At 41.1% G+C, this 57,671-nt stretch carries 47 protein-coding genes and 1 riboswitch (1 of these 48 only partly in view); of the genes, 7 read left to right on the top strand and 40 right to left on the bottom strand.

Annotated elements, in window-relative coordinates; genetic code table 11:
- The 4 genes from G628_RS17380 to G628_RS0112185 all read right to left on the bottom strand — a co-directional run.
- A protein-coding gene (locus G628_RS17380; RefSeq protein ID WP_051199189.1) for an MFS transporter crosses the window boundary here: on the bottom strand, positions 1 to 270 show its 5' end (the start). 975 nt of this gene lie to the left of the window's left edge; only the first 270 of its 1,245 coding nucleotides appear in the window; it begins with the start codon at positions 268 to 270; the stop codon falls past the left edge of the window.
- 150 nt (positions 271 to 420) lie between these two features.
- On the bottom strand, positions 421 to 1,806 hold the full coding sequence (locus tag G628_RS0112175) for a hypothetical protein (RefSeq protein ID WP_027209246.1): 1,386 nt from the start codon (positions 1,804 to 1,806) through the stop codon (positions 421 to 423).
- Between the two features lie 420 nt (positions 1,807 to 2,226).
- Positions 2,227 to 2,976 (bottom strand): hypothetical protein, encoded by a 750-nt coding sequence (locus tag G628_RS17385; RefSeq protein WP_051199190.1) that lies wholly within the window; start codon positions 2,974 to 2,976, stop codon positions 2,227 to 2,229.
- Positions 2,973 to 3,692 (bottom strand): queuosine precursor transporter, encoded by a 720-nt coding sequence (locus tag G628_RS0112185; RefSeq protein WP_081670713.1) that lies wholly within the window; start codon positions 3,690 to 3,692, stop codon positions 2,973 to 2,975. The genes G628_RS17385 and G628_RS0112185 overlap by 4 nt, the downstream gene beginning before the upstream one ends.
- Before the next feature lie 700 nt (positions 3,693 to 4,392).
- Here G628_RS0112185 and G628_RS17390 point away from each other — a divergent pair.
- Complete coding sequence (locus tag G628_RS17390; RefSeq protein WP_242827228.1) at positions 4,393 to 5,040, top strand: N-acetylmuramoyl-L-alanine amidase family protein; 648 nt, start codon at positions 4,393 to 4,395, stop codon at positions 5,038 to 5,040.
- Between the two features lie 302 nt (positions 5,041 to 5,342).
- On the opposite strand, the gene groL is transcribed toward G628_RS17390, so the two are convergent.
- The 3 genes from groL to G628_RS0112205 form a co-directional block, all read right to left on the bottom strand.
- Positions 5,343 to 6,965: a chaperonin GroEL gene (groL, locus tag G628_RS0112195; RefSeq protein ID WP_026654461.1), complete on the bottom strand. Its 1,623-nt coding sequence runs from the start codon at positions 6,963 to 6,965 to the stop codon at positions 5,343 to 5,345.
- A gap of 25 nt (positions 6,966 to 6,990) precedes the next feature.
- Positions 6,991 to 7,275 (bottom strand): co-chaperone GroES, encoded by a 285-nt coding sequence (locus G628_RS0112200; RefSeq protein ID WP_026654460.1) that lies wholly within the window; start codon positions 7,273 to 7,275, stop codon positions 6,991 to 6,993.
- Positions 7,276 to 7,474: 199 nt separating this feature from the next.
- Entirely contained in the window at positions 7,475 to 8,140 is a 666-nt protein-coding gene (locus G628_RS0112205) for a hypothetical protein (protein WP_026667007.1), read from the bottom strand.
- A 68-nt stretch (positions 8,141 to 8,208) separates the two neighbouring features.
- A riboswitch (cyclic di-GMP riboswitch) is annotated at positions 8,209 to 8,295 on the bottom strand.
- Positions 8,296 to 8,503: 208 nt separating this feature from the next.
- Between G628_RS0112205 and G628_RS0112210 the strand changes: the two genes are divergently transcribed.
- Positions 8,504 to 8,830, top strand: a complete 327-nt coding sequence (locus tag G628_RS0112210; RefSeq protein ID WP_026667006.1) for a hypothetical protein — start codon at positions 8,504 to 8,506, stop codon at positions 8,828 to 8,830.
- Between the two features lie 79 nt (positions 8,831 to 8,909).
- Here the strand turns inward: G628_RS0112210 and G628_RS0112215 are convergent, their stop codons facing one another.
- Positions 8,910 to 9,953, bottom strand: coding sequence for an SseB family protein (locus tag G628_RS0112215; protein WP_026654457.1), 1,044 nt, complete (start codon positions 9,951 to 9,953; stop codon positions 8,910 to 8,912).
- A 276-nt stretch (positions 9,954 to 10,229) separates the two neighbouring features.
- On the opposite strand from G628_RS0112215, the gene G628_RS0112220 reads away from it, so the two are divergent.
- Complete coding sequence (locus G628_RS0112220; RefSeq protein WP_027209248.1) at positions 10,230 to 10,619, top strand: hypothetical protein; 390 nt, start codon at positions 10,230 to 10,232, stop codon at positions 10,617 to 10,619.
- Here the strand turns inward: G628_RS0112220 and G628_RS17395 are convergent.
- The 5 genes from G628_RS17395 to G628_RS0112245 are packed head-to-tail and all read right to left on the bottom strand — an operon-like array spanning position 10,616 to position 16,483.
- The gene (locus G628_RS17395; protein ID WP_051199192.1) at positions 10,616 to 11,509 is read right to left on the bottom strand and encodes a metallophosphoesterase family protein; all 894 of its coding nucleotides are present in this window, start codon (positions 11,507 to 11,509) and stop codon (positions 10,616 to 10,618) included. The two genes, G628_RS0112220 and G628_RS17395, sit on opposite strands and share 4 nt — an antisense overlap.
- On the bottom strand, positions 11,506 to 13,314 hold the full coding sequence (locus G628_RS0112230; protein WP_027209249.1) for an ABC transporter ATP-binding protein: 1,809 nt from the start codon (positions 13,312 to 13,314) through the stop codon (positions 11,506 to 11,508). The genes G628_RS17395 and G628_RS0112230 overlap by 4 nt, the downstream gene beginning before the upstream one ends.
- Positions 13,311 to 15,095: an ABC transporter ATP-binding protein gene (locus G628_RS17400; protein ID WP_034500929.1), complete on the bottom strand. Its 1,785-nt coding sequence runs from the start codon at positions 15,093 to 15,095 to the stop codon at positions 13,311 to 13,313. Before G628_RS17400 ends, G628_RS0112230 begins: the two co-directional genes overlap by 4 nt.
- A gap of 1 nt (position 15,096) precedes the next feature.
- Positions 15,097 to 16,011 carry an SPFH domain-containing protein gene (locus G628_RS0112240; RefSeq protein ID WP_026654454.1) on the bottom strand — a complete coding sequence of 305 codons (915 nt, stop codon included), beginning with the start codon at positions 16,009 to 16,011 and terminating at the stop codon, positions 15,097 to 15,099.
- 22 nt (positions 16,012 to 16,033) lie between these two features.
- Positions 16,034 to 16,483: an NfeD family protein gene (locus G628_RS0112245; protein ID WP_026654453.1), complete on the bottom strand. Its 450-nt coding sequence runs from the start codon at positions 16,481 to 16,483 to the stop codon at positions 16,034 to 16,036.
- A gap of 174 nt (positions 16,484 to 16,657) precedes the next feature.
- Between G628_RS0112245 and G628_RS0112250 the strand changes: the two genes are divergently transcribed.
- Both G628_RS0112250 and G628_RS0112255 read left to right on the top strand, forming a co-directional pair.
- The gene (locus tag G628_RS0112250; RefSeq protein WP_027209250.1) at positions 16,658 to 18,121 is read left to right on the top strand and encodes a GGDEF domain-containing protein; all 1,464 of its coding nucleotides are present in this window, start codon (positions 16,658 to 16,660) and stop codon (positions 18,119 to 18,121) included.
- Positions 18,122 to 18,322: 201 nt separating this feature from the next.
- Positions 18,323 to 19,363 carry a GGDEF domain-containing protein gene (locus tag G628_RS0112255; RefSeq protein ID WP_026654451.1) on the top strand — a complete coding sequence of 347 codons (1,041 nt, stop codon included), beginning with the start codon at positions 18,323 to 18,325 and terminating at the stop codon, positions 19,361 to 19,363.
- A 75-nt stretch (positions 19,364 to 19,438) separates the two neighbouring features.
- Here the strand turns inward: G628_RS0112255 and G628_RS17405 are convergent, their stop codons facing one another.
- From G628_RS17405 to fusA, 23 genes are all read right to left on the bottom strand, one after another.
- On the bottom strand, positions 19,439 to 20,011 hold the full coding sequence (locus tag G628_RS17405; RefSeq protein WP_051199193.1) for a VanZ family protein: 573 nt from the start codon (positions 20,009 to 20,011) through the stop codon (positions 19,439 to 19,441).
- A 249-nt stretch (positions 20,012 to 20,260) separates the two neighbouring features.
- The gene (locus G628_RS0112265) at positions 20,261 to 21,280 is read right to left on the bottom strand and encodes a GGGtGRT protein (protein ID WP_027209251.1); all 1,020 of its coding nucleotides are present in this window, start codon (positions 21,278 to 21,280) and stop codon (positions 20,261 to 20,263) included.
- Between the two features lie 22 nt (positions 21,281 to 21,302).
- Positions 21,303 to 21,995, bottom strand: coding sequence for an iron-sulfur cluster assembly scaffold protein (locus tag G628_RS0112270; RefSeq protein WP_026513780.1), 693 nt, complete (start codon positions 21,993 to 21,995; stop codon positions 21,303 to 21,305).
- A gap of 186 nt (positions 21,996 to 22,181) precedes the next feature.
- Complete coding sequence (locus G628_RS0112275; RefSeq protein WP_027209252.1) at positions 22,182 to 22,856, bottom strand: UDP-N-acetylglucosamine pyrophosphorylase; 675 nt, start codon at positions 22,854 to 22,856, stop codon at positions 22,182 to 22,184.
- A 32-nt stretch (positions 22,857 to 22,888) separates the two neighbouring features.
- Positions 22,889 to 25,042 (bottom strand): DNA topoisomerase, encoded by a 2,154-nt coding sequence (locus tag G628_RS17410; RefSeq protein WP_051199194.1) that lies wholly within the window; start codon positions 25,040 to 25,042, stop codon positions 22,889 to 22,891.
- Positions 25,035 to 26,411, bottom strand: coding sequence for an ATP-binding protein (locus tag G628_RS18265; protein ID WP_051199195.1), 1,377 nt, complete (start codon positions 26,409 to 26,411; stop codon positions 25,035 to 25,037). The genes G628_RS17410 and G628_RS18265 overlap by 8 nt, the downstream gene beginning before the upstream one ends.
- 6 nt (positions 26,412 to 26,417) lie before the next feature.
- Entirely contained in the window at positions 26,418 to 27,503 is a 1,086-nt protein-coding gene (asd, locus tag G628_RS0112290) for an aspartate-semialdehyde dehydrogenase (protein WP_026654448.1), read from the bottom strand.
- Positions 27,504 to 27,533: 30 nt separating this feature from the next.
- Positions 27,534 to 28,919: an argininosuccinate lyase gene (gene argH, locus G628_RS0112295; RefSeq protein WP_027209253.1), complete on the bottom strand. Its 1,386-nt coding sequence runs from the start codon at positions 28,917 to 28,919 to the stop codon at positions 27,534 to 27,536.
- A gap of 196 nt (positions 28,920 to 29,115) precedes the next feature.
- Complete coding sequence (locus G628_RS0112300) at positions 29,116 to 29,766, bottom strand: hypothetical protein (RefSeq protein WP_027209254.1); 651 nt, start codon at positions 29,764 to 29,766, stop codon at positions 29,116 to 29,118.
- Between the two features lie 11 nt (positions 29,767 to 29,777).
- Positions 29,778 to 30,431 (bottom strand): hypothetical protein, encoded by a 654-nt coding sequence (locus G628_RS0112305; protein WP_027209255.1) that lies wholly within the window; start codon positions 30,429 to 30,431, stop codon positions 29,778 to 29,780.
- A 3-nt stretch (positions 30,432 to 30,434) separates the two neighbouring features.
- Positions 30,435 to 31,313, bottom strand: coding sequence for an ABC transporter ATP-binding protein (locus G628_RS0112310; protein ID WP_027209256.1), 879 nt, complete (start codon positions 31,311 to 31,313; stop codon positions 30,435 to 30,437).
- Between the two features lie 17 nt (positions 31,314 to 31,330).
- Positions 31,331 to 31,699: a GntR family transcriptional regulator gene (locus G628_RS0112315; RefSeq protein WP_026654442.1), complete on the bottom strand. Its 369-nt coding sequence runs from the start codon at positions 31,697 to 31,699 to the stop codon at positions 31,331 to 31,333.
- 104 nt (positions 31,700 to 31,803) lie between these two features.
- Positions 31,804 to 34,839 (bottom strand): glycoside hydrolase family 2 TIM barrel-domain containing protein, encoded by a 3,036-nt coding sequence (locus G628_RS0112320; RefSeq protein ID WP_027209257.1) that lies wholly within the window; start codon positions 34,837 to 34,839, stop codon positions 31,804 to 31,806.
- A 118-nt stretch (positions 34,840 to 34,957) separates the two neighbouring features.
- Positions 34,958 to 35,542 (bottom strand): DJ-1/PfpI family protein, encoded by a 585-nt coding sequence (locus G628_RS0112325; protein WP_027209258.1) that lies wholly within the window; start codon positions 35,540 to 35,542, stop codon positions 34,958 to 34,960.
- Positions 35,543 to 35,554: 12 nt separating this feature from the next.
- Positions 35,555 to 35,866, bottom strand: a complete 312-nt coding sequence (locus G628_RS0112330; RefSeq protein WP_026654438.1) for a TIGR04076 family protein — start codon at positions 35,864 to 35,866, stop codon at positions 35,555 to 35,557.
- A 53-nt stretch (positions 35,867 to 35,919) separates the two neighbouring features.
- A complete protein-coding gene (locus G628_RS18270) occupies positions 35,920 to 36,636 on the bottom strand; it encodes a GNAT family N-acetyltransferase (RefSeq protein WP_051199196.1) in 717 nt (238 codons plus the stop codon).
- A 92-nt stretch (positions 36,637 to 36,728) separates the two neighbouring features.
- Entirely contained in the window at positions 36,729 to 40,064 is a 3,336-nt protein-coding gene (locus tag G628_RS0112340; RefSeq protein WP_027209259.1) for a metallophosphoesterase, read from the bottom strand.
- 840 nt (positions 40,065 to 40,904) lie between these two features.
- Positions 40,905 to 42,608, bottom strand: a complete 1,704-nt coding sequence (gene ptsP, locus G628_RS0112345; protein WP_027209260.1) for a phosphoenolpyruvate--protein phosphotransferase — start codon at positions 42,606 to 42,608, stop codon at positions 40,905 to 40,907.
- Between the two features lie 34 nt (positions 42,609 to 42,642).
- Entirely contained in the window at positions 42,643 to 42,906 is a 264-nt protein-coding gene (locus G628_RS0112350) for an HPr family phosphocarrier protein (protein WP_026666992.1), read from the bottom strand.
- Positions 42,907 to 42,981: 75 nt separating this feature from the next.
- Positions 42,982 to 44,895 (bottom strand): PTS fructose transporter subunit IIABC, encoded by a 1,914-nt coding sequence (locus tag G628_RS0112355; protein WP_026666991.1) that lies wholly within the window; start codon positions 44,893 to 44,895, stop codon positions 42,982 to 42,984.
- Between the two features lie 30 nt (positions 44,896 to 44,925).
- Complete coding sequence (gene pfkB / locus G628_RS0112360; protein WP_027209261.1) at positions 44,926 to 45,831, bottom strand: 1-phosphofructokinase; 906 nt, start codon at positions 45,829 to 45,831, stop codon at positions 44,926 to 44,928.
- A gap of 29 nt (positions 45,832 to 45,860) precedes the next feature.
- Positions 45,861 to 46,607 (bottom strand): DeoR/GlpR family DNA-binding transcription regulator, encoded by a 747-nt coding sequence (locus G628_RS0112365; protein WP_027209262.1) that lies wholly within the window; start codon positions 46,605 to 46,607, stop codon positions 45,861 to 45,863.
- Between the two features lie 279 nt (positions 46,608 to 46,886).
- The gene (fusA, locus tag G628_RS0112370) at positions 46,887 to 48,977 is read right to left on the bottom strand and encodes an elongation factor G (RefSeq protein WP_026654430.1); all 2,091 of its coding nucleotides are present in this window, start codon (positions 48,975 to 48,977) and stop codon (positions 46,887 to 46,889) included.
- 241 nt (positions 48,978 to 49,218) lie between these two features.
- Between fusA and G628_RS0112375 the strand changes: the two genes are divergently transcribed.
- Together G628_RS0112375 and aroA are read left to right on the top strand one after the other, a co-directional pair.
- Positions 49,219 to 50,313: a prephenate dehydrogenase/arogenate dehydrogenase family protein gene (locus tag G628_RS0112375; RefSeq protein WP_026666987.1), complete on the top strand. Its 1,095-nt coding sequence runs from the start codon at positions 49,219 to 49,221 to the stop codon at positions 50,311 to 50,313.
- 23 nt (positions 50,314 to 50,336) lie between these two features.
- The gene (aroA, locus tag G628_RS0112380; protein ID WP_026654428.1) at positions 50,337 to 51,668 is read left to right on the top strand and encodes a 3-phosphoshikimate 1-carboxyvinyltransferase; all 1,332 of its coding nucleotides are present in this window, start codon (positions 50,337 to 50,339) and stop codon (positions 51,666 to 51,668) included.
- 80 nt (positions 51,669 to 51,748) lie between these two features.
- Here the strand turns inward: aroA and G628_RS0112385 are convergent, their stop codons facing one another.
- The 4 genes from G628_RS0112385 to G628_RS17425 all read right to left on the bottom strand — a co-directional run bounded on the left by G628_RS0112385 (position 51,749) and on the right by G628_RS17425 (position 57,552).
- Positions 51,749 to 52,933, bottom strand: coding sequence for a nucleotide sugar dehydrogenase (locus tag G628_RS0112385; RefSeq protein WP_027209263.1), 1,185 nt, complete (start codon positions 52,931 to 52,933; stop codon positions 51,749 to 51,751).
- A 120-nt stretch (positions 52,934 to 53,053) separates the two neighbouring features.
- Positions 53,054 to 55,975: a glycosyl hydrolase 115 family protein gene (locus G628_RS0112390; protein ID WP_027209264.1), complete on the bottom strand. Its 2,922-nt coding sequence runs from the start codon at positions 55,973 to 55,975 to the stop codon at positions 53,054 to 53,056.
- A 111-nt stretch (positions 55,976 to 56,086) separates the two neighbouring features.
- Complete coding sequence (locus G628_RS0112395; protein WP_026666984.1) at positions 56,087 to 57,178, bottom strand: M56 family metallopeptidase; 1,092 nt, start codon at positions 57,176 to 57,178, stop codon at positions 56,087 to 56,089.
- Positions 57,178 to 57,552, bottom strand: a complete 375-nt coding sequence (locus G628_RS17425) for a BlaI/MecI/CopY family transcriptional regulator (protein WP_051199197.1) — start codon at positions 57,550 to 57,552, stop codon at positions 57,178 to 57,180. The genes G628_RS0112395 and G628_RS17425 overlap by 1 nt, the downstream gene beginning before the upstream one ends.
- Positions 57,553 to 57,671 lie beyond the last annotated feature (119 nt).

Genomic DNA, 57,671 nt, shown 5'->3' on the forward strand with positions numbered 1-57,671 from the left:
AAGGATAATAGATATAATATCGCAAAATATTATTAGTTTTTTCTTGTTAAATTTGTCTGCAAGATGTCCGCCCCATATATTTGCCGGAAGAAAGAACAATCCGCTGATTATTGAAAACATCGCAGTATCAGTGGCATTCATTCCAAGCTTCTTGTTTAGGATCATAGTAAGAATCGGCCAGATCATCGCGCCAAGATTCGTTGCTATCCTTCCTATAAACAAAATGTAATTTTCTCTTTTAAGTCCCTTGTATTGTGTAAATAATCCCATGATGTCAATCCTTCCTCGAAGCAACTCTACGTATTAAGTCAAGAAGATAGCATTTTTACAATAAACAGTCAAGTTCCTGTCAAACTAAAAAGAGACCCCGACAATGTTCGCCAAGGTCTCTGATAATATCATGTGTGATTTCTTGATTTCTTATACAAGTGTACTGCCTTTATGTCTCTTAATCTCAAACTGACCGCCTGATGTGATTGTTTCTTCTACATATGCGGTAAGGATATCTCCGTAGCCACGCTGATCTTCCTTGCTAAATCCGGGTTCAAGTGATTGGAATTCCCCATCAGCATAGGTGATCGCCAGCGCATTGTTCTCACTTGTCTTAAGAATAAAGATAGTCTCTGCACCGTTTTTAACGGCAGTATATTCATAGCCGTTGCTTTCAAGGAAGCTCTCAATCTGGTTTGCATCTCCCGATACGGCATCTGCCATAGTCATATCAGAAGCAGAAGTTGCTGCTTCCTCTACAACTGCCTCTGTAAGAGCATCCACCTCCGCATTCAAAACTTCGTCCAAATTATTCATCTCGTCAGCTGACATGTCTCCTCCAATATCTTCAGTAATAGTTTGATCACTCTCCGGCTCCTTCATTGCGTCCATAAGAGCATCCATTTCAGCGGGATCGGGCAAACCACTCTCGACATTCGCCGCCTCTTTGGCAACAACTTCTCCAAGAAACGCATCTTCAGCAGCAGGTGCTTCAGGTATAGCTTCTTCTATATCAGGAATTTCCTGAGTTTCTAATTTATCTTCTATAACAGGCTCATCCAAGATTACCTCCGAAAACTCAGGCATAGGTTCCGTTGCTTCCGTAATAGGAATCTCAGCCGACATATTCTCTGTAATCTCAGTTATGGGTGCCTCTGTAATACCGGTATCTGCAGTCTCGGTAATCGGCACTTCTGCAGCGTTATCAACTTCAGGTATCTCTGCCGCCAAAGCCTCTAAATTATCCATAATCGCCGCCTCTTCCTCTGAAAGGTTCACCTCTTCAGACTCTGCGTTACCGGAAGCATCTGCCTGCGCCATCGAAGCAAGCATCGCATCAACATCAGTTGCTGTCTCGGCTTCCGCCATTGCAGCAAGCATTGCATCGACATCAACAGCCGGTTCTGCTTCCTTAACCTCATCTACAGCTTCATCTGTAACTTCCTCAGCAGTTTCCTCTGTATCCAACAACTCTTCTATCGGTTCAATATCAATAGATTCTCCTTCTCCCAACGTCTCAACAGGTTTTTCCTCCGCCTGCACATCTGCAGCAATACCCTCGAGTCCCTCAGCAATCGCTGCATCAGTATCAAGAATATCCTGAGAACCGGGCGCAGCATCCGCTATCGCATTAAGTACATCAATTGGAGCATCATCAATTGCAGCGGCATTCCCCACATCCGTTGCAGTTCCCACATCTTCGCGCAAAAATCCTGCCGATGACTCTTCTGCCTTCATGGCAGCCAAGAGATCGTCAATATTTGCATTAGATAAATCCTGTTCGCTCAGAATATCCTGAGTGTCCATACCTTCCATATACTGTCTCCTTTCAAAGCTATCCTCTTATACAGATATTTCTTGCTGTCATTTAATAACAGCATATCATTCTTTCGGTATGTTTTTATTATCTTATAGTTTAACTATAATTAACAGTAAATTTTTTATAAATTCAGAATATTCCTTTTTTTAAACAAGATTTTATAATTATTCGAAAATTATATCTTGCCCCTAATCATCATAAGTATATATATATTCAAGTGCTTTGAATCAAACATATATAGTCCTATCTCCAATATCTTTCGATCTTGTAGTAGCTTCGATCCCCGACTTTCCCAAAGACGAGATTCAAAAAATCTTTGATAGCATCACAAAAAATAATAATTAAAGTAAACTGTAAACAAAACGGAGACAGCTCATCTGAGTTATCTCCGTTTGTTGATAGAGCAGCTCTATCATCTATATATCATGCCCCACTTTGTGCTCGTTCCCTTCATCCCATTCATCGTAGATATCAATTGCAGGATTCATTTTAAGTTCTTTGTAGAAATCGCTGTTATAGAATCTTTCTATCGCGTCAACATCACGCTCAGGCCCGTTCTTTACCGTTGTATATATACTTAGATTAACTCGGTCAAAATACTCCAGTCCTATCTCAATATCTTTTTTGAGCTGTTCGATAGTCTGACCTTCCATCCCGAACATTATATTGATCCATTGAAAATGCTCTGCTATCTGCTCAGGTGTAACGCCCGGAAGTCCTTTATGCAGAATATCTTCTCTGATATGCTCATCGAAGGTTTCAACGCCGCAGCGAAAAACCGTATTAATACCATACTGCTTAAAAAACTCGGTGAAAAAGCGATTTGCATCTCTATAAATATAATGTCCTTCAAGGATAACTGTCTTAATTCCCTTATCCCTGCAAGTTTCCCTGATGTAGTTGATCGTAGTAAACGGAAGCTCTGTATATGACGCCGAACATGTAACTTCAAGGACCGATGCCCCCACTTCCGCTCCTTTTACCTGAGCGAGTACTTTTTTATTTACCGAATCACATGCAAGGACTGACGAAGATTTATCATCCTGATAATCGCAAAAAGTACATTTTCCCCAGGAACAACCAAGAGAGACCAACAGCACATTTTCTCTTTTCATAGAGGTCGTATTCTCATCAACAAGCTGATAGCGCACAAGATCGTAGATCATGCCATTGCCTCCTGCTCGTCGTCATCATCTTTTTCCAAAAGAATCCCGCTTTTGCGGTTAAGATATCCCGCAAGGTACAAAAACGGCGTATCGCAGGCCGCAATAAGCATCTCTATAACAGATCCCGCAAGAGCAACTTCGAGACAATATAAAAGCGGAAATGTTCCGATAAATGCAAGTATTGAAAATCCGAAGTTCTCAGCACAGTTGCAAAGGATGGTAGATATGTTATTTCTGAACCACATATATTTTCCACCTGTCTTCTGCTTAATCTTCTGATAAAGAATAACGTCCACCCAGTTTGATAACACAAACATTACTCCGGACGCTGTCGTAATTCTCACAGACATAGCAAAAATGCTTTTCATGGCACCATCTACCGTATCATATGAATTCGGAACAAAAAGCTGTGTGAATATCGCAAAGATAATATAGGCAATGAGCGCTGCCGCCGCAATCTTCACAGCATTCTTGCTTGCTTTGTCACTGTACTTCTCATTGAGAATATCTGTCGTAAGGTATGTCGAAGCAAACATGACATTTCCAAGAGCCGTTGAGATACCGCCGATATCAACCTGCTTGGAAACCTGAATATTTGCAAAAACAACTGCAAGTGCCATCCATGTATAGAGCCCCCACTTTCCAAAAAGCTTGTCCATTACAAGGACTCCCGAAAAACATACGATAAGTTCCAATATGCCCAGTAATAAATTCATTTTCTATGACCTTTCTTTAATAATAAAAGTTTGTATCAAATAATTGCGCAGGGAAAATCAGAAACAAAAACAGAAAAAGCTCTGCGAATGTACGCAGAGCTATCAGAATGCATGATAATACATGTTATTTCCAATCAGCCCTGGTTTTGTTTAACGACAGGATGGTGCAAACGAACTGTCGGGTCATTACTGATATGACCTTGGGTATAGTACTACGAGTTTTGGGCGGTGTCAAGACGTATTTTATTTCGTATATTATTTTTCTTAATGATAATCATTGACACTATTTCTAAAACATGGTATAAGTGTACTAGGAGTGTTAATACACTATTACTAAACAATAACCCCCCTTTAACATATTTATTCAATCTATTACAGCAAAAGAAAGTATAAAGATATGAACAGACACATGGCAGCACAACCGGCACAATTCATGCCGAACAATCGCATAATAAATTTTAACGAAAGTAAAAATATAAGGCAACGGAACCAAACAAAAAAAACTGCTCCAAAAAGGAAAAACAAACTCAAAAAAAATGTAATTTTTCTTTTTATAGAATTAATCATACTGATATCACTCGGAGCACAAGCATTCCTGATTTTATCCAAAAAAAGTAACGTTGAGATTGCTGCAGAGACAAAAATTCCATCTTGGATAGATGTTCAACTTATAGATCAAGGCAACCCATCAAGAAGTGGTGTGATTCTTGAAGGTATAAATGACATTGTAATCCATTATGTCGGTAACCCAAGGACTACCGCACAGCAGAACAGAGATTTCTACAACCAGCAGGATTCAGATGTATGCTCACATTTTGTTGTAGGAATGGATGGCGAGATAATAATGTGCGTTCCTCTCACTGAAAAGTCCGCTTCAAGTAATGACAGAAACAAAGACACCATTTCTATTGAGGTATGCCACCCGGATGTCACAGGCGAATTTACAGATGAGTCTTACCAGTCTCTGATAAAGCTCGTAAACTGGCTCAGAGCAACATTTAATCTCAGTACGGACCATGTTATAAGGCATTACGAAGTTACCGGAAAAGAGTGTCCGATGTATTATGTAAAAAATCCGGAAAAGTGGGATCAGTTTAAGGCAGATCTAAAGGCTGCCGAAGAGGGAAAAGAAGTTACAAGTACATATCCCAAGCATGCATCTGAAGACGACATAAATTATGGTCTGGATGATAGTGATGATACTGAAGATGATACAGAAGATTATTCTGCGGAAAATAGTGAGGATGTAGATTATAGTGAATCTAATGATTATTATGCAGATAATGCGGAATATATAGAGTATTCGTATGAGACACCGGTTGAGGAGTATGAAGAGATTTATTATTAAAAGAGAGTGAGTTGGGGAATTGCGAGCGGTTATGCGATGATGGCATAGTGCGAGCGCCCATACAAGAGAAAAGCACCACATCGTACATTGCTTATAAATAATCAGTACGATGTGGTGCTTTTTCTCTTGTCGTCCGTTGTCGCAAAGCTCTGCCAAGCGCATAATCAATCACGCTCCTTCGGAGCTTTTCAAAATAAAAAAGAGAACTGCCCTTTCAAGCAAGCTTGAGGGCAGTTCTCTTTTTTATTTTGACCACTACGTGGCGATTGATTATGTGCTTGGCGAGTTTTGCTCGTTATCGCTTACATCATCCCCATACCGGGTCCCCCAGCGGGCATTGCGGGAGCGGGTTCTTTGATTGTTGCAACGGCTGCTTCTGTTGTAAGGAAGCTTGATGCAACGGATGTAGCGTTCTGGATAGCGCTTCTTGTAACCTTGGCAGGATCGATGATTCCGTCCTTAACCATGTCTACGTACTCTTCTGAGTATGCATTGAAGCCTACGCCGACTTTGCTCTCTTTAACCTTGTTAACTATAACAGATCCGTCAAGACCTGCGTTGTTAGCGATGTGGAAAAGAGGAGCCTCAAGTGCCTTAAGAACCACGTTAGCACCTGTCTTCTCATCTCCCTCAAGGCTTGCTGCAAGCTTCTCAACTTCCTTAGATGCGTGGATATAAGCCGATCCACCACCGAAGATGATACCTTCTTCTACAGCAGCTCTTGTAGCGTTGAGAGCGTCTTCCATTCTGTACTTAGCTTCTTTCATTTCAGTCTCTGTTGCAGCACCTACTCTGATAACGGCTACACCGCCTGCAAGCTTAGCAAGTCTCTCCTGAAGCTTTTCTTTATCGAAATCTGATGTTGTATCTTCAATCTGCTTCTTGATCTGAGCAACTCTTGCTGCGATCTCATCTTTCTCTCCAAGACCGTCAACGATTGTTGTCTTCTCTTTTTCTACCTTGATGCTCTTAGCTCTTCCGAGGTCATCAAGTGTTGTATCCTTAAGCTCAAGGCCAAGGTCTGAAGAAATAACCTTACCACCTGTAAGGATTGCGATATCCTCAAGCATAGCCTTTCTTCTGTCGCCGTATCCGGGAGCCTTAACAGCTACTACATTGAATGTTCCGCGAAGCTTGTTAACGATAAGTGTTGTAAGAGCCTCACCGTCTACATCCTCAGCGATGATAAGGAGCTTAGATCCAGTCTTAACGATCTGCTCAAGAAGAGGAAGGATATCCTGGATGTTAGAGATCTTCTTGTCTGTAATAAGAACATAAGGATCTTCAAGATTTGCTTCCATCTTGTCCATATCTGTAGCCATGTAAGCTGAGATATATCCTCTGTCAAACTGCATACCTTCTACAAGGTCAAGCTCAGTCTGCATTGTCTTGGACTCTTCGATTGTGATAACGCCGTCGTTTGAAACCTTCTCCATAGCGTCAGCGATCATCTGTCCAACTTCATCATCTCCTGATGAAACTGCGGCAACTCTCATGATCTGATCCTTGCCTTTAACCTTTGTAGCCATCTTTCCGATAGCTTCTACTGCACACTCTGTAGCCTTCTTCATACCTTTTCTGAGTACGATGGGGTTAGCACCTGCAGCGAGGTTCTTAACACCTTCATTGATCATTGCCTGTGCAAGAACTGTAGCTGTTGTTGTTCCGTCACCTGCTACGTCGTTAGTCTTTGTAGCAACTTCTTTTACAAGCTGAGCGCCCATGTTCTCATAAGCATCTTCAAGCTCGATCTCTTTTGCAATTGTAACACCGTCGTTTGTGATTGTAGGTGCACCGTATGATTTATCAAGAACTACGTTTCTACCCTTAGGTCCGATTGTAACTCTGACTGTATCTGCAAGCTTATTAACGCCTTCCACCATAGCTGTGCGGGCGTCTGCGCCGTACTTAATTGTCTTTGCCATTTATTTGTCCTCCGAATGTGTTTGATTATTTAATGATAGCAAGTATATCGTTCTGCTTAACAATAATGTATGTTACATCATCAAGCTTTACTTCTGTTCCGGCATATTTTGAATAGATAACATTGTCACCCTTCTTAACCTGCATAGTAACTTCTTTACCGTCAACTACTCCACCGGGTCCGACAGCGATAACTTCTGCCTGCTGAGGCTTCTCCTTCTCTGCTCCGGGAAGTACGATTCCTGATTTTGTTGTCTCTTCTGCTTCAAGCTGCTTTAATACAACTCTGTCTGCAAGTGGTTGTAATTTCATTACAAATGCCTCCTTTATATGATGGTTTGAATAATCTTTTTAATTGTTAGCACTCTTTTAAGTTGAGTGCTAACCTCTAAGAACATATATTAGTGACTTCGCTTTATATGTGCAAACGCGAATATAATACCATATTTATTATATTCGCGTTTTTTCTTTCATATTCTCTTTTTTTCTCTCTTTTGCATCATATACTTTTTTATGGCTTAAAATACGTAATCGCAACAATCTTATCATCCACTGCAAACGTGATTCCGCAGTCCTTGAAATCATAATTCATGATATGGCTTCCCTCATCAGCTTCACTTGAAGGCTCTCCGTAAGCGGCTCTTAATTCTTCTTCCGTACTTCCGACGGAAATGCCTTTGGAAGTCTTTAAGTTCTCATCATGAACCGTAAGCTGTGCAGGCTTTTTAACCCCATCGACCTCTTCAGTGAAAAGAATCATTCTATCGGTATCAATATAATAGATATTTCCGGAATTATCGCCCGTCTGATTATCTTCCGTACTGATAACACTCAGTATCGTTTCAATATCATCATTTATTGAAGCAACTTTTCCGTTGTATTCAAAAGAACCGGCAGGAAGCTCAGGTTCCTCGGAAGTTGCTTCCGTAGCCGCTTCTTCTCCCGAAGCTCCATCGGATGATTCTTCCGAGCTGCTTTCACTAAATAATCCTTCTATGTCAATATCCTTTTCATCATTGATAAAAGACTCAACAAATTCACCTATATCGGATACTTCCTCTATATCCGGTAATCCCTCGATTTCGGGCAGTCCCTCTATTTCAGGTAGCTCATCACATCCGGAAAGTGCGAACATCAGCACTGTTGCCATTAAACATGTCAAAATTCTTTTTTTCATACAACCAACTCCCTTTCAAAAACCCCAACTAACAAAAAAGACCGCACAAACAGCAGATCAACCCGCTATTTTGCAGTCAAACCATCTCTTTATATAAATATAAAAGATTTACGACTTTGCGCCCATACATTGCTATATGTTTGCCCTGTTTTATATATGTTAATTTTAACATAACTGTAAAATATTATCAATCTCAGCCACCCCATGTCAGGCATTCTCCTTTATTTGCAAATATTCCAGCCTTATAATCCACTTTTATGGCACAAACTCTTGCATCATTCGGAAAAATTATTTATAATCATTTTATTAACATATTTTTTACAAAAATGTAGAGAAACTTCGTCTCTAAGATTGGAAAATGCTATGGAAACTAAAATAATATTCATCAATGATGAACTTACATCGCATAAAAAAGAACTTGAGAGCTGCAGAAAAGAGATCAACGAACTCCTGGCAAAGTTCGAAAAAATGGAGCTTGATCCCGCCAACAAAAGCTACGTACGCATGATGGCAGCCAAGATCAACATAACAATGCACGATATTGATTCAAATATCCGAAAGATATCTTTTGCATATAATATCGCGGAGCAGTATGCCGAGAGGCTCATCAACTATTCATATATGAAAAACACGCTTCTTACGAATGATACCGAAGATGAAAGTCCGGATACAAAGCATTCCCAAAATTGAATGTCAAAACATCAAAAAAGCTCATAATAATACCTCCTGCCAACTTCTAATGACAGGAGGTTTTATATACCTAAAATATTTACATAAGTTTCTTTCGTCCGAGCATTTTTCTGATCATGCCCTTGGACATCTCAAAGCCAAGCGATCCCGAATTAACAACAATCATATCTTCAGGCGCGCCCATAAGATCCGATGCTTTCCAGATCCAGCCGCCCCACTCTTCCTGGGAATAAACCTTATTAAATTCATCCCAGTCGGTAAATACCGGAGTTGCGTTAGTTTCATTCTTTCCGCTTCCTTTGGAAAGGCAGGGAATGGAAATCTTTGTCCCCTTTTTCACCGAACCCTTTGCATCAATTCTTTTGGCAATCTGGTCCATCCCTTTGACAGGCACCAGAAACGAAGCACTTCGAAATGTTTTGACTATATCTTCTTCAAGCTTCTTAAGCATTTCTTTTTTCCCGTCATAATCGGCACTGTAAAGGCGCTCTTCCTGGAACTTTGCCACCGAGCGGAAAAAATCCGGATTCATCACAGGACGGTTTATTGCAGGCGTCTTGCTAAAATCCGGCGCCGGGATTATTTCTTCGCTCTTAATAGATATCGCAGAATATGCCAGGATATCTACCTGAAAAACCGCTACTCCGCGCATATAAGCCGAGATACCAAAGAATCTGAACAGATCGCTGTGAGGTATTTCAGTTACTTCAAATGTTGTTCTGAACTGTTTCATAAAGTAACCGACACATTCATCGGCATACTCTCTTTCCGTAAAAACCCAGACCCTGTTTCCGTCATCGATAAACGGCGAATGAGTTATCCTGTCTGTAACCGTCCAAAGGCATTCCGCTGACTTAAGCCTTTCTATTATGATCTTCTTAAGTACGTCTATTGCCTTAACAAATCTGACTGCGTGCGCATCCTTCTTCTTTAAGGTATCCTTGCTTATACCTACAAATAATCCCTTTTCGACTGCATAACACGCATTTGAATGAATCGTAATAATATCCTGGATCGGGAGCTTTTTAATCTCCTTCATGGTTTCTGTTTCATCCGGACTTATCCTTGGCACATACCTGTCACTTATGGCATGTGCATGCTGTGTTCTCTCTTCTCTTGTCATTAATAAAAAATATCCCTTTTGTCTTTTGCTGTTTCTTCTGCTACGTTATTAGGAAATTAATTATATAAACTCCCTATTAACATTTTACCATGTGCGCCCTCTTATAGCAATAATTAGCCCTCTTAAAACCTGCCATAATTATTTCATACTCTTTTAATAATAAATAAATTGCATCCACGGCACTTATATTACATAATACTGTTAAGAAAATGTCGCTTTCAAAACATGGATGTTTTGAGTTTACAGATGTATCGCATGTACAAGGAGGGCAATGTTATGAGCACAAATATATTTAACAGTCTATCGGGCTCATACAATTACATGTCCGATATGAGCAATCTTATTTCGGATTATTCAAGCATAAAAAACGGCTCTTACAGTTCGCTTATGAAATCATATGTGAAAAAAGTCGGCAATCAGGCAGCACTTGATGCATATCGCGAAACAGGAAGCACTGCAAACGTTTCTGTTTCAGATCCCGACAAGGCTACAGATTCAAAGAAAGTAACTTCTACATCAAATACCAAAGACACAAGCAAAGTTACTACAGACAAATACGAGAAATTCAAATCGAACTGGCTTGATAACCAGCTTAAACAATACGAAAAAGACGGCAGTAAAACTACTGCCGCCGACACTTCTGTATCAATTGATACAACAACTTAATTTGTTTTATGCGGAATCTCTTTTCCCGCAAGATCGATATAGTTCTCTTTAAGAGCTATAGCCCAGTACTTTTCCGGAATATCCGGCCATTTAACTGCTCCGCGCTCCTGCTCGCACAATCGCATGGCGCGGAGCATAACTGTTTCAGTAAGATCTACTCCCGTCCTTATCGTGTGCATCGCAAGTGCGGCCCAGGCAGGTGCAATATTGCAAAGGCCCGACTCCTTAAATTCCTTTAAAATTTCTTTCCTGTTATATTCAAGCTGAATAAGCTCTTCTTCCCATGTCTTCCCGTTTCCGTGAAGAATGCAGAACTGCGTCTTTCCTCCATGGAACCACGGAATACCTATAGATCCGGGCCCTACCGTTTTTTTCCCTCTGTAAACATATGCATCCTGAATATGCACATGCCCGTGAAGAAGGAGCGACGTGTTCATATGCGCAAGTATCCGCTTCGTATTTCTCTTTTCTCTGATAAGCACCTCACTGGTATTCTCGGGTGAACCATGACAATACTGAAATTTCGGCATTCCCGGCATCTCATATATTCCCTGATTCTGAAGCGAAGCAAAAAAATCAAAATCTTTCTCCGTAAGATTATTATAAGTATAAAGAAGGCTTCCGCTCGAAGATCCGGCTTTCCAGCCTTCTCCGCCTCTTTTCTTGTAGTTAAGAAGGTACTCTTCTCTGTTTCCGCGGATTATGCAGGTATTAAAGTACTGCTTGAGAACATAAATAAGTTCCATTGTCTTCTGAGGATACGGGCAATCCGACACATAATCCCCCAAGAGTATGAAATTCGTTATTCCTCTCTCCATCGTATAATCAATGCAAGCCTGCAACGCAGAATGATTGCCGTGTATATCGGCAAATACCGCAATATCCATCATATAAGACTAAAACTCCGTTCATCAAACTGTCTTGTAAAGAGATCGTAATAATACCCCTTCAGCGCCATCAATTCCTTGTGTTTTCCTCTTTCAGTAATCTTACCGTCTCTTACTACCAATATTATATCAGCATCTACGATAGTTGACAGCCTATGTGCTATAACAAAAGAGGTTCTGCCCTTGGTAACAGTGACTATAGCGTCCTGTATAGCCCTCTCCGTAACAGTATCTATCGAAGACGTTGCCTCATCCAATATAAGTATCTTGGGATCTGCAAGTATAGCCCTCGCAAAAGAAAGCAGCTGCTTCTCTCCCGTTGACAACATGCCTCCGTCCTCGCCGACGTCACTGTCAAGGCCCTTCTCCATCTTTTTGATTATATCCTCGGCAGATACAAGCCTTAACGCCTCCATAATCTCTTCATCCGTCGCATCTGCCTTGCCGTACCTGAGATTGTCTCTGACAGAACCAGAAAACAGATGCGGAGTCTGAAGCACATATCCCAGATTACTGTGAAGCCACAGAAGCGACCTCTCCGCCGCGTCACGTCCGTCAATAAGGATCTGACCTTTGGTGGGTTTAAAAAATCTGCAGACAAGATTGACAAGCGTAGACTTACCCGCACCTGTCTCGCCGACTATCGCCACATTTGTTCCCTTCGGCACCTTTAGATTAAAATTCTCAAGAACATATTCATCTCCGTCAGGATATCTGAAAGACACATCCTTAAACTCAATATCTCCTACCAGAGGTTCCCAGTTTTCTTTCTTGGGATTAAAAGTATCACCGTACTTCTCTATTACTTCTTTCGAATCGGAAACATCGGATTCCGTCTCCAAGAGTTTAAAAAGTCTCTCCACATTTACCTGTACCGCGATCATCTCAGATATTGTGACAATGACATTCTGCACAGGCTCAAGAAGACCAAGTGCATATGAGATAAACACAGTCAGCGTTCCGATCTGCATAAATCCTTCGGTTGACAGTTTTCCACCCTTCCAGAGAATAAGCGCAAGCGAAAGTGTGGAAAGCATCGTTATAAGTGATGAAAAAAGAGCCGAATAATGCGTGGAATGAACCGATTCCCTTCTCATTTTCTCGGTATCTTTTTCAAAATCGTCTGTAATCTTACCTTCAACGACAAGTGACTTTATCGCCTTCGCACCTGTGATCCCCTCGTTGAAATTACCGGTTATGGTCGAATTTATTTCCCTGATCTTTCTGTTAAGAACAAGAAGTCTCTTCTGGAAATAAATTGCAATCACCGCAGCGATCGGCACCATTACAAGCACATAAGCCGCAAGCCTTGGATTTAATATGGTCATCATCACAAAAACCCACAGGATATAAGAGCCGTTCCAGATGACATCCATCATCCTCCATGCCACCATAACGCCTATTTTACCCGTATCACTCATAACACGCGCATGTATATATCCGACATTATTTCTGTTAAAGTAGTCAAACGACAGCTCCTGGAGATGGTTAAAAGAGGCATTTCTAAGGTCCCTGTCCATACACATCTCCACCTGTCCGCACAGAGCGCAGGTAACGAAATTATCGACAACCTGAACGATCAGCACGACCACATAGAGAATTATGAAAGCGGGAAGTCCCTTCAAAGTGTTTTTTACCACAAAATTATCCAGCGCATATCTGTTAAATATCGGATATACAGAGTCAAAAAGCGAACTTATCACACCCAAAAAGATCATGAGTAAAATCTTTTTGAGATAAGGCTTAATGTACGGATATAGTTTTGGTATGCCAAAAAATGGCAGCTTTACGTTTTTTTCTTCGTTCATATTCCCTGCGTCTGTATTTCGTAGATTTTTTTGTACATTCCATCCTGCCTGATAAGGCTGTCATGATCTCCCATCTGAACAAGATTGCCTTTATCAAGCACGATTATCTTATCGGCGTGCATAAGTGTTGTTATTCTGTGAGAAATAATTATAACCGTGGAATCCCCTGAGTTTTCGAACAGCGCTTTTCTTATCTTGATGTCAGTCTCCGTATCAACCGCTGACAGCGAATCGTCAAACACCATGATCGGAGGCTTTGACAGAAGCATCTGTGCTATCGCCGTTCTCTGTTTCTGGCCACCGGAAAGGGTGACGCCACGCTCTCCCACATAGGTGTCATATCCCTTGTTAAAAGAAAGAATCGTATCATCAAGCGCCGCTATCCTAGCAGCTTCCCTTATCTCCTTCATATCCGGATCCTTCTTGGTTATTCCAATGTTTTCGGAAAGAGTTCCGGAGAAAAGAAAAGGTTCCTGAAGCACAAGTCCTATGTTCTTCCTTAAATACTTCGCTTTGATATCGGCTATATTCATATCTCCTATATAAATACTTCCGTTTTCTTCAGGCAGCTTGTAAAGCCTGTCCAAAAGATACATAAGAGTTGATTTTCCCGAGCCGGTTCCGCCCAGAATTCCGACTGTTGTTCCTGCCTTTATTGTAAAACTTACGTTATTTACAACTTCATCCGAACCGTTCTCATATCTGTATGAAACATTCTCGAATCTGATATCTCCGCGCATATCGGGCTCAGTCGCATTTTCGCTGTCTTTCTCAGCTTCAGAGTTTATGATGTAACCGATACGGTCTATGGCAACTCTCGCCTTACTCATCTCGGAAATTATCCTTCCCAGAGCCCTTACGGGCCAGGTAAGCATCGCATTATAAGCGACAAAAGCAATATATTCGCCGACAGTAATATAGCTTCTTACGCAGAATACTGCGCCGAAAATCGTAATCATCATGACCTGAAGTCCGGAAATAAGGTCATTTGAAGCCCAGAATGCCGCCAAAATATTTATAAGCTTTATCCAGAGATTGGTGTAATCATGATTTCTTTTTTCAAAGCGGTCTCTTTCGTACTTCTCTCTCCCAAAAGCCCTTACGACTCTGACACCCGTAAGATTCTCCTGTGCGGTAGCCGAAAGCCTTCCCTCTTCGGCGTCAGCCTTCTCGAAACCTGCTCTTATTTTGTTGTGAAAATAGCATGAATACAAAACTATGACAGGAATAAACGTCGCAGAAATAAGTGTCATGGTCTTATTTATGCCTAGCATGAAATAAACCGCGACCACTATCCTGATTATTATCCTTACCAGAGAATGAAGCTGCTCCGAAATAAACATCTTTACCGTGTCCACATCAGAAGTGCAGCGCTGAATGATATCACCTGTGTGATTCTCGCTGTGCCATGAAAAAGGCAGCTCCATAATATGTTCAAAAAGCTTGTCTCTCATTCTGCGAACGAATTTCTCCGCGGCGTAGGAGTTTATGAGTTTCATCAGATACCTGCAGATTGCTGCGGCAACCGCTATAGCCGCAACCACAGCCGCGACATATATAAGATGTTCACGCAGAAACTCTCTTCCTCCGACCTTTTCGACCAGTGTTTCCATTAATAACGGAACACTGCCCTTTTCCAAGGCAGTGTCCGCAATACAATAATCAACAGTATATTGAATTATCTTAGGGCCCAAAAAGTCCAAAACAGTCACAATGACTGAAAAGAATATACTTACAAAATAGAGAAACAAGCATCCCTCAAGAAAATAAAAAATAATCATATTATCCTTTTACAATTTCTTTTAATGATCCCGCAAGTCCGGCTACACTCTGAATACTTGAAGGAACGATTATCTTAGTTGCCTGTCCGTCAGCAGCCTTCTCAAATGCCTCAAGGCTCTTAAGTGTAAGAACAGACTCATCTGCTCCGGCTTCCTTGAGCATCTTGATACCCTCTGCATTAGCCTGCTGGATATTCTTGATAGCCTCAGCCTGACCTTCAGCCTCACGGATTCTCTTTTCTCTCTCAGCTTCAGCTCTGAGGATTGTAGCCTGCTTATCAGCTTCGGCCTGAAGAATCTTACTCTGCTTCTCACCTTCTGCAACAGTGATCTGTGACTGCTTCTCACCTTCTGCAAAAAGGATCTTCTCTCTCTTTTCACGCTCAGCCTTCATCTGCTTCTCCATTGCGTCACGGATCTGCTCGGGAGGATTGATGTTCTTAAGCTCAACTCTTGTGATCTTGATTCCCCAAGGATCTGTCGCGATATCAAGCGCATCCTGCATCTGTGCGTTGATCTGGTCTCTTGATGTAAGTGTCTCATCAAGTGTAAGTGAACCGATAACGTTACGAAGTGTTGTTGCAGTAAGGTTCTCGATAGCTCCGATAGGATTTCTTACACCGTATGCAAAAGCCATAGGGTCTGAAATTCTGAAGAATACGATTGAATCAATCTGCATTGTTACGTTATCCTGAGTGATAACAGGCTGAGGCGGGAAATCACAATACTGTTCCTTTAAGTCAACCTGTCTTGCCACTCTGTCTATAAACGGAACCTTAATGTGAAGACCTACATCCCAAGTCTCCTTGTAAGCTCCGAGTCTCTCAACTATGAATGAATGTGCCTGAGGCACGATCCTGATATTTGCCGCAAGCAAAATTATCACAAGAACGATTACAATAGATACCACTGCCATAATTATGTCCTCTCCTTATTTTTTAATCAGTTACTTTTTTTACCATCAGCTTATTTCCGACGATCTTCTCAACGACAACTTCCTCTCCTTCGGAAATAACAGTGTCGTCATCAACCGACCTTGCAAGCCATATTGAGCCCTCAAGCTCAACCTTACCGCTCTCATTCATATTATCGATCCTGGTCTTTACGATCAGTTTCTTTCCGATAACCGAATCAATATTGGTCTTGGTCAGCTTGTTATTAAAATGCTTGGTTGCAAGAGGTCTTACCGCCGCAATGCATATGACTGAAACAAGCACAAAAACAGCAATCTGAACCGGAATACCTGCCCCCACGAGCGCAAGTATCATCGCTACAAAACTGCCTGCCGCGAACCAAATTGTCACAAGTCCTACGGTTGCAAGTTCAATTAATGCAAAAACAACAGTGATTATCAGCCAATAACCGGCCGGTGTAGAAATAAAATCCATAGATGCCCCCTTCCTCCCTAGTATTACTCGTATTATACAGTTTTTTAGGCAAAAAAGCTATTTATATATTAACCATTATATGTCTTAATTGGTTTATTGATTTTTTATCGCTATATCATTTGATTATTATTTAAATCGCGGTTATCATATATAGAGAGGAAAGGACATTTGCATATGAATCGTGATCTTTATTCCAAGCTTAAAGTGGCAGTAAATTCTATACCTCTTTCTGCAACCGTTTTATCGATAAAAAGAGACGAACACGGTAACTGTGCCGAACTGCGCTATTTTGTCATAAATGATTCATTCACCAATGACTGTCTTGCTATTTTTTTTCAGGACGAAGTATCCAACAACAAAGATCTTGATGAAAAGAAAAAAGAAGTCGAATCCAAGGTAGAAGGCGCTCTTTACACAATAAACGTGCAAAAAGAGCCCAAATTCGAGGATGCCTGCTATAAATCTGCCTGGAAAAAAGAACCTCTCCATACTTATGTAGATACAACCAAAATGTACGGCTACTGGACCGAAGACTTCTTCCTCCCTGTCGCTGTAAGCGATGACGAAAAAGATCCGGATGTTGCTTATTGCCTTTTTATATACACCCTCAACAAAGAGATGGATGTAAATAAGTTTTCCGCAGTATCTCCCGATATTGCTTCTTTTATCATTAAAGCCTGTCTCGAGCTCCAAAGTGAAAATGATTTCTATTCCAGTATGCAGCTTGTTACGGATTACATCAGAGAGTATACAGGTGCCTATGGTGCGAGCGTAATGTCATACCAGAGTGACCTTAAAAAATACGAAGTTATCAGCGGCTCCACGATGGATAATGTAAGTATAAAAGAAATCTTCTCTCATATTCCTTTCTCTACGGTTGCCAGCTGGGAAATGCTGCTTAAGCACACAAATGCGATAATCATAAAAAACGAAGACGATCTAAACTACTATGAGACACAAGCACCTGCGTGGGTAAAAACACTAAGGGCCAGTAATGTGTTCAATCTTTGTCTCGTACCTTTTTTGCGCCAAAACTCCATTATTGGTTATTTGTATATTTCTAACTTTGATGCCCGTATAATGACAAAAGCCAAAGAAATGCTCGAGCTCTTATCATTCTTTTTATCAGCCGAGGTTGCAAACCATCTGTTCCTTGAAAGACTCGAATACCTTAGCAATATAGATATTCTTACGGGTGTAAAGAACAGAAACTGCATGAATGCCGATGTTGAAGAATTTTCGATCAAATTCAAATTTAATCCAATGCCGTTCTCTGTTGCTTTTTGCGATATCAACGGTCTTAAGATAGTAAACGACAATCAGGGACACGATGCCGGTGATAAGCTTATTGCCGCCGCAGCCGATATCCTTAAGGACATCTTTAAAGATGATAATATCTACAGGGCAGGTGGCGACGAGTTTTCTATTATCTCTACGCACAGTACCGAGCGCGAATTTGAGGAAAAGATAAAGAAACTACGCGAGCTCACCAGCGATCCCAACAAACTGTGCTTTGCAGTAGGATACTATCACGATGGCGGTTCAGGCCCTTTAGAGCTTGCAATGAGATACGCAGACGAGCGAATGTATCAGGACAAAAACGAATTCTATAAAAGACATCCCGACATGAGACGCTGAACATTTTGATACGCATTTGATAAATCCCTCCTAAAAGCCCGATATATATGCAATTCCTTAATTTTTTATTTATTATTTTTCACACTTTATTGTTTGATTATTCATCGTTTTAAGGATAATATATATAAGGAATATTGATTTAATCTGCACTTCCTTATAAGCTCCGCAGGGACGCGGCAGAAAGCATTTTGGAGGTATACAATGTCACTCGACACATTATTTGATCATTTTGAAGAAAAAGAATTACCGGCCGATATCTCGGCATTCATAATAAAGACTTGTCTTCACATGCGCAAAGGCGAAGATTTTCGCTCAAGCATGAATAACGTTGCAAAAGATCTCAGAGAATTCACCAATTCCTATGCTTCATGCATCATGACTATTTCAAGAGACCTTTACAGATTTGACGTTATTGGCGAAAGTGTGAGAAACAATGAGATTGTCCTTCAGAATGTTTTTGACAAAATTCCCTATGAAATAGTTGAATCCTGGGAAGAAATGATCCTGGAAAACGATTCTATCATAATAAAAAACAGCGACGACATGGAATATTATGCAAAGCGCTCTCCGAAATGGGTAGAAACCCTTAAAGAAAACGGAGTTGAATCGCTATGCCTTGTTCCTTTCATTCATCAGAATACAATAATCGGCTATATGTATCTCACAAACTTTGATACATCGATCATCGACACTATAAAAGAGGCTATAACTCTTATGTCTATATTCGTTTCATCAGAAGCAGCCCACCATCTCCTTATAGAGAGATTAAGAAGCCTTAGCCTTATTGATTCAAGAACAGGCGTATATAACAGAACAGCCATGAATAATATGGTCGATGAGCTGTCAGCACAGTTAAAGCTTGCTCCTGCTCCGTTCAGCGTTGCATTCTGCTATCTCAACACACTTAAGACCGTCAATGAGAAAAAGGGTCATGATGTAGGAAATGCTCTTCTTAAAGAGGCCGGAAAAGTTCTAAAAGAGGTATTCCAGAACGATTATATCTACCGCTCATCAGGTGACGAGTTTGCGATCATATCAACAACCTGTACCGAAGATGAATTTGAGGAAAAAATTGAGAACTTAAAAGATCTTGCAAGCGATCCCGAGTGGCTCTATTTCACAGTCGGATACTACACAGACAACACAGACGGCGCTTTGCACAGTGCTATGAAATACGCAAACAAGTACGAACAGGAATTCAACGAAGAATTCTATTATAACTATCCCGATATGATCAAATAATCATTATAAAAATCACGCCTGCAAAATCAACGTTTTGCAGGCGTTTCTTATTTTGTAAAAACTACTCTCCAACGATCAGTTTTCAGCGATCATCTTAGAGTCTTTTCTGTCTTCTTTAATAAATTCATATACCGCTCTTGCTTCAAAATACACCAAAGCTCCGATAAACACTCCTATTGTATTAAGTAGCACATCGTCGATATCGGTGCGTCTTTGATATAAAGGCAGCTGGGATATCTCAATAAAAAGCGTACAACATAATCCAATCAAAGTAACTTTTATTATATTATTTAGATTCTTAAAGCAGAAAGGCAACACAATCCCCACAGGTACAAACATCGCAATATTTCCCAATATGTTTATCTTATAACCTGCATATTTCTGCTCCAGAAAAAGAAACATCTTGAAATTGCATTTAAACGGATATGCCTTATGAATGTCAAAAATAACAGGAGTTATATGACCGTTTTCAAGCTGAAACGGAAAATATACATATCTTGCAATAACAACGATACAGGCATATACAGTCAAAAGTTTCAATTCATTTTTTATATTAACACTTTTATTAACTCTGGCACATATTAATCTTGCAACGATCCAGCATATAGTAATAAAAGCAAACATCCCCATGTAAGTAATCTGAATCATATAAAACTTTCCTTTCAAGCCATTAAAAGAGCCTATGACATGCGAAAATAATAACACTGAAGCGCCGCAAAGTCAAAAAAAGACTGGGTTTCGCAAAGAAAAAGTCGGTTCTGTGTGAAACAGAACCGACCTTGTTATTTACTAATAAAATTAGCTATCAAGCTAAATAAGGAAGTTCAATTTCGCGTAAACGCGAAATCGAACGACCTTACTCACTAAGCTCGAAAAAACCTCGCTAAGTGATTAAGGTCAGAATTTACCCGCTTTAGCAGCCTCTTCGATAGAAACGGCTGTAGAAACAGTCATACCAACCATCGGGTTGTTACCTGCGCCGATAAGACCCATCATCTCAACGTGAGCGGGAACTGATGAAGATCCTGCGAACTGAGCGTCTGAGTGCATACGTCCCATAGTATCTGTCATACCATAAGAAGCAGGACCTGCAGCCATGTTATCAGGGTGAAGTGTACGTCCTGTACCGCCGCCTGAAGCAACTGAGAAGTACTTCTTGCCGGCTTCTGTACGCTCTTTCTTATATGTTCCTGCAACAGGGTGCTGGAATCTTGTAGGATTTGTTGAGTTACCTGTGATAGATACGTCAACGTTCTCCTTCCACATGATAGCAACACCTTCCTGTACGTCGTTAGCGCCGTAGCAGTTAACCTTTGCACGAGGTGAATTTGCATCCTTAGAATAGCACTTTCTGAATACTTCCTTTACCTCGCCTGTGTAGTAATCGTACTGAGTCTCAACATATGTGAAACCGTTGATACGAGAAATGATCTGAGCTGCGTCTTTTCCAAGACCGTTAAGAATAACTCTGAGAGGTTTCTGACGAACCTTGTTAGCCTTCTCAGCGATACCGATAGCACCCTCAGCAGCAGCAAATGACTCGTGGCCTGCAAGGAATGCGAAGCACTCTGTATCCTCTTCAAGAAGCATCTTTCCAAGGTTACCGTGTCCAAGACCTACCTTACGGCGATCAGCAACTGATCCGGGAATACAGAAAGCCTGAAGACCGATACCGATTGCAGCAGCAGCCTCAGAAGCCTTGCGGCATCCCTTCTTGATTGCGATAGCGGCACCTACTGTGTAAGCCCACTTAGCGTTCTCAAAGCAGATAGGCTGAATGCCTTCGATAAGGCTGTAAACATCGATACCTGCTGCCATTGTAATTTCTTTACACTCTTCTATTGAAGAAATCCCATACTCCTTAAGGCAAGCCAGGATCTGGGGCTCTCTTCTTTCATATGATTCAAATAAAGCCATTTTAAATTCCTCCTTACCTTAATTACTCTTTTCTGGGATCAATGAATCTGGCTGCATCAGCAACACGTCCGTACTGACCCTTAGCCTTCTCCATTGCTGTGTTAGCGTCATCACCGGCCTTGATGAAGTCCATCATCTTGCCGAAGTTAACATACTTGTATCCGATAATCTCGTCGTTCTCATCAAGAGCAACCTCTGTGATGTAACCGTCAGTAAGCTCAAGATAACGAGGTCCTTTGTCAAGTGTTCCGTAAGTTGTACCAACCATTGAACGTGTACCCTTACCAAGATCCTCAAGACCTGCACCGATCTGAAGTCCGTCCTCTGAAAATGCAGACTGAGTTCTTCCGTATACGATCTGAAGGAAGAGCTCTCTCATAGCAGTATTGATAGCATCACAAACAAGGTCTGTGTTAAGAGCTTCGAGAACTGTAAGTCCGGGAAGAATCTCAGATGCCATAGCTGCTGAATGTGTCATTCCTGAGCATCCGATTGTCTCTACGAGTGCCTCCTGAATGATACCTTCCTTAACGTTAAGTGAAAGCTTGCAGCAACCCTGCTGAGGTGCACACCAACCAATACCGTGTGTATAGCCGGAAATGTCCTTAATCTCTTTGGACTGAACCCACTTAGCCTCTTCAGGAATAGGCGCAGCACCATGATGTACCCCTTGTGTTACGGGACACATATTCTTTACCTCTGTTGAGTAAATCATGTGAAAATCTCCTTTCATATTGTAAAGTAATGAACCATTACTTACTAACTACCTGTAATTTAGACTGACCATTAAAAATGTGCTTGCCGGGCACGGCCAGAGACGGCGAACAACAATCCGCCAAAACTTATTTTGGCATAAATTCATGTATATTTCAATGCCAATGTTATATTTTTAACGGAATATTTATTCTTCAATCTTCTTAACGATATGATCCTTATCTTTAAAGATATGATGCGCAGGAATGCATCCTCTTACCGATGAAAGCGGATAAACATTACACCATCTGCCGATAACCGTTCCCGGATTAAGAACGGAATTACATCCGACTTCAACATTATCCCCAAGCATTGCTCCCATCTTCTTAAGGCCTGTCTCGACCTTATCGTCCGCACCGTTCTTTACAACGATGAGCTTTTTGTCGCTCTTTACGTTTGATGTGATCGAACCTGCTCCCATGTGAGACTTAAAGCCAAGAATAGAATCTCCGACATAGTTGTAATGAGGAACCTGAACTTTGTTAAAGAGAATAACATTTTTAAGCTCGGTAGAATTTCCTACAACCGCACCTTTTCCGACAATTGCGCTTCCTCTTATGAATGCACACTGTCTTACTTCCGCATCCTCATCGATGATGCAGGGCCCGCCGATATAAGCAGAGTCAAACACCTTTGCACTCTTTGCGACCCATACATTCTCGCCGCGCTTATCAAACTTATCTGCGGGAAGCTTATTTCCAAGCTCTATGATATAGTCCTTGATCCCTGCAAGAAGTTCCCACGGATACTCCTTAGTCTTCATATAATCTGCCGCAATTGTCTCATTAAGATCATACATATTAGAAATCTTAAATTCTTCCATTTTACGCCTCCGTTACCATGTTTTTTATATAATTATTCATTACGGGCTGATGCTTCGTTTGAGCCTTCTACCGTAGTTTCTTTTGCTGTAGCCTCTTTTGCCGCCTTCTTTTTAGTAGTCTTCTTGGCTGAACTTTTCTTTGTCTCAGCCTTTTTATAATTGGTCGAAACATAGTCAAACCTTGAAAGCAGCAGCCTTCTGTAATCATTTTGCTTTACAAGATTCGTCCTCTTGCTGACAAAATCATCAAGCTTATCCATATATTCTTTTTCGGAAATACTGCCTTCCGCAACGCCGGTAAGTCCCTTCTCCCAGCTTGCGGTAAGCGCGGGATTGAGCATCGGCTTCATTGAACATGCAACCGTCTCGTATATCATCTCTCCGAGCTGCGTCGGTGTTATTATCTGTGTCTTCTTATTAAGATTAAGATACTTTATATTGACAAGCTTTGTAAGAATACCTGCTCTCGTAGCACTCGTTCCGATTCCCGAACCCTTTATCTGTGCTCTGAGCTCCTCATCCTCGATAAACTGTCCCGCATTCTCCATCGTAAGGATCATCGTACCCGAGTTATATCTCTTGGGCGGAGTCGTCTCACCCTCTTTAAGCTCAAAAGATTCAGCGCTTAAAACATCGTTCTTCTTAAGCTTTTGAAGATGTTCAAAGAGCTCCTCATCGGTTACTGTCTCATCCTCACCTTCATTTTCTTTGTCATCATCCGCTTTTTTATTCTTATCTTTATCCTTGAAAAAAGAATAATCCATCACGTGAAGATAACCCTTTTGCGTAAGTATCTTGAAGTTTGCAAAAAAGTGTTCTTTCTTGCCCTCTTCTTCCTTATTGTCCATCGCAAGTTCAAGCGCAACCTTCTGATAATTCGCAGGCGGATAAAAGACAGCCAGGAACCTCCTTACTATTATCTCATAAACCTTGGCTGATGTAGGACTCAGCCCCTGAAGCGCCGAAAGTCCCTGTCCCGTAGGAATAATCGCATAGTGGTCGGTGATTGCCTTGTCGTTTACATACCTTGTCTTCTCAATACCTTTATACGCCTCATGCTGCAATATCGACTTTGCAAATATCGCACACGGAGCATATGCAGAAAGCCCGTTGATATTCTTATCGATCACCTTTGCGATAGCCGATGACATAACTCTGGCATCCGTTCTCGGATAAGTCGTAAGCTTCTTCTCGTAAAGCTCCTGTGCAACCGCAAGCGTTTCATCCGGACTTATCTTAAAGAATCGCGAGCAATCATTCTGAAGCTCCGCAAGATTATACAAAAGAGGCGGATTCTTGGCTTCTTTTTTCTTCTCACATTTAAGTACGGACGCACTGACGGGAGTCTCTCCAAGCGATGCGATCAGCTTATTCGCACCTTCTTCGGTCTTAAAGCCTTTCTCACTGTACAGGTCAAAAGAGCCGTTATACTTGGAGTCATCAGTTACTCTCCACTCCGCATCGCATTTTTTACCCGCAATATCAACCTTTGAAATAACGCGGTAAAAAGGAGTCTTAACGAATTCTCTTATCTCCCTCTCCCTTTCAACGACAATGCCCAAAACACAGGTCATTACACGTCCCACGGATACTACGCACTTATCTATATTGAGATAATTCTTGATAGAATACGCATATTTCAAGGTAAGGGCTCTCGAGAAATTGATACCCATAAGATAATCCTCTTTTGCCCTAAGAAACGCGGATGCTCCGAGATTATCGTACTCGCTGTCATCCTTCGCTTCCCTGATTCCGCGCATGATCTCGTCTTCCGTCTGGGAATCGATCCATACTCTCTTTCGCTTCTTATCTTTTACATTTGCCTGCATATCAACAAGACGATATATATATTCACCCTCTCGTCCCGAGTCGGTACAGATATATATCGTGTCTACATCTTCTCTGTTCAGCAGTTCTTTTACAATCTTGAATTGTTTTGAGACATTTCCGATAACCTCATATTTAAAAGTTTCCGGAATAAATGGAAGTGTGTCCAAAGACCACCTTTTGTATTTTTCGTCATAGACCTCAGGATAGCTCATGGTTACCAAGTGTCCGACACACCATGTAACAATGGCGGTATCTGACTCAAGATAACCATCTCTCCTGGTAAAATTTATTTTCATCGCCGAGGCAAAAGCCTGGGCAACACTCGGTTTTTCCGCTATATAAACCTGTTTAGCCATTCGTAAGTTCGTCTATCCCAATCAACCGTATCTTACTATCGGGCTTCATGGCCGCATCCTGCAACCACGCATCGAATCCCACAGTTGAAAAGAGATAGTAATAATCTCCCTCAAGTCTTGCTTTTTTTGCGCAGGACTCTATGCCTAATAGGTCATCATGTGTAGCCTGTCTCTGCCAACAGCACATTCCGATTGCCGTATCTCCCACATCGCTCTGGACGATAATATCGAGGTTTCCCTCTTTGCCAAGCCATTCTCCTTCGTCTTCGATCTCAAAAGGAAAAAGACCTCTCTCCTCACAGTGCAAGATATACTCGCGGCAAACGGACTTAAAATGTTCCGTAGCATAATTTTGAATTCCTGCAGATATAAATATATCATAAAATCTTTCGGCAGGCATCCGTATAAGATTACTTTCATTCGGGAAGATAAACCTGAAGTAAAAATCTATGAGAGGATCGGCTATCTTGTACACTCCCTTTACAACATTTTCCCTTCCTACATTTCCGAATGAATATGCCTTATAAGCAAAATCATGATTTATCAAAGTCTTGAGGTAAACAGAAATCTTTGCTCTTGAGAACCCGGTCTCATGATAAATATCATTGAGCTTATTGATACCGCGTGCCATCACGGAAAGAATCGTGTGATAGACCGCAGTTTCCCTGAGGTTCTCTGACGTAAGCCTTATTGCTTCGCTGCGGAGAAAAGAATCCTTGTTCAAAATATTCTTACAAACATTCTCTTTAAATGAAAGTGTATCGTCAAAATATCTCCAAAGTCCCGTCTGTCCGCCAAGTACCGAATAAGTCAGCACAGCATCCTTATAAGACATATTGGGATAAAAAGACCTGAGTGCAGAAAACGGAAGCGGCTTGATTTTCCTAAATCCTACGATATTTGCCGCAAGATTACCAAGACTTGCCACCATACTGTTCTCAACCCAGTTGACATCGTAACTCACAAGAAGAACAAGAACCTGCTTGAATTTGCCGTTCTTTTCAAGATAACCGGTCAGCTGATCCATGAACGCCGCGTCTGTCTTTAATATGTTCTCAAAATTTCTGATCACAAAAACAACAGGAGCTCTTCCCACGGAATCCGCACAGGCACTAAACAGATCGTAATAACTTTCTATTTTTCCCGCAGATATTCCATCATTTTTTAATTCCTCGGTCCACAGTCTGAGCTGTTCTCCGGACGATGCAGAGCGCGCCGAATAGAAAAAGCTCTTCCTGTTTTCCATGAATTTCAAAAGAAAGGAGTCCTGTTCAATATTCCTGTGTCCGTAGACAACAAGAATATTGGACAAACCACTCTCATAGTATCTGTTTAAAAAATTTAAATCATCCTGCCTCTGTTCTTCCATAACCTATCACTTTTTGTTAATATATCCACTTGCCTTCAAGAGTTCTGCACACTCAACCGCTCCGCCTGCAGCGCCGCGAAGTGTATTGTGTGAAAGACCTACAAACTTCCAATCATAAACAGAATCCTCACGGATACGTCCGATGCTTACACCCATGCCGTTCTCATAGTTAACGTCAAGTGTGATCTGAGGTCTGTTATCTTCCTGCATATACTGAATAAACTGCTTGGGAGCGCTGGGAAGATTAAGCTGCTGAGGAAGTCCTGAGAATTTCTCAAGCTTCTCGATAAGCTGTTCCTTTGTAGGATTCTTCTTGAACTTAACAAAAGCAGCTGCTGTATGTCCGTAAAGTACAGGAATTCTGATGCACTGGCATGTGATCTTAACATCATCGGCAGGAACGATAACACCGTTCTCAACCTTACCCCAGATTCTGAGGGGCTCTTTCTCTGACTTCTCTTCCTCACCTGAGATGAAAGGAATAACATTTCCAACCATCTCCGGCCACTCATCAAAGTTCTTTCCTGCTCCTGAAATAGCCTGGTATGTTGTAGCAACTACCTCATAAGGCTCGAACTCCTTCCAAGCTGTAAGAGCGGGTGTGTAGCTCTGGATTGAGCAGTTGGGCTTAACTGCGATGAATCCCTTTGTTGTTCCGAGTCTCTTTTTCTGGAATTCGATAACATCCATATGCTCAGGGTTGATCTCAGGGATGATCATAGGAACATCGGGAGTCCATCTGTGTGCGCTGTTGTTAGAAACTACAGGAGTCTCTGTCTTAGCATACTCTTCCTCGATAGCCTTGATCTCGTCCTTTGACATGTTTACTGCTGAAAGAACAAAGTCAACGTCCTCTGAAACGCCCTTTACATCAGTAACGTCCTTGATAACGATATTCTTGACAGAATCAGGAATAGGTCCGTCCATCTTCCATCTGTTTCCTACAGCCTCTTCGTATGTCTGTCCTGCACTTCTGGGGCTTGCAGCAATTGTTGTGACCTCAAACCAGGGATGATCCTTGATAATATCAATAAATCTCTGTCCTACCATTCCTGTTCCGCCAAGTACTGCAACCTTCAATTTCTCGCTCATAATGTCCTCCTAAGATTCTCCTAAAATATATTAAAGCTTAAATTCTTTTAAAAAAGCTTCATTAACATCAATTACTTTTTTCATTACAACAGGGCTCGGTGCTCCGACCGTAAGCCTCTTGTTTACACAAGTTTCAAGACTGATCGCATCATAGATGTCCTCGTCAAAAAGCTCCGAAAAGCTCTTAAGTTCATCTATCTTAAGATCGTCTATCGCACACTTCTTGTCTATACAATAAAGAACAAGTCTTCCGATAACGGAATGTGCATCTCTGAAAGGCATACCCTTAACAACAAGGTAATCTGCCGCATCAGTGGCATTTGTAAAGCCCATCATCGCACTCTTTTCCATGTTCTCTTTGTTGAACTTAAGTGTCCTTAACATATCGGTAAAAAGAGTCAGGCAATTGGAAACCGTATCGATGGCATCAAACGCAGCCTCTTTGTCCTCCTGCATATCCTTGTTGTATGCAAGCGGAATTCCCTTCATGGTTGTAAGAAGCGACGTAAGGTCTCCGTAAACTCTTCCGGTCTTACCTCTTACAAGCTCCGCGATATCAGGGTTCTTCTTCTGCGGCATGATGCTGCTTCCTGTAGAATATGCATCATCAATGTCCACAAATCTGTATTCATTTGAGTTCCAGATGATGATCTCTTCGCTAAATCTCGAAAGATGCATCATTACAGTTGAAAGAGCTGCAAGGAACTCAATAAGATAATCTCTGTCCGATACGGAATCCATGCTGTTTAATGTAGGTCCGTAGAAATCAAGGAGCTGTGCCGTATAATCTCTGTCAAGCGGATATGTCGTTCCCGCAAGCGCTCCGGCTCCGAGCGGACAATAGTTCATTCTCTCTCTTATATCCTTCATCCTGAGAAGGTCTCTTTTAAACATTTCAAAATATGCACCTACGTGGTGTGCAAGTGTAACGGGTTGTGCTTTCTGAAGATGCGTAAACCCCGGCATATAAGTCTCGGTGTTCGCTTTCATAATATCAAGAAGCGTAACGAGCATATTGTTCAAAAGATCTGCCATGTGCTCAACTTCGCCCCTCACATAAAGTCTCATATCAAGAGCAACCTGATCGTTTCTGCTTCGTCCCGTGTGGACCTTTTTTCCTGCGTCTCCGACCCTGTCTATAAGATTAGCCTCGAGGAAACTGTGAATATCCTCATATTTGCCGGTAATTTCAAGTTTCCCGGACTTAACGTCCTCTAATATAGAATCAAGTCCCTCAGTTATGAGCTTCTTCTCTTCTTCTGAAATGATGTTTTGCTTGGCAAGCATAGTTGCATGTGCCTTGCTGCCTCTTACATCCTGTTCCAAAAATCTCTTGTCAAAACTGATGGATGCATTAAAATTCCAAGCCAGTTCATTGATACTGCCGGTGAATCTGCCTCCCCAAAGCTGTGCCATATTTATTTATCCTTCCCACTTTTTCATAGTAAAGTACAAAAAATTATAATCACAACTTAACATAAGAGACTTTCAAAAACAATGTATAATATTGCTCAAATCTTAATTGGTTTAAGTTGTTTTATTGTATAAAAAAACAAATGTCCGCGATACGCGGACATTTTACAGTCATATAAGCCAATATTGTACGCAGGATCTATGAAATAAATATCACTTCAATCTTTCTGAATGTAAGCCAGTTTATCAAAAGACCGGCCGCAACGAACGCCATAATCCCTGCCCAAACCTGCAACCGGTCGGATCCGGTTGATAATAATACGCCAAAAAAGCCATTTCCCATATAATGTGCAACCGAATCAGATAATACAACCCTTGCCGTGAGCACAAATGCGGCATTAATCGTAACGAAATACGACCAAAATGCCAACATTCCAAACCGTATTACGCTGTTTCCGGCCAGTCCCTCAAGCCACATAGCAAATCCAAAAAGAATTATCACAAGCTTAAAACACGGATAAAATCCGTCTTTTAAACAAAAAACGACCGGAAAGATAATAATAACAAGTTCCAGAAAATCCCACACCCTGCTCCAGATAAAAAGCTTATATCTGGTAATACCAAAGCTCAATCCTCTCGGAACTTCTGTTGCCGACATACACCATTTTACGCACATGCAGGCAGCCACAATTGAAGCCGTCAAAAATCCCCATTGCAGATAAAAAAACTCCTCATCTCTCAGTAATCTCGCAGCAAAGATAACCAGCAATATTCCGAATGTTACCATCACAATATTCAATAATATATTAGTTTTTTTTAGGCATATAACTGTCTTGAAATCTCTAAGCATATTTCCCCCTGTCACGTAACAACCGAACTGTACTTATTTGCCCTATATATCAGCACTTCCATGCCGGCAAATATCAGCAGTGCTCCTAGCGCATATATAACCACGTTATTCTCAAATGCATAAGCTGAAAAACCGACGTCTATAATCACAAAAGAATACCTGATAAGTACATATAGAAGCATATAAACTATTGCAACAACAGCAGCAACGGCATTATTGTATTTATCAACCTTATATCCGAAAAAGTATCCCGACGCTCCCGACGCAAGCGACATTGCAATTACAAAAAGCACATGCTTAATGCGTCCTTGCTCCCACACCGGCAAAGCAAGCAATAAATATCCCAATGCATTACACAATGCGTACGTGCCCTGTTTTATCAGATTGCCAATGAAAATATCTTTTCTTCTTGCACCCATAGACAATACGATACCATCGTTCAATGTAGCTGCATATAATGAAAGCATAAAAGCAGCATACGGCATGAAAAATTCAAAAAATTCAAGAAGCATTAAAAACAGTCTCCTGCTCCAGTCATCTCCTTCTCCCAGTAGCGTAGCAGTCCACATTACTGCTACCGCGAGTACCCCGAGTGAAATATAAGAAAATAGTTTTATTCCCTGCCTAAAATAGTATTTTGCAGTTCTTTTAAAAAGATCACTCATACATTAAGCCCCCTTTTCCGCGCTCTTACACATAGCATAGAAAAGATTTTGAAGTGAAACGGGCTCTATATGAACCTCTTCCCCAAAGTCAATACCGGGCTCTTCTGCCAGCAATATAGCTACCTTGAACCCTCCAATTGTCTCAGTGTTATATACTTTGTATCCGCTTACCGCCTTATCAACCGCCTCCGCAGATCCGCTCACGCGATATGCTCTCGCAAGAAGATCCTCTGTATTTTCCTCAAATTTGATTTCTCCGCCATCAATAATGATAACTCTCTCAAATAACGAAGCCGCCTCCTCAATGATATGAGTGCTTATTATAAAGGTCCTTCCCGTATTTGCGTATTCATCAATGACAAGATTATAGAACTGTTCTCTTGCCACAATATCAAGTCCCGCAACAGGCTCATCAAGGATTGTTATCTCCGCTTTACTTGCAAGTGCCACAATTATAGTAACTACCGACAGCATTCCCTTTGACAGCCCTCTTATCCTTTTGCCGGCATCGATCTTAAAGAGCTTTATAAGCTCCTTTGCATATTCTTCATCCCAGTTCGCATAAAAAGCCTTTGCGGTAGCAAGATATTCTTTTACCTTAAGATTATTCGTTCCAAGCATTGTAACCTGCGAAATCTCTCTGGAATAGCAAATTCGTGACAATGCCTTCTCATTCTCCCATACAGCTTCTCCATCCAAAGTTACAGTACCTTCCGTAGCCGGATTCTGCGCAGTCAGTATGGATAAAAGAGTAGTTTTTCCCGCGCCGTTTCGACCAATAAGGCCATAGATCTTACCTGTTTCCAAATTGATATCAATATTTTTCAAAACGGTTTCTTTTCCGTATTTTTTTACTATATTCTTACCCGCTAAAACTCCCATTACCGTCTCCTTATTTATCAGGTTCCATTACTTCCGTCTATCATCTTCTTGAGCTCTTCCTTGTCTATTCCGATAAGCTTCGCTTCATTTATTATCTTTTTTACAAAGGTTTCGTAGAAGTTATTTCTTCTCTCTTCCATTATCATGTCTTTGGCACCGGTCTGAACAAACATACCGATTCCTCTCTTCTTATAAAGAACCTTCTTATCTACCAGAATATTGATTCCCTTCGCCGCGGTTGCCGGATTGATTTTATAAAACTTGGACAACTCTGTTGTACTCGGAACCTGTTCTTCCTCGCCTAATATTCCACGCAATATTTCATCCTCTACCATCTCGCTTATCTGCAAGTAGATTGATTTCTCTTCGCCCAGATTATCCAGCACGCAGTCCACTCTCCTTTCAGGTTGTATAGTTGATTACTTATGTAAGTGACCTTATCACAAAAGAAAAGATATATCAAGTGACATATCTTTTCCCTCTATCTGCATTATTTGCCAAAAATGAACGACCTGAAGTCGAAATAACTTCCCGGCAAAAAGATAAACGACACATCCCATTTTCCGGTTCTTTTTCCTATAGAAAAAGTTTTTGTCATATAATCGGGACTCTTTGGAAACTCAAGTATTTCCCGCTCTTCATTTCCGCTCTCTTCATCATAGAAACGAAGATGTATTGTATTGGCACCCTTTATGGCTCTTCCGGTTATATCAATGCAGGTTGCTCCTTCGTCTCCGAAATCAAGAACGCCAAATCCCACGGTGACATTGTTTCCGATGCCCTGAACAATATCATTTAACCTAAGGAAGCTGTCGCCATAGATTGAATCTGCATCCGGTGCGATTATTTCCGTATAAGTCCTAAGCTCTTTTTCGGTGCCGTCTGCGACAAAATCTCCGATTCCTTCAGCCGTGAAATCAAGCTCCGAGACTACTTTCGCCGAATCAGCGCCGTTGTAAGCTTCGCACCTCAGTTTAAAACAGCCGTCCGAAACTGCCGTGATCTCTGCTCTAATGCCATCCACGCTTACTGTTGCAAGCTTTGTTTCTTTTCCTTTTCTGTTGAGCACACTGAATTTAAGATCCTGCGCAGATGCACTTGCAGGGAAGATTTTCGCCGTAACAACAGTTGTCTTCACATCAGGACTTAAATTCTGTCCCCTTTCGGAAAAGAGCTTGATAGCCCTAATATCTGTCTTTTGCGACAGCTCCGCATCAACCTTAACAGGCGCACCTTCCTTGTCTGCCTTTACAATCGCAAGAAGTTTTCCGCCAAAAAGTCTTCCGGTATCGGATTGGTATCTGTCATAATCGGTACTGTCACCGTTATCAAGCCCGATCAGCTTTCCGCCTTTTACAGAAACATGCACATAATTATTTGCATTTTCTACAGGATTGCCGTCAGCATCAAAAGCACTTATCTCCGCAAAAACAAGATCGCCGAATGTATTCTCCGCATCTGCCTTTATTTTGAGCGAAGAAACATCTCCGAAGGATTTCCTTTCATCCCTTGCGATTATGTTGCCCACCTCATCATATGCCACTGCTTCAAGCGTTCCCATTTCATATATCACACTGTAATCAGCCATGATATGATTTCCGCTTCCGGGTTTATTGCTAAGTTCCTGTGCGCCAAGGCTCTTTCCGTTTAAAAACAGCTCCACCTTGCAGCAATTGCTCGCCACCCTGACATCAATGCGCTGACCTTCGTTAAAATCCCAGTACGGAAATACATGTACAAAAGGATTCTTCTCACAGCTCACCCACGCCGATTTCCATACATAATAAGCATCCTTGTTAAATCCCGCAGTATCAACAAGTCCAAAGTATGAATTCTTGGTCTGATAAGGCGTAGGCTCGCCGATATAGTCATAACCCGTCCAGACAAACTGACCAAGTGAGTACTTTATATCCCTGTCATTGCAGATTGCATACTCAAAGCTCTCAGCACCCCAGCCGGTCGTACTGTTTCCAAGAGACGAGCACTGAAGATCCGTATCCATCAATATCTTTTCACCAAGCGGGAAATGATATACGTTTCTGCTCTGAACCAGAGAACAAGTCTCACTTCCGTATATTATCCAGTCGGGATGCTTCTCGTGATGTTTCTCATACAGTCTCTCTGCATAGTTATAGCCTACAACTTCCAGCTCATCTGCACATTTCTGGGCGTTTTCCCACGGCATATAATTAGAACCCGATGTAACAAGGGCATTCTTTAAAGGATCAAATTTTCTGACGAGCCCTCTGAGCTCTTTTGTTATCTCCATACCGCGCTCTGACGCATGAGTGTCATATATTTCATTTCCGATACTCCACATGAGAACACTCACATGGTTTCTGTCGCGCTTTACCCAGCTCTCCGCATCTTTCTCATGCCACTCTTCCCAGAACTGTGCATAGTCGTACTCGGTCTTTGCTTTCTCCCACATATCAAATGCTTCCGAAATGACAAAAAAGCCCATCTCGTCTGCAAGATCAAGAAGTTCCGGAGCATATACATTGTGTGTAAGCCTGATCGCATTTACACCAAGTTCCTTAAATTGGCATAGTCGTCTTCTCATCGCATTTTTATTAAAAGCAACTCCGAGAGCGCCCAGATCGTGGTGTATGCAAACGCCTTGAAGCTTGGTATGCTCTCCGTTTACAAAAAAGCCTTCCGCCGAATCGAGCTTTAAATCTTTAAAGCCGATATTGATTTTTTTCTTCTGAATACACCTTCCATCTATCGATAATATAACTTCAAGTTTATAAAGGTTAGGATTCTCAGGGCTCCATAATTTGGGATTTTTTATGGAAAAAGAAATCTCTTTTTCGCCGATTGAATCTATCTGTTTAGACAATGCACACGTTTTATCTTCGGCGCCTACATTCCCCCGTCCGAACGACTCAACTTCACCGTCTGCCTGTCCGAATAAGTCAACTTCACTGTTTTCCGATCCGATTAAATCAACTTCTCTGTTTTCATCATCAAATAACCTATACAGCACTTCTGCTTTTCCGGCCTTTGTTCCCAAAATTTCCGCCTGTAATGTAAGTTTGTAGTCTTTTCCCATTTTCTTGGAATGAACATAAATGCCATTCTCCGGTATATATGTGTCATTAAGCTCATCTATCCATATATTTCTGTAAATACCGGCGCCAGAGTACCATCTGGAGCTTGGATACCTGCATCTAACACCTACATATATATCATTCTCGCCTTTTTTCACATAATCGGAGACATCAAGCACAAACTGCGTATATCCATTCTTCCACTCTCCGGCTTCCTGACCGTTTATGTACACGATGCTGTCCATGTAGATGCCGTCAAATATAAGAAATGTCTTTTTATCCGGCTCCGAAACTTCAAATCTATTGCAATACCATCCGGTATTGGTAGCATACAGATTATGTGGATCCTCGATCATCCAATCATGCGGAATCAATACATCTGTAAATTTATCCGCACTCTTTACTGCAGTCTCGTATCCGGTGCCATATTCAGACTTCCAAAACTTCCAGCCATCGTTAAAGAGTCTCTTCATACACTTGTCTCCTTTTATCCAAAAAACGTAATTCGTCGATCATTTAATCATACACTAAGTATAACTTTTTTTCGACCTTAATTGTGCTGACACGCTATGGATGCGACTCTTTATTCTCTCAGATATATCCCATACCGGATTTTATGACGTTTGTCTTCTCTTCTCCTATAAGTCTGTCAAGTAGCTCAAATGCAACCTGCGGAGCAGTCTGCTGGCAGTACGATGTTATGATATTGTCGTCGATCACGACAGGTTCATTTATCACAGTCACACCGAATCCCGCGAGTTTCTTCTGCCTGTAAGCATCACACAGATGATATGTTGTACCTTTTCTTCCCGCAAGTGCGCCGCTCTTTCCTATAGGAAGTGCACCGACGCAAACACTCGCGATGGTCTTCTTTCTATCATTGAACTTACGAATAAGTTCAAGAAATCTCTCATCATAAGCTTCTTCAAAAAAACCGTAATTATGATCCCCGCCCGGAATTGCGAGCGCATCATAATCACTTACATCTATCTCGTTTATCAGCTTATCAACTTTTATCTGCGTTCCCCAAAATGCGCTTGAAACCTCACGTTCATATCCACATATCTCAAGCTCAATATCATATCCATACTCGCTCTTTGCCCAGCCCGCCACATCGTAAAACGGTGCAAACTCAAGCATTTCAAAGCCCTTACAACAAAACAGTAATATTTTCATCTTTCGCTCCTGTCAATCTGTAACTTGTTCCAGCTTGAAAACTACAGGCCTTGTACCGTCTGTGCAGCATAAAACCTTTGTTTTGGGATTCTTATACCAATCGCTGATTATATTATTTCCACTCATCAAAGCACATAACGAAGAATAAATATCAAGCCATGCAACAGGGCAAAAACCTTCCGGCATTACAGCTCCGCCTTCATAATAAAACTCATTTCCAACTTCAAGCACAGGACATGCGCCTGCTTCTTTTCCATCTACTAAATACTCTTCGGCAAGATCCCCGTAAAACTCTTTCCTGATCACAGTAATTTTTACTCTCATACCTAAAAAATTTCTCCTCCGTTACCACATATACCTGAAAACTTTCTCTCTCGTTACCACATCCAGAATATTGTTCCTTCAGACTTGGTTAAGCCAAGTTTTTTCTGAAGTTCAAGTGATGCTGTGTTGTCAACGACAACTTGTCCGAAAGGAATATACCCCTTTTCGAGAGTTCTTCGTATCATCTCTATCTCAAGAGCTGTGCCGTACCCCTTTCTTCTGTGTTCCTGTAACACCTGTAAGAGTCCAACACTACCTTCCATGTGCTCTCCTATAAATCCGACAGGACTACTGTTCTCATACCCCATAACGATATTGCCACGCTCAATAAGCTCTTTCAGCTCTTCTTTACTCACAAGGCCATACTCTCTTGAAATAAGAGGAAAATCTTCCATTGTTGCCGTTTTGTATTCGAGCACATCATCCGCTTTAGGTGGCTCTTTTGATAAGAACGCCATCTGATAACACTCCATGATATTCTCATAACCAAACTTATCAGCAACACTCCTGCCAAGCTCCGCGCTGGATATCATTATAAGAGGCTTTGTTTCACCATTATTTTGCTTCGTTTCACCAATATTTTGCTTTGCATCATCAATGTTTTGCTTCAAAATCTCCATTCCTTTTGAAACATCATCGCAGGCCAGCATTAGAGCCTTGCTTCTCGTATCCTTAAGCAGTATTGCGTCATCTGTCTTTTCAATTATCTGTGCCGTTCCGCGCTTTATAACGCGATCTATATTCAAGTTTTCAATTGCAGTTAAATCCACACGTCAATCCCCTTTTACTTTACTCGTATAATTTCAATTCTTTTATAGCACTCAAAAAAGCCTCTTCATCCTATCTAGAAGCACTTTAGCAATCACACTTCTGCTTCATGAGCATTAATCCATTTTTTCATCTCTGCTTCAAACTCGTAATCACTTCTATTTTCTACAGCCTTTATTATGCTTGGTGTAATCATATCATCCTGTATTTCTTTGATAACATGCCAGTTCTCTTTAATTGCTTTTATAATAAACTCATCACTGACTATTTCAGCAGGTACTTTCTTAAAATAACTTCGATTTTTACTTATAGCTGCCAAGTATACTTCTTCATTAAGATAACTTTCTGGAACTTCTTTTAAATTTTTTAATGACAATCGAACAGTATTTGCATAATACCTACTTGTTCTATATTCTTCAGGAACTATCTCTGGCTCATACAATCCCATTTTTTCATATACTTCCTGTGTTATTTGCGACTTATCCAGATACTTAAAACAATCAGGTAGCGTTTCGTTTATAACAAAAGTTCCGATGTATTCTTTAGGAATTGATAAAAAGAGTAAGCCTTTTCGGATATAGCACAAAATAGTTTCCCAATAGTCCTCAGAACATATTATGGTCTTCCAGTTCTCTCTCGGAATCAAGTTCAGATAATCAAGAACTACCTCATCCGAGTAATCACTCCATTTTTTCCATGAATCACAAGGCGTATTTAATATCGCAGACTCAAAAAGATCAATCCTTATGCCTGCCATGCATACTTCAGGGGTTCTAAATTTTTCCGGTACGATGCTTAATAATTTCGAATTTCCCGCAACTGCCCACAGGCATGTTCCAAGATCAGTATTGCCATCTCTATATGCAACATCATCATTTAATTGATTAATAGCCTCTTCCATACGCGAAGCATATTTCTTCTCACCCAAACATGCATTTACATCAAGTTTCTTCGGGAAAACAGTTCTTTTAATCTTTTTTACCTGCTCTATGCTTTTATACTCTATAAAAGACTCATTCCAATCTCTAAGAACATTGTTGGTAAATAGTCGTTCAATATTCTTTATTTTTCTTGAAAGTCCATATAAGCTATATTCTGACGTATCAACGGAATTTATTTCTTTATCTTCAGATATTCCATTGTAAATAGCTAAAGGCTTAAGACATTCCTCTTTTTCTTGTTTATAAGTGCTTAAAGCCTTCTTATTTTCAGTAGTAGAAAGATATCCTTCAAACGAGTCATATTCTTTAACCATTCCAAAATAAGGTGAATAATAAATTGTAATTGTTCCATCAGGATTTAGCATGATATGATTATAAAAATCTAAATCGATTATCGCTCCATGTATTGTTCCATCTAATCCCAAACGTTTTACAGCCGCGGATATCTTCTCTTCCGCAGCTCTATAAGGCAGTAACGATAACATATACCTATAGACAACAACCGTAAAATTCTGATAAAAATACTGTATATCTGAACAATGGCTAATTTTTTTGCATTTCGAACCATAGCATATATATGCACCATTATTTTCATCCATAATAAAAAAGCCATAAAACCCGCTCTTCTTTATCATATAGAACTTTGCCTGGTTCTTCTTGAGCTGTTTTTTTATTAAAGATACACTGTCTGATCCTTCTCCACAATACTGTAAGAATAAAATATACCTATCTGGAGTAATCTCATATGCTCCATCTCCATATTGAATAAACGGATTGGCAACAGTGCCGTTAAGAACTTTCTTTAATACAATTTTTGCCTTTTCTTTATATCCAACTTGGTTATTTGCATACAAATGGTATCCATCTTTAACATAAAGCTCATTTCTATGATTGTGCCCATTAAAATACAGGCAATTTTTTTTCATACTTTTCTTATAATCCGGCATCCAACAATGTAACGGATAATGCGTTAGAACTATGATAGGCGCCCCAGCCGTAATAGGATTATTCAATGCCCTTTCATATACTGATAAAAAAATCTCTGACTGGTGTATTTCCTCTTTTCTAGATAACGAACGAGGTCCAATTATATGCTCGCAATTATAGTATTCTTCATACTTTGCAAAGCCGGTCCCTCCAACCAACATAATATTATCCTTTCGCAAATCTCCAAGTTTCACGACTTTATATTCGTTTGTTAATAGCGTGATACCTATAGATTCAAACATTCTTCTATACGCCAAATCAGCCTCATCTATCATATCAAATTCTGAATACTCGTGATTTCCCATAACTGCGAATATGGGAACATGACTATTCTTATTAAGCTTCTTGCATGAATCAACAAACAATGTATAAAAACGAGTAGATAAATCAAGCGTATTTGCGATATCTCCACCAAATACAACCAAATAATCACCTTTATTATTTTTAATTCTATTTTTTAAATCCGAAGGCATAATCGAACTTACTATATCTTGTAGTGATGATAACCTATCATCATCTTTCAAATGCCATTCTAAATGAATATCTGTTATATAATAAATCGCGCATAATCCAACTAACTGTGCTTTTGAAAAAGCCTCTTCGTGAACATACTTATTTAGTTCCGCAGGTAAATTCTTTTCAACCTTTATCAAATCAGTAGAATAACTCTGTGATATCTCAACTTCCTTGACATAACTATCCTCATTGTCCCGTAACTCTGCAAACAAGCCATAATAATAAGTACTTATAGTCTTGGCTTTATCCTCTTTCTCTTCTGAATATGGCCATACACATTTATTATTTCCGTAAATATCAAAATGCTCCGCTAACTCTTTTACTCTATCTGTATTTTCTCCCTCAGCGTTCTCATATGATACCGCTGTATCAAAGGAATAACCAATATATTTTTCAGCAACGCTTTTAAAAGTAGCATCATTTATAGCAGATACATCTAATACCTTTTCTTCCTGATCATACAAAGAATAAATTCCAAGACGTTCTGGCTCAAAATCATTATCATGTTTGCAGATAATATACATAACGATAAGCGACATAACAAACTCATCATCAAGATTATAGGGACCTGTATTTCCCTCAAAAAGCCATAACGTATCATTGATCAAATAAAATTCATAAACAAAAGATACATCATAATACTTACTTTTATAATCATCACTTTCCGAGATTATTCTATTCCATCCTGCTTTGCTAACATATCTATTCGATGGAATTTCCCCATACTTGTTTTGAAAAGCGTCCAATCCGCTTATAACATATTTTGCAAATTTCTTTTGAACGATATCACAATCATTAAAACGAAAAGCATTCTCTTTACGATAATCACAATAGATATCTTTCAATAACGCGGATGTTATTTCTTCATTCTTTATAAAATCCCTTCCTTTTTGCACCAAGCATAACTTACTAACAAGTTTTCGAGCTCTTTGCCGATTATACTTATTTTCACTTTTCTCATTAACAACATCCCAAATAGTTAGCATAGTAAAAAGCCTCCTACTATATGACATATCACTTGATTCCAAAAAAGAGCCCTTGCACAAAAGCTCCTAATATCATTAAATTACCTTATTCCATTGTTTTTCAAATTAGATGTATGTGACTCAATTATGTTAAAAATGTATCTTGCAACATGCTTTAGTTAATATGGCAACAAACACGAAAAGAATCTGGCTTTTCTTCATATTCTGTATCACCACTTCATAGAAAGAACACTAATATTCACTATTATTTTATCATAATATCATTCTTATTTTACTTAATCATATGCATTCTACGCCAACGCATGGTCATTAGCATCATCATCCAGAATTTGCTGTATGCAAGTGGCATCATGCTGCTATATAGGAAGTTCATTTTAGTATTATCGTTCTGCTACTTCTTGTAAAATAAACTACCTCTTTCATTAGCTGTTGAATAGTGGCAGACTCTATCATTGTTGTTCTGCCACTATTCAACAGCTCCAAATCTTTGTTCCACCCGGATTCTTATAGAAAACAGAAAAAGTGACTAAATCGTTTCAAAGTTCTTCATTTAGTCACTCTTTACACAAAAAATTCCTGAATAAAGCAGAAAAAAGTGACTAAATTGCTCCAAAGTTCTTCATTTAGTCACTCTTCACACAAAAGATCTTAAAAACAGAGCTAAAAAAGTGACTAAATCAGCATCTTCTGCTGTTTTTAGTCACTTTTCTCTCCGTAAATATATCTCTTAAATACCCTTTATCAAATACCGTCTCTACAATCGAGAAATGTTCTCTACTTAAATACCTTCTATAATTCAGAAGCGGCATTCTCTGCTTAAACACATTCTCTTTAACGTCTTCATCTTGCCGCTGCCTTAAGCGCCGCCACAACTTCAGCCTCCGTAGAAAGCGCAAGCACTTCCTTAGCCAAAGCATCCGCATCGGCCTTTGACCACTTCGAGATGATGCTGCGCGCGGTCAGTACAAGTACTGAGTTCACGCTGTACTCATCGAGCCCGAAGGAGATAAGGAGCGGTATCATCAGCGGATCTGCTGCCGCCTCACCGCACATTCCCACCGGAATTCCTACTGCCTTTCCGGCTTCGATTATATTCTTTATCGAGCGAAGAACCGCAGGCTGGAATGCGGAATAAAGATATGCAACCTTTGCATTTCCGCGGTCGACACTCATTGTATACTGCGTAAGGTCGTTTGTTCCTATAGAAAAGAAATCCGCTTCTTTTGCGAGCATATCGGCTATGAGCGAAGCTGCCGCCGTCTCGACCATGCATCCGACTTCTATCTTCTCATCAAAAGCAATATTCTCAGAAGAAAGCTCTTTCTTGCACTCTTCAACAAGCGCCTTCACTGCACGGATCTCATCGACACAGGTAACAAGCGGAACCATGATCTTTGCCTTACCAAATGCACTTGCGCGAAGGATTCCGCGAAGCTGCGTCTTATAAATTTCCGGATTTGCAAGACAATAGCGCACCGCCCTGTATCCAAGGAAAGGATTGTCCTCTTTCTCAAGTCCCAGATACGGAATCTCTTTATCTCCACCTATATCAAGAGTACGGATGATAACCGTCTTACCGTTCATGATCTCAATCGCTTCTTTGTATGCTTCAAACTGTTCATCCTCGGAAGGAAGATGAGACTTGTCCATGAACAAAAATTCCGAGCGGAAAAGACCTATACCTTCCCCGTCGCATTCTATAGCCTTCTTTGCATCCTTAGGCGTACCTATATTGCAGAAAAGCTCTACCTTCATGCCGTCAGCCGTAAGAGTTTCTTTCCCCCTGAAACTCTCAAGTTCAGCCTGCGCGCGTATAAATTCTTCCCTCTTGATAACATATTTTGAAACTATCTCCCCGTCAGGATTAATATATACAACGCCTTCTGTGCCATCGACAACGGCGGTATCTTTATCTTTTACCTGTTCCGTTATATCGGGAACCGAAAGAACGGCAGGAATCTCAAGTGCTCTTGCAAGAATGGCTGAATGTGAGGTCTTTCCGCCAACTTCCGTGATAATGCCTACAACATTCTCTTTAACTATCTGTGAAGTCATTGAAGGAGTAAGGTCATGAGCAACAAGCACAGTACCCTGCGGCACTTTGCTTATATCAACATCTTCTATTCCAAGAAGTTCTTTCAAAAGACCTGTTTTCACATCGGAAATATCAGATGCACGCTGGCGCATCATATCATCTTCCATTTTGGAAAACATACCTATGAACATATCGCACACAGCAGTGACTGCTGCCTCGGCGCACTGTCCCGCATCGATCATCTTGTTCATCTCACCCGACATAGCGGGATCGGCGATCATTGCTATATGACCTTCCATAATCTCAGCTTCTTTGGCCCCGATAGTTTTCCTTATATTATCGGCCATAGCGGATGTTTTAACTTTTAAAACCTCCACAGCCGCTCCAAGTCTGTTTTTTTCTGCTTCTGTATCTTCAATATGTTTAGCTTCAAATGACAGATCATAATCTGTTATAAGACAGATACTGCCAATGCCAATTCCTCTTGATGCTTCTATGCCTTTATACATAGATAATGACCTCCCGTAAAAGATTTCCTTTGCTTCAATCTCCGAGACCGCTCTCAATAAGCTCAACCGCTTTTGCAAGTGCTTCCTCTTCATCAGGACCGTCGCAGGTAACCTCAACTTCGGCACCACACTTGATGCATGCCGCCATAAGCATCATGACACTCTTTCCGTCATACTTTGAGCCGTTAATGCAAAGATTTATTTCTGATGAAAAATGCATCATAGCCTGACTGAAAACTGTCGCAGGACGCATATGCATTCCCTGTTCATTTACGATCTTTACTGTTCTTGAAACCATTACACTTTTTCTCCTTTTATGAATTACGATGCAGGTGCCAAAAAATATTTTCCGACACCTACATCACATGATTTTTTATTCTTCAACTGTCTTTTTCAATACACCAAGCATAAGGCAGCTTACAACCGCACCTGCTGCAAGTGCAACAAGATAAAGTGCCCAGTTTCCTACTACAGGGAATACAAAGATTCCGCCGTGAGGTGCCATAAGTGTGCACTTAAATGCCATTGAAAGAGCTCCGGCAACACCCGATCCAACCATAAGTGAAGGAATTACACGGATAGGATCTGCTGCCGCATAAGGAATAGCACCCTCTGTGATGAAACAGAATCCCATGATAAAGTTTACGGGACCTGCTTTTCTCTCTGCTACTGTAAACTTCTTAGGGAAGATAAGTGTAGCAAGAGCGATCGCGATAGGAGGAACCATACCGCCTACCATAACTGCTGCCATGATCATCCATCCTGTCTCATTCTGCTGTGCAAGAGCTGCCGTACCAAATACATATGCTGCCTTGTTAAGAGGACCACCCATATCTGTTGCCATCATAGCTCCAAGAAGAATGCCAAGTGCGATGATTGAACCGCTGCTCATTCCTGTAAGTACGCCTGAAATCCAGTTATTAAGCGCACCGACTATAGGATTGATAGCGCACATAACAAGACCGATCATCGTAATACCCGCAAGAGGATATATAAGAACAGGCTTTATTCCTTCAAGTGACTGAGGAAGCTTGTTACATATCTTTTCAAGCCATAGAACAAGATAACCTGATACAAAACCTGCTACCAACGCTCCGAGGAATGCAGAAGGTATATCTCCTCCGGGATTTGCAAATGTTGCACCGGTTGATGCAAGATATCCGCCGACAAAGCCGACTGCAAGACCCGGTCTGTCAGCTATCGACATTGCTATAAATCCCGCAAGTATCGGAAGCATAAATCCAAATGCTGCTCCGCCTATTGTCTTAAACCATGCAGCTACAGGTGTGTTTGTACCGAAGTTGCTCGGATCGATTGAATAATCATCAAGCAAAAATGCGATAGCTATAAGAATACCGCCACCTATAACGAACGGAAGCATATGTGATACGCCGTTCATTAGATGCTTGTAAAGCTTACGGCCAAGCGACTCATTTACTGCGTCTTCTTTTCTTGTAACTGCTCCCGTGTGATGATATACGGAAGCGCTGTCAACTTTCTCAAACAGCTTTTCGGGTTCGTGGATGGCTTCCTTCGTTGATGCCATAACTACCTTCTTACCGTCAAACTGTCCCATATCTATATTTTTGTCACATGCAACGATTACCGCATCTGCCTCAGCGATCTCTTTTGCTGTAAGAGGATCTTTTGCTCCGCCCGATCCGTCTTTTTCAACTCTGAAAGTAATTCCGAGCTCTTTTGCTTTAAGCTCAAGTGCCTCAGCAGCCATAAATGTATGTGCAATACCTGTAGGACAAGCTGTAACCGCTACGATCTTCTTTCCTGCTTTAGAAGGTGCTTCAGACTTAACCGCTCCATTCTCAGCATCTTTTTCTGTTTCCTTGGAATCAATAAGTTTAAGGAACTCGTCAACCGATTTGGCATCCACAAGTTTCTTGCAGAACTCTGTGTCCATAAGCATTCCCATAAGCTTTGCAAGTACCTCGAGATGTGTATCTGCGCCATTTTCAGGTGCAGCGATCATGAACAAAAGATTGCTCGGCTTACCGTCGAGTGCTTTGTAATCCACGCCCTTGGGACATGTGATTGCAACAAGTCCTGCCTTATTTACAGATGCAGATTTGCCGTGCGGAACCGCGATTCCGTTTCCGATTGCCGTTGAGCCCTTAGACTCACGTTCAAGGATAGCTTTCTTAAATCCTGCTACATCCTTAAGATTTCCGACTGACTCATGAAGTGCGATAAGTTGGTCTATTGCCTCATTCTGATTAGACAATTTAACCTGAAGCTTGATCCCCCTGGGATCGATAAACTCTGTAATTCTCATAATACCCTCCTAAAACAACAAATTACATGTTTAAAGTTCCTTAAAAACCTTCTCTATATCTGCAGCTGTTGCAAGGCCATCCGAAAATGCCGTTGCAGAACCTGCAGCCGTTCCCATTTTAAGTGCAGTCTCATAGTCCTTAGTCTTCAAATATCCTGCTACAAAACCTGCTACCATCGAATCTCCCGCACCTACCGAATTCCTTACTGTTCCTTTTGGAACTCCGATGCGATATTTCAAGCCGTTTTCATCAACCAGCATCGCTCCGTCACCTGCCATTGAGATAAGAACATTTCTTGCTCCCATCTGCTGAAGACGGACCGCGCCTTCATATATCTCATCATCCGTTTCAAGTGTCTTTCCTATGATCTCGCCAAGTTCAAAATTGTTTGGCTTAATAAGGAACGGATGATACTTAAGAACATTTGTGAGCAGATCCTTCGTCGCATCCACAACAAACTCTATTCCTTTTCCGTCGAGCATAGAAAGAATCCTTTCATATACATCATCAGGAAGCGAGCTTGGAATAGATCCCGCCAGGATAAGAAGATCGCCTTCTTTCAAGTGTGAGAGCTTGTCAAAAAGCTCTTTTTGCGACTCTTCATCAATCTTCGGTCCCTGAGCGTTTATCTCTGTTTCAGCTACTGCCTTAATCTTGACATTGACACGGGAGATTCCTTCCTTAAGTTCGATAAAATCAGTATCAATGCCTGCTGCCTTAACGCCTTCATCGATGGCGCGTCCTATGAAGCCTGCCACAAATCCTAAAGCCGTACTCTTAAATCCAAGTTCCGACAATACCATGGATACATTTATGCCCTTCCCGCCATAGTAGTACTCTTCACTTGTTGAACGATTCGTCATGCCGGGAAGCAATTCCTTATCCATTCTTACTACATAATCAAGCGCCGGGTTAAAAGTAACCGTATAAATCATCAATAATCCTCCATCTTTACTTGCAACACCTATGGTATAAGTACCTCTGTATGATTCACATACTCTTTTGCCGTAAGTCTGTCTGTAATAATGCTGCATTCTTTTATGTCCGCAAAAGTCACGGAGTTGACCTTGTTGAACTTGGTATGATCTGCAAGTACATACGACCTGTATGCATGTTTAATCGCTGCCGTCTTGATCATCGCCTCGTCAACATCCGGTGTTGTGAAACCTGCGTGAACTGAAATTCCGTTCGTACCCATGAAAGCTTTCGTAAAGTGATATTTGCGGATAAACTCCACACAATCGGTTCCGACTGCCGCTTCCGTTGAAGCCTTGAGCCTTCCGCCGATCATCGTGGTCTCAAATCCCTTGTCCATAAGACGCTTTGCATGAACAACACCGTTTGTGATGTACTTCGCATTGTTATTGGTCAGATAATCGATCATCGCAAGAGTTGTCGTGCCCGCGTCAATATAAACAAAATCATCATCCTCAATGAGATCGGCAGCAAACTTACTTATGCTGTCTTTTTCCTCTACATTCTTCCGGGCTTTCATCTTAACCGCGTCTTCCTTGGTATCTACATCCCTCGAAGACAATGCGGTCGCACCTCCAAACACCTTGATCAGTTTACGTGAGCGATCAAGTGCGCTTATATCACGGCGTATGGTTGCTGCAGATGTATCCAAAAGCTCGATCAGTTCATTTACGGAAACTGCCTTCTTTTCATTTATAATCTCAACAATACGTGCTCTTCTCTCTTCAGTCAGCATTCAAAATCTCCTTGAGCAAAAATGTTAATTTGTGATTTCTTGATTAAAATATAGCACTCAAAAAATCAATTTGCAATCATATCCAATCATAAATAATCACAAATAATCATTTTCGTTCAAACTATACATTTTTGTACTTGCCTTTTTGTTAATTTTTGATTGAGTATTTTTCACTCATATTTTTTGCGCATAAAATAAAGCACTCAAAAAGAGCAGTCATTCCGGAAACCACCGAAACAACTGCCCTTTTTATGCCATTTTTTTATTTAACTACCAACTTTATTCTTCAGCATTGGCTGCCGCAACCTTATCGGCTCTTGCCTCAACCTCTTTTGCCTGAACATCCGAAGGAGCCTGCTCATATCTGTTAAACGAATACTCGTACTCTCCGCTTCCGCCCGTCATTGAACGAAGCTGTGTGCAATATCCGTAGAGCTCCATCTGTGGAACCTCGGCCTCGATAACCTGTTTACCGGTAAGCGAAGGATTCATTCCGAGCACTCTTCCTCTTCTCTTGTTAAGATCTCCCATTACGTCACCCGTGTAGTTCTCGGGAACAGTAACTTTAAGAGATACTATGGGTTCAAGAAGAACAGGTGTCGCATCCATGAAGCCTTTTTTGAAGGCATTGGAAGCTGCTACCTTAAACGCCATCTCGGACGAATCAACAGGGTGATACGATCCGTCATATAGAGTTGCCTTAACACCGACAACGGGATATGCGGCAAGAGGTCCTCTCTGAACCGACTCCGCAATTCCTTTTTCAACAGCGGGGAAGAAGTTCTTAGGAACAGCTCCGCCGACAACTTCCTGATCGAATGTATAAGGAACCGTCGGATCTCCCAAAGGAGCAAAGCGCATCTTAACATGTCCGTACTGTCCGTGTCCGCCGGTCTGCTTCTTATATTTATATTCCACATCGGAATTCTTTCTTATCGTCTCTCTAAATGCAACCTTGGGTTTAGTGAGGTCTATTGCAACCTTATATACATCCTTTAACTTATTCTGGATAACCTCAAGGTGCATATCGCCCATTCCATAAAGAAGCGTCTGACGATTCTCGGCGTCATTGACAACCTTGACGGTCTGATCTTCCGCAGCAATCTTGGCAAGAGACTGCGCGATCTTATCAATATCGCTCTTATTCTGGGCATGATATCTCATAACCGTGTACGGCTGTGAAATATCCATCTTTGCATACTGTATGGGTGTTCCCTTGGTAGAAAGAGTATCTCCCGTCGCAACATCGATCTTCTGAAGTGCGCCAAGGTCACCCGCATGAAGCTCCGATACTTCTGTTGTCTTATTTCCCTGAAGCACATAGAGCTTACCTATCTTAAGTTCCATATCCTTATCCGCAACGAACATCACATCGTCGGGTTTAAGAACGCCCGATCTTACCTTTATAAGTGAGTACTTACCTATGAAAGGATCGATCATTGTCTTAAATACAAAAGCTGTCTTTGGCTTGGAGAAGTCAAAGTCCGCTTCAAAAATCTCATTTGTATTGGTGTTGATACCTGCCATCTTGCGGTTCTCAGGGCTTGGCATGTACTTAACGATATCGTCAAGAAGTGTGTAGATACCCTGGCAGAGCGTACTTGAACCCATCTCGATGGGAACAATACTTCCGTCGCACACATTAGTCCTTACCGCTGCTCTTATCTCAGACTCAGAGAAAGTTTCACCATTAAAGTATCTTTCCATAAATTCTTCCGAAGTCTCAGCTACGGTCTCAATTAGAGTATCTCTGCATATCTTAAGGTTTTGCTGATTGTAATCGGGAACTTCGCACTCAACAACTTCTTTTCCCGACCACTTGAAACCTTTCTCCTGAATAACATTAACGTATCCTACGAACTTCTCGTTCTCACGGATAGGCAGGTTAAAAGGAGCCATCTTCTTGCCGTACTTATCGGTCATATCCTGCACAACCTGTCTGTAGGAGACATCATCTATATCCATATCGGAAACAAATACCATGCGGGGAATCTTGTACTTTTCGCATAGTTCCCATGCTTTTTCTGTTCCGACTTCAATTCCGGCTTTTCCCGAAACGACGATAATTGCAGCATCCGCTACACTGATTGCTTCCTCAACCTCCCCGACAAAATCAAAAAATCCGGGAGTATCCAAAAGGTTGATCTTGTGTCCGTCCCACTCGAGAGGAATTGCCGATGTGCTTATAGAAATATGCCTCTTCTGCTCCTCCTTATCAAAATCACTCAGAGTATTTCCATCCTCCACAGTCCCCATCCTTGATGTAATACCGGCAAGATAAGCCATTGCTTCAGCTAAGGTTGTCTTTCCGGCTCCACCATGTCCGAGCAGTACCACGTTACGAATCTTATCAGTTGTGTAAACGTTCATATCTTATCCTCCAGTCGCTCAAATTTGGGTATTATGTACGAGATATGATACAGATCCCCAAAGACTTATAAGAATATTTTACTAAAAACATGTACTCAAAACAAGTATTCTAAGCGATTATGCACAAAAGTTGCTTCATGTTTTTCAATCTCTTATAGTAAGCCTTCATAATTGATTTTCGCACATTAAAGTGTTATAGTTTTTTCACAAGAATACATGATTTTAGGGGGTTCTACCTTTTATGAACAATATGACCTATGGTTTTATAGGCCTCGGGCTTATCGGCGGATCGATTGCCAGGGCGATAAAGGAAAATGAGCCGTCTTCAAAGATAATCGCATACACTCCGCACAGAGAAACCGTGGACACCGCTCATGCCGAAGGGATAATCGACGCTCCCCTTTATGAGATCGGCGCAGAATTCAGCGATTGCGATTATATCTTTTTGTGCGCTCCCGTTGAGTGCAACAATGATAACATCCAAAAGCTCCTTCCTTTTTTGAATAAGAAGACAACACTTACCGATATCGGAAGTGTCAAGAACGGAATACATGAGAAGATAAAAGAGCTCGGGCTCGAGGATCAGTTTATCGGCGGCCACCCAATGGCAGGTACCGAGAGGATAGGATTTAACAACTCGAAATCTTCTCTTTTGCAAAACGCTTATTACATTCTGACCAAGACAAGCGTCACTGATGAAGACAGGATAAAAAGATATTATGACCTCGTTAAGATGATCGGCGCGATCCCGCTTGTTGTGGAATACAGACAGCACGACTACATCACGGCTGCAATAAGTCACGTTCCGCATGTGATCTCCGCTTCGCTCGTCAACCTTGTAAAAGACAACGATTCGGAAGATGAGCTTATGAAGACGATCGCCGCGGGCGGATTTAAGGACATAACCAGAATATCTTCATCTTCTCCCGTTATGTGGCAGCAAATCTGCACTACAAACGCAGCGAATATCTCGGATCTTTTATCCAAATACATCGATTCTCTGTACGATATCAAACTTGCGATCGATGAAAAAGACAGCGAGAAACTCTTCGAATTCTTCTCAAAAGCAAGAGAATACAGAGAGTCATTTATAACAACATCAAGCGGGCCTATCCAGAAGGTTTACGCGATCAAAGTCGAGATTGACGATCATCCGGGCAGACTTGCCAAGGTTGCGACTCTTCTATCCGACAATGAGATAAACATCAAAAACATCGGTATCGTGCACAACAGGGAATACGAGCGCGGTACACTCAGAATCGAGCTCCACGATCAGGACGGCCTTGATAAAGCAGGCAAAGTTCTTGAAAAAAACGGTTATAACATCTATCTGTAAAAAACAAGGAGAGAGAGACTTACATGACTACATTAGAAAAAGCCAGAGGTCCATTAAGAGGGGAAGTTACCGTACCGGGTGACAAATCAATATCTCACAGAAGCATTATGTTCGGCGCTCTCGCTGAGGGCGACACAACAATCACGGGATTTCTTGAAAGCGCAGACTGTCTTTCAACCATCGATTGCTTCAGAAAGCTCGGAATATCGATTGACCGCGAAGAGGACGAATACAGAAACGCCAAGAAGATCACCGTTCACGGAAAAGGCCTGCACGGTCTCACCGCTCCCATCGAGACTCTTTATACAGGAAACAGCGGAACAACAACCCGCCTTATGTCAGGCATCCTTGCGGCACAGCCTTTCGATACATCTATCACAGGCGATTCTTCAATTGAGCAGCGCCCGATGAAAAGAGTTATCGATCCGCTCACGCTCATGGGTGCATCCATATCATCAGCCCGTGGAAACGGCTGCGCTCCGCTTAATATCGAAGGTGGAAAAGAGCTTAAGGGCATCGATTACACAAGTCCCGTTGCTTCAGCACAGGTAAAATCAGCGATCATCCTTGCAGGACTTTACGCAGAAGGTGACACGATCGTTCGCGAGCCCGCTCTTTCACGAAATCACACAGAGATAATGCTCTCCGCTTTCGGTGCGGACATCCACAACGAAGTTACGGATCTTGGAACGGCATCTGCCATTCTTCATCCCGGACGCCCGCTTAAAGGAATCGACATCAATGTTCCGGGCGATATTTCATCTGCCGCATACTTTATCGCAGCGGCGCTCGTAGTACCCGGTTCAGAACTTCTTATTAAGAACGTCGGTGTCAACAAGACCCGTGCAGGTATAATAAATGTTTTGAAAAAAATGGGAGCAGACATCACTCTCCTTAACGAAGATAATTCTCAGGAATCAAGAGCCGACATCCTTGTAAGATACAGTAAGCTCTGCGGAAACGAAAGCGGCAAGTTCATTATCGGCGGAAAAGACATTCCGACTATGATCGACGAACTTCCCGTAGTTGCAGTTCTTGCAGCAACAGCAGATTGTGAGACTGTTATCCGCGACGCTGCGGAGCTCAAGGTAAAAGAATCAAATCGTATCACTACAGTTGTCGAAAACCTCACGGCAATGGGTTGTGATGCCGAAGCAACAGACGATGGAATGATCATTCGCGGTGGCAAGCCTCTCTTTGGAGCAAACATCAATTGTCACGCCGATCACCGCCTTGCAATGAGCTTTGCGATCGCATCGCTCGTCGCCGAAGGCCCTACGGTCATCCAGGATTCCGAGTGCGTATCAATTTCATACCCGACCTTCTTTGAAGACCTGAAGGCACTGACAAGATAAAAAAGAGTCGCTTGCTTCCTATGATATAAAAATAAGGCTACCACACCTGCTTAGTGTGGTAGCCTTTTATAATATCTAAATTACTCGTTTCCGAAAAGATCTCGTGTATATACCTTATCAACTACATCCTGAAGATCGGGTGTAATTCTGTTTGCGATAATGAAGTCGCACTCTCTCTTGAACTCGTCGAGGTCGCGAACAACCTTTGAGTTAAAGAAGCTGTCTTCTTTGAGGGCGGGTTCGTAAACCACGCACTCGATGCCGCGCGATTTGATTCTCTTCATGATGCCCTGAATCGCAGACTGTCTGAAGTTATCGGAACCTGCTTTCATTGTAAGTCTGTAGACGCCGACCTTCTTGGGGTGAAGTGCCCATACTCTGTCTGCGATGAAATCTTTTCTCGTTCTGTTCGCATCAACGATCGCAGTGATGAGGTTATTCGGAACATCCTCATAGTTTGCGAGAAGCTGCTTGGTATCCTTTGGAAGGCAATATCCACCGTATCCAAAGGAAGGATTGTTGTAGAAATCTCCGATTCTCGGATCGAGGCAGACACCGTCGATTATGTTTCTGGTGTTAAGTCCCCTGACCTCAGCATATGTATCAAGCTCGTTAAAGAATGAAACTCTGAGTGCAAGATATGTATTGGCAAAAAGCTTAACAGACTCTGCCTCTGTCGTATTCATAAGAAGCGCCGGAATGTCTTTTTTCAAAGCTCCCTGAACAAGAAGGCTCTTAAACATTTCTGCCCTCTCCTCAGCTTCCTCTGAATCGGTATCATAACCCACAATAATTCTTGAAGGATAAAGATTATCGTAAAGCGCACGTCCCTCTCTCAGGAACTCGGGTGAAAAAAGAATATGATCCGTTTCATACTCTTCCATCACCGACTCGGTATAACCAACCGGAATCGTTGATTTGATAACAATAAACGCATCCGGATTTTCTCTTCTCACCTTATCAATAACGCTCTTAACAGAAGACGTATCGAAATAATTGAGCTTCTCATCGTAGTTTGTCGGAGTTGAAACAACAACAAACTCTGCATCCCTAACAGCCTGCGCAAGGTCGCAAGTTGCTGTAAGTCTCAAGTTTCCTTTCTTAAGATACTCTTCTATCTCCTTATCAACTATCGGTGAGATTCCCGAATTTATCATCTTAACTTTCTCAGGAACAATATCAACCGCAATAACATCATTGTACTGCGCCAGAAGAACCGACATCGCAAGTCCCACATATCCTGTTCCAACAACAGCTATCTTCATTCTATTTACCTCTGAATTCTCAGTATTTTTCTAAAGTCTTTTAGAGTCAAAACACTCCTGAACCATTTTAATAAAAAAAGGCAGGTAAAGCAAATTGTACGCGACATTATAGCTGCTGTTTCAGAATTTGAACGTCTCCTTAGGGCCAAGGTAAGACGGTGAAGGTTCCTCTCCTGCTTTATGTATCACCAATTTCTGAATAACGAAGTTTGGATCTACCGCATAAACATTGATATCATTGACACCGGCTTTAAGCTTCAGATCTGCTTCGACAACTCGCTTGTTTTCTGTAACAACCAAAGACCAATACGGATTTCCGTCGCCGACAGCAAAATCAGGCTCGATCATATTTATTTTATTTACATCTCCGTCATTCACGCCGATTCCGAAGTATATCACATTATCCCTTGAGTAAGGGTTGCTCGGATTGACATAGAGCTTAACTTTGTAATCGCCCTCTGAAGGAACTTTAACTTTATAAGTAAGCTTTGGATAATCCTTTTTGTCTTTTCCAAAAATAACATCCTGCGGATATGCCTTAACCGCATCAAGGCCTCTGCTGTAATCTTCTATAACTTCAAAACTTCCGCTTACTGAATCGGTTTTATTTGCATAGTCTACAGCATCGATTGAGATATAATTCATCAGCTCAAGCTTACCGGGCCATGTTCTCTTATGAAGCGGTGCATCTATCATCTTCTCGTTCATGTCGAGTGTTTTTCCAAGCCAGTAGAACGTGCCGTCGGCTTTTTCACCGCATCCGATATCGGACAAAGTATTTACCGGAAGCTTAATCACTACGTTTCCATCAGAGCAGTGAATGCATATTTCGGGTGTGACATCGCCCTTTTTGTACTTTTCCCTGTCCAGTCTGATCTTTAAGATCTTGATCGTATTAGGCGCAACAACTCCCTTTTCCTCTGATATAGCAAAGAACTCATTGGGATTTTCAATTTCGTAGCTGCAATCAACTCTTCCCGCAGTTGAAAGTATAAGTTCCGCCTCATCCTTTGAAGGATCGAGGAACGCATCTACAGCACCCACATGTCCTGTCCAGAATTTTCCTTCCGTGTAAAAGTCAGAGCCCTTTACCGAGACTATAAGTCTTTCTTTGTTTGCAGGTTCAAAAGTATGGATCACAGGGTACTTGCATCCTTCTTCGCACCAGTCATTAAATCCTATGTGCTCTGAAAGCCCCATTCCGTACCACTTTCCGTCTTCGATCGTATGAAGTTCATCTACAATCTTTCTGTCATATGCGATGCAATCATCTATTTTCTTTGCAAGAGTCATTGCATAAGTACTTCCCTGTTCCGCAAAAGCATGGTTCAAAGTTGTAAGAAGCCACATCTTCTGAACATTGAGATTTGCGGTAAGCGGAAGCCATATAAGTTCATAGAAAACAAATCTTGTATTGCCTTCAAGGTTATTTAAAAGCTCATCGGCATCCGCCATGAGATTCTCAATTTTTTCAAGCGTATCAAATGTCTCGTTATAAGCAAAAGGCGCATAGACTTTATCATTCATAGCCTCAGTTCTTCTGCTTGAAGTTATCCTTGTATAGCCTTCAAGAAGCTCTGCGCACTTATCCATGTCAGCCGCAGAAAGCTTGCCATCGAAATTCTGCTTAACTATAAGCTTTGTATATTCTTTTGCACTCTTTGGATTAGAAGTTCCATAGCGGTCAAAATCATATGCCAAATCCAGGAAGTATCCCAGAGGATATTCGTTACTGAAGACATCACCGACATTGACAATCCAAAGATCCCTTATACCAAAGTCATAGGCTGTCGTCATCTGCTCCCAGACCTTGGAAAGATGCGATGTATTAAACCATTCAAATGACACCGGAAGACCATGATAATCAAAATGATAGTACATTCCGTATCCGCCCTTATGGCTTCTCATTTCTTCTGTGGGCACGGTCCTTAAATTTCCGTGATTATCATCACAGAGCATAAGTGTTACGCCATCCAATTCAGGATCGCCCATGAGACCTTCCGTATTCTCATCGCCGTAGAAATAGGGTTCTACCTCCTTATAAAGCGCAAGCATTCTCGGAACTTCGTCGAGGTTCTCATTTACATTTTCCCTTATCAGTCTGTTCTGAGTTGAAAGAACTTTCCTTAAAAGATCGATATTATCCTTTAAAGTAGCCTCCGCTCCCATGATAGCGGTATCAGCTTCGCCTCTCATACCGACGGTAATCACATTCTCAAACTTACCGCTTCTCTTAAGACCGTCTTCCCAGAAACGTGTTATACCTTTCTCGTTGGTAAGGAAATTCCATGCATCACCATATATAGAATCCTTGCCCCTAAGGTACTTATACTCTTCTCCCTGTCTTAAGCACGGTTCATGATGGCTCATTCCCATTACCACTCCGAGCTCGTCGGCAAGAATCGCATTCTCAAGTCCCGGACCGTCGTCAGGGAATATAGCTGTCCACATGGCAGGCCACAGATAATTACCCTTAAGTCTTAACAACAGTTCAAAAACATGTTCATATACTTTGGCATTAAAACCGCCGAATCTCTTATTACAGAAATTTCCGAAAGCCGGCCACTCATCATTAATAAAAAATCCTCTAAACTTAACTGATGGCTCTTTTGAGATCATGCAGTAATCAGAAGGAATTTTGAATTCATCTGTTTTAACGGGCTTTACGTCAAGCCAATCGATAAAAGGAGATACACCGAGCATCTCGGAGAGCTTGAACATTCCGTAGATTGCTCCACGCTTATCGCTTCCAACAATAACAAGAGCATCACCTACAACTGTAATCTTATAGACTTCTCTTTTTTCCTCAATATCAGATGTATCAACGCCAAGCCCTGCTATAAGCGCATCGCCGACAGTTCCTACATATATAGGACTTTCTGAAGCCTTTTCCTCATGTACTTGGGGCGCACTTCCAAAAACCGCCTCCATATCGCCGGAAATCTTCGCAGCAATCTTCTTAATGCCGCTCAATGCATCTTTATCATAAATGATCGCATTTCCACCATTTTCAATCTTAGCCCTTGAAATAATAAAATCCATAAATAGTCCATCCTTTTTAGTTGCCTTGTATATATATACAAATTAATTATTTGCATCTTATCACGTAGCATGGCCCTATTCAATGATGAAATCTCCAAAAATCCTGCTTAACTATTCGCTTTCATATAGAACACCGGTATAATTTGCTACCTTAATCCCATATTTTTGTTCCTCAGTGAATCCATATTGAAGTTGTCCTCTAAACCACTTCCCATCAATATACTCCTCGTAATCTACTGAATCTTTCACCTCCTCTTCACTACTATAATTCACTTTAACACTCTTTATCATTTGAGCCGGCTTCTTGGCAACAGCAAAAGCCACTAAAGCTGATACAGATAAAACAGTCACAACAATTATAAATAACGATTTTTTGCTATTAGCAATGGGTTTTGCCAGAATATTTTTGAAGCGATTTTTTAATGTTTTTTCTGTTACCAACGCTTCCCCAAATAACATTCCTTGTTCTCTCGGTGTATTATTCAATATCACATTCGCATATATCTTTTTTTCTTCAAATGACATTTGCTTTGTCACTCTTTCATCACACGCGTATTCGCAACTATATTTTAGTTGTCTATAATAATAATATGCCAATGGGTTTAGCCATAAAATATACAGAAAAAATTTCGATATCATCATCCACAACGGATCATTATTTTCACAATGTGATAACTCATGATGTATTACATAACTGCTACCATACGCCCCGCCCTCCGGTAACACTATCTTTTTATTTATTATTCCAAAACAAAAAGGGGTCTTCGCCTTATCCCATGAACAAACCGTAACATCCTGTTTGTCTATCACACCAGCATATTTTTGAGTAATCTCTTTACTTTTAGTAATTTTTTTAGAAATTATAATGTAATAAAGAATGTAATGTAATATAAAAAGCGCTACGAATGCACAATAAACTCCAACTATATATGATACTTTTTCTATACTCAAACAACTATTCAATGTTTTTTGCGCTTTAATAGCTGTTTCCCCAATAATCCGATTACCCGTGTTTAACTTTCTAAGAAAATATACCACTATCATAAACGCAGTAGTTATAAATGGTAACAATCTCCGAATACAATACTGCCTATTATATGAAATAGATTTTCTAAAAATGAAAAAAAGTGTTTCTAACAAAACAACCATTATTCCAAAAAACAGATAAAAAACCACAGCCCATTCAACTATTCTCGCTGTCATTACTTTTCCTCCTGTTGCTCTCTTATCCACTTTTCCAATTCAATCGCTTTTGAATCTGAAATTGCGCCATCTGTTAAAGCAACAAAAAAACTTGACAATGATCCTCCAAACACCTCTTTAATAAATCTTTTTGCCTCTATTCCTGCCAGCTCAAAAGTATTATATTGAGGTTTGTAATATTTAATATGCTTAATTATCTCGCTCTTAATTACACCTTTGCTTTCTAATCTGGCAAGAAGAGTTGATACAGTCTGGATTTTCCATTCTATCCCCAGTCTAATTAAAACTTCTTGCAACTCTTTTGCTGTAATAGATTTCTGCATTTTACATAAAACTTCTAATACTTCTTTTTCTGCATTTGATAAATTTTTCATCACTTTTTCCCTTAAAAATAATAACTACATTTTTGTAGTTATACCTTACTACAAAAATGTAGTTATTGTCAATAAACCGTTAATTGTTTTTGCAACACAGCCACCATAATGCATCTATA

The sequence above is a fragment of the Butyrivibrio hungatei NK4A153 genome (genome assembly GCF_000424465.1).
Taxonomy (GTDB): Bacteria; Bacillota; Clostridia; order Lachnospirales; family Lachnospiraceae; genus Butyrivibrio; species Butyrivibrio hungatei_A.

Bases quoted from the DNA above. Each gene is read 5' to 3' on its own strand.
- G628_RS0112175 (WP_027209246.1), bottom strand. From the start codon at position 1,806: ATGGAAGGTATGGACACTCAGGATATTCTGAGCGAACAGGATTTATCT.
- G628_RS17385 (WP_051199190.1), bottom strand. From the start codon at position 2,976: ATGATCTACGATCTTGTGCGCTATCAGCTTGTTGATGAGAATACGACC.
- G628_RS0112185 (WP_081670713.1), bottom strand. From the start codon at position 3,692: ATGAATTTATTACTGGGCATATTGGAACTTATCGTATGTTTTTCGGGA.
- groL (WP_026654461.1), bottom strand. From the start codon at position 6,965: ATGGCAAAGACAATTAAGTACGGCGCAGACGCCCGCACAGCTATGGTG.
- G628_RS0112200 (WP_026654460.1), bottom strand. From the start codon at position 7,275: ATGAAATTACAACCACTTGCAGACAGAGTTGTATTAAAGCAGCTTGAA.
- G628_RS0112205 (WP_026667007.1), bottom strand. From the start codon at position 8,140: ATGAAAAAAAGAATTTTGACATGTTTAATGGCAACAGTGCTGATGTTC.
- G628_RS0112210 (WP_026667006.1), top strand. From the start codon at position 8,504: ATGGAAACTAAAATAATATTCATCAATGATGAACTTACATCGCATAAA.
- G628_RS0112215 (WP_026654457.1), bottom strand. From the start codon at position 9,953: ATGACAAGAGAAGAGAGAACACAGCATGCACATGCCATAAGTGACAGG.
- G628_RS0112220 (WP_027209248.1), top strand. From the start codon at position 10,230: ATGAGCACAAATATATTTAACAGTCTATCGGGCTCATACAATTACATG.
- G628_RS17395 (WP_051199192.1), bottom strand. From the start codon at position 11,509: ATGATGGATATTGCGGTATTTGCCGATATACACGGCAATCATTCTGCG.
- G628_RS0112230 (WP_027209249.1), bottom strand. From the start codon at position 13,314: ATGAACGAAGAAAAAAACGTAAAGCTGCCATTTTTTGGCATACCAAAA.
- G628_RS17400 (WP_034500929.1), bottom strand. From the start codon at position 15,095: ATGATTATTTTTTATTTTCTTGAGGGATGCTTGTTTCTCTATTTTGTA.
- G628_RS0112240 (WP_026654454.1), bottom strand. From the start codon at position 16,011: ATGGCAGTGGTATCTATTGTAATCGTTCTTGTGATAATTTTGCTTGCG.
- G628_RS0112245 (WP_026654453.1), bottom strand. From the start codon at position 16,483: ATGGATTTTATTTCTACACCGGCCGGTTATTGGCTGATAATCACTGTT.
- G628_RS0112250 (WP_027209250.1), top strand. From the start codon at position 16,658: ATGAATCGTGATCTTTATTCCAAGCTTAAAGTGGCAGTAAATTCTATA.
- G628_RS0112255 (WP_026654451.1), top strand. From the start codon at position 18,323: ATGTCACTCGACACATTATTTGATCATTTTGAAGAAAAAGAATTACCG.
- G628_RS17405 (WP_051199193.1), bottom strand. From the start codon at position 20,011: ATGATTCAGATTACTTACATGGGGATGTTTGCTTTTATTACTATATGC.
- G628_RS0112265 (WP_027209251.1), bottom strand. From the start codon at position 21,280: ATGGCTTTATTTGAATCATATGAAAGAAGAGAGCCCCAGATCCTGGCT.
- G628_RS0112270 (WP_026513780.1), bottom strand. From the start codon at position 21,995: ATGATTTACTCAACAGAGGTAAAGAATATGTGTCCCGTAACACAAGGG.
- G628_RS0112275 (WP_027209252.1), bottom strand. From the start codon at position 22,856: ATGGAAGAATTTAAGATTTCTAATATGTATGATCTTAATGAGACAATT.
- G628_RS17410 (WP_051199194.1), bottom strand. From the start codon at position 25,042: ATGGCTAAACAGGTTTATATAGCGGAAAAACCGAGTGTTGCCCAGGCT.
- G628_RS18265 (WP_051199195.1), bottom strand. From the start codon at position 26,411: ATGGAAGAACAGAGGCAGGATGATTTAAATTTTTTAAACAGATACTAT.
- asd (WP_026654448.1), bottom strand. From the start codon at position 27,503: ATGAGCGAGAAATTGAAGGTTGCAGTACTTGGCGGAACAGGAATGGTA.
- argH (WP_027209253.1), bottom strand. From the start codon at position 28,919: ATGGCACAGCTTTGGGGAGGCAGATTCACCGGCAGTATCAATGAACTG.
- G628_RS0112300 (WP_027209254.1), bottom strand. From the start codon at position 29,766: ATGCTTAGAGATTTCAAGACAGTTATATGCCTAAAAAAAACTAATATA.
- G628_RS0112305 (WP_027209255.1), bottom strand. From the start codon at position 30,431: ATGAGTGATCTTTTTAAAAGAACTGCAAAATACTATTTTAGGCAGGGA.
- G628_RS0112310 (WP_027209256.1), bottom strand. From the start codon at position 31,313: ATGGGAGTTTTAGCGGGTAAGAATATAGTAAAAAAATACGGAAAAGAA.
- G628_RS0112320 (WP_027209257.1), bottom strand. From the start codon at position 34,839: ATGAAGAGACTCTTTAACGATGGCTGGAAGTTTTGGAAGTCTGAATAT.
- G628_RS0112325 (WP_027209258.1), bottom strand. From the start codon at position 35,542: ATGAAAATATTACTGTTTTGTTGTAAGGGCTTTGAAATGCTTGAGTTT.
- G628_RS0112330 (WP_026654438.1), bottom strand. From the start codon at position 35,866: ATGAGAGTAAAAATTACTGTGATCAGGAAAGAGTTTTACGGGGATCTT.
- G628_RS0112340 (WP_027209259.1), bottom strand. From the start codon at position 40,064: ATGCTAACTATTTGGGATGTTGTTAATGAGAAAAGTGAAAATAAGTAT.
- ptsP (WP_027209260.1), bottom strand. From the start codon at position 42,608: ATGTATAAAGGCATAGAAGCATCAAGAGGAATTGGCATTGGCAGTATC.
- G628_RS0112350 (WP_026666992.1), bottom strand. From the start codon at position 42,906: ATGGTTTCAAGAACAGTAAAGATCGTAAATGAACAGGGAATGCATATG.
- G628_RS0112355 (WP_026666991.1), bottom strand. From the start codon at position 44,895: ATGAGAATTACAGAGTTTATCGATCCCAGGGGGATCAAGCTTCAGGTT.
- pfkB (WP_027209261.1), bottom strand. From the start codon at position 45,831: ATGATTTATACGGTTACTTTTAACCCGGCGCTTGATTATGTAGTAAGA.
- G628_RS0112365 (WP_027209262.1), bottom strand. From the start codon at position 46,607: ATGCTGACTGAAGAGAGAAGAGCACGTATTGTTGAGATTATAAATGAA.
- fusA (WP_026654430.1), bottom strand. From the start codon at position 48,977: ATGAACGTTTACACAACTGATAAGATTCGTAACGTGGTACTGCTCGGA.
- G628_RS0112375 (WP_026666987.1), top strand. From the start codon at position 49,219: ATGAACAATATGACCTATGGTTTTATAGGCCTCGGGCTTATCGGCGGA.
- aroA (WP_026654428.1), top strand. From the start codon at position 50,337: ATGACTACATTAGAAAAAGCCAGAGGTCCATTAAGAGGGGAAGTTACC.
- G628_RS0112385 (WP_027209263.1), bottom strand. From the start codon at position 52,933: ATGAAGATAGCTGTTGTTGGAACAGGATATGTGGGACTTGCGATGTCG.
- G628_RS0112390 (WP_027209264.1), bottom strand. From the start codon at position 55,975: ATGGATTTTATTATTTCAAGGGCTAAGATTGAAAATGGTGGAAATGCG.
- G628_RS0112395 (WP_026666984.1), bottom strand. From the start codon at position 57,178: ATGACAGCGAGAATAGTTGAATGGGCTGTGGTTTTTTATCTGTTTTTT.
- G628_RS17425 (WP_051199197.1), bottom strand. From the start codon at position 57,552: ATGAAAAATTTATCAAATGCAGAAAAAGAAGTATTAGAAGTTTTATGT.